The 57,671-nt window shown below is 41.2% G+C and carries 59 protein-coding genes (1 of these 59 cut by a window edge); 34 read left to right on the top strand and 25 right to left on the bottom strand.

Translation table 11 applies throughout. The features are described 5' to 3' along the window. The first annotated feature begins 12 nt into the window (after positions 1 to 12). The 6 genes from essB to MHI23_RS14825 all read left to right on the top strand — a co-directional run bounded on the left by essB (position 13) and on the right by MHI23_RS14825 (position 10,755). Positions 13 to 1,326 carry a type VII secretion protein EssB gene (essB, locus tag MHI23_RS14850; RefSeq protein ID WP_034622144.1) on the top strand — a complete coding sequence of 438 codons (1,314 nt, stop codon included), beginning with the start codon at positions 13 to 15 and terminating at the stop codon, positions 1,324 to 1,326. A gap of 51 nt (positions 1,327 to 1,377) precedes the next feature. Next, positions 1,378 to 5,853 (top strand): type VII secretion protein EssC, encoded by a 4,476-nt coding sequence (gene essC, locus MHI23_RS14845; RefSeq protein WP_342492048.1) that lies wholly within the window; start codon positions 1,378 to 1,380, stop codon positions 5,851 to 5,853. Next, positions 5,850 to 8,759 carry a type VII secretion protein EsaA gene (gene esaA, locus MHI23_RS14840; protein ID WP_342492047.1) on the top strand — a complete coding sequence of 970 codons (2,910 nt, stop codon included), beginning with the start codon at positions 5,850 to 5,852 and terminating at the stop codon, positions 8,757 to 8,759. Before essC ends, esaA begins: the two co-directional genes overlap by 4 nt. Then, entirely contained in the window at positions 8,749 to 9,234 is a 486-nt protein-coding gene (essA, locus tag MHI23_RS14835) for a type VII secretion protein EssA (protein WP_342492046.1), read from the top strand. The genes esaA and essA overlap by 11 nt, the downstream gene beginning before the upstream one ends. A gap of 99 nt (positions 9,235 to 9,333) precedes the next feature. After that, complete coding sequence (locus tag MHI23_RS14830) at positions 9,334 to 10,077, top strand: (S)-benzoin forming benzil reductase (protein ID WP_342492477.1); 744 nt, start codon at positions 9,334 to 9,336, stop codon at positions 10,075 to 10,077. 144 nt (positions 10,078 to 10,221) lie between these two features. After that, positions 10,222 to 10,755 (top strand): HD domain-containing protein, encoded by a 534-nt coding sequence (locus tag MHI23_RS14825; RefSeq protein ID WP_024423336.1) that lies wholly within the window; start codon positions 10,222 to 10,224, stop codon positions 10,753 to 10,755. Here MHI23_RS14825 and MHI23_RS14820 read toward each other — a convergent pair. Beyond that, positions 10,752 to 12,239 (bottom strand): alpha/beta hydrolase, encoded by a 1,488-nt coding sequence (locus MHI23_RS14820; RefSeq protein WP_342492045.1) that lies wholly within the window; start codon positions 12,237 to 12,239, stop codon positions 10,752 to 10,754. The genes MHI23_RS14825 and MHI23_RS14820 overlap by 4 nt on opposite strands. Before the next feature lie 176 nt (positions 12,240 to 12,415). Here MHI23_RS14820 and MHI23_RS14815 point away from each other — a divergent pair, with 176 nt between their 5' ends. The 9 genes from MHI23_RS14815 to MHI23_RS14775 all read left to right on the top strand — a co-directional run bounded on the left by MHI23_RS14815 (position 12,416) and on the right by MHI23_RS14775 (position 18,792). Continuing rightward, on the top strand, positions 12,416 to 12,652 hold the full coding sequence (locus tag MHI23_RS14815; RefSeq protein WP_024423334.1) for a YuzF family protein: 237 nt from the start codon (positions 12,416 to 12,418) through the stop codon (positions 12,650 to 12,652). A gap of 183 nt (positions 12,653 to 12,835) precedes the next feature. Continuing rightward, positions 12,836 to 13,939, top strand: a complete 1,104-nt coding sequence (locus MHI23_RS14810; protein ID WP_024423333.1) for an AI-2E family transporter — start codon at positions 12,836 to 12,838, stop codon at positions 13,937 to 13,939. Positions 13,940 to 14,005: 66 nt separating this feature from the next. After that, positions 14,006 to 14,227, top strand: coding sequence for a spore germination protein (locus tag MHI23_RS14805; RefSeq protein ID WP_003213446.1), 222 nt, complete (start codon positions 14,006 to 14,008; stop codon positions 14,225 to 14,227). 98 nt (positions 14,228 to 14,325) lie between these two features. After that, positions 14,326 to 14,547, top strand: coding sequence for a spore germination protein (locus MHI23_RS14800; protein WP_024425952.1), 222 nt, complete (start codon positions 14,326 to 14,328; stop codon positions 14,545 to 14,547). 95 nt (positions 14,548 to 14,642) lie between these two features. Beyond that, positions 14,643 to 14,891: a YueH family protein gene (locus MHI23_RS14795; RefSeq protein WP_058838084.1), complete on the top strand. Its 249-nt coding sequence runs from the start codon at positions 14,643 to 14,645 to the stop codon at positions 14,889 to 14,891. Between the two features lie 27 nt (positions 14,892 to 14,918). Further along, positions 14,919 to 15,326, top strand: coding sequence for a YueI family protein (locus tag MHI23_RS14790; RefSeq protein WP_047203314.1), 408 nt, complete (start codon positions 14,919 to 14,921; stop codon positions 15,324 to 15,326). Between the two features lie 60 nt (positions 15,327 to 15,386). After that, positions 15,387 to 15,938 (top strand): isochorismatase family cysteine hydrolase, encoded by a 552-nt coding sequence (locus MHI23_RS14785; protein ID WP_087978057.1) that lies wholly within the window; start codon positions 15,387 to 15,389, stop codon positions 15,936 to 15,938. A 17-nt stretch (positions 15,939 to 15,955) separates the two neighbouring features. Continuing rightward, positions 15,956 to 17,428: a nicotinate phosphoribosyltransferase gene (locus MHI23_RS14780; protein WP_024425948.1), complete on the top strand. Its 1,473-nt coding sequence runs from the start codon at positions 15,956 to 15,958 to the stop codon at positions 17,426 to 17,428. Positions 17,429 to 17,565: 137 nt separating this feature from the next. Further along, positions 17,566 to 18,792, top strand: coding sequence for an HDOD domain-containing protein (locus tag MHI23_RS14775; protein ID WP_024425947.1), 1,227 nt, complete (start codon positions 17,566 to 17,568; stop codon positions 18,790 to 18,792). A 35-nt stretch (positions 18,793 to 18,827) separates the two neighbouring features. Here MHI23_RS14775 and MHI23_RS14770 read toward each other — a convergent pair whose 3' ends face one another. After that, the gene (locus MHI23_RS14770) at positions 18,828 to 19,184 is read right to left on the bottom strand and encodes a hypothetical protein (protein WP_052773115.1); all 357 of its coding nucleotides are present in this window, start codon (positions 19,182 to 19,184) and stop codon (positions 18,828 to 18,830) included. A gap of 505 nt (positions 19,185 to 19,689) precedes the next feature. Here MHI23_RS14770 and degQ point away from each other — a divergent pair. The 6 genes from degQ (at position 19,690) to MHI23_RS14740 (ending at position 24,570) form a co-directional block, all read left to right on the top strand. Next, complete coding sequence (degQ, locus tag MHI23_RS14765; protein WP_003213123.1) at positions 19,690 to 19,830, top strand: degradation enzyme regulation protein DegQ; 141 nt, start codon at positions 19,690 to 19,692, stop codon at positions 19,828 to 19,830. A gap of 151 nt (positions 19,831 to 19,981) precedes the next feature. Next, a complete protein-coding gene (locus MHI23_RS14760; protein WP_025094184.1) occupies positions 19,982 to 20,896 on the top strand; it encodes a polyprenyl synthetase family protein in 915 nt (304 codons plus the stop codon). Further along, positions 20,893 to 21,060 (top strand): competence pheromone ComX, encoded by a 168-nt coding sequence (comX, locus tag MHI23_RS14755; RefSeq protein WP_080696376.1) that lies wholly within the window; start codon positions 20,893 to 20,895, stop codon positions 21,058 to 21,060. Before MHI23_RS14760 ends, comX begins: the two co-directional genes overlap by 4 nt. Positions 21,061 to 21,122: 62 nt before the next feature. Then, on the top strand, positions 21,123 to 23,435 hold the full coding sequence (locus MHI23_RS14750; protein WP_025094185.1) for an ATP-binding protein: 2,313 nt from the start codon (positions 21,123 to 21,125) through the stop codon (positions 23,433 to 23,435). Between the two features lie 80 nt (positions 23,436 to 23,515). Beyond that, on the top strand, positions 23,516 to 24,157 hold the full coding sequence (locus tag MHI23_RS14745) for a response regulator transcription factor (protein WP_024423322.1): 642 nt from the start codon (positions 23,516 to 23,518) through the stop codon (positions 24,155 to 24,157). Between the two features lie 23 nt (positions 24,158 to 24,180). Beyond that, positions 24,181 to 24,570, top strand: coding sequence for a hotdog fold thioesterase (locus tag MHI23_RS14740; protein ID WP_024423321.1), 390 nt, complete (start codon positions 24,181 to 24,183; stop codon positions 24,568 to 24,570). Between the two features lie 90 nt (positions 24,571 to 24,660). Here MHI23_RS14740 and mnhG read toward each other — a convergent pair whose 3' ends face one another. From mnhG to MHI23_RS14705, 7 genes are read right to left on the bottom strand one after another with little or no spacing between them, the layout of a single operon-like run. Continuing rightward, positions 24,661 to 25,035 (bottom strand): monovalent cation/H(+) antiporter subunit G, encoded by a 375-nt coding sequence (mnhG, locus tag MHI23_RS14735; RefSeq protein WP_024423320.1) that lies wholly within the window; start codon positions 25,033 to 25,035, stop codon positions 24,661 to 24,663. Then, positions 25,019 to 25,300 carry a Na(+)/H(+) antiporter subunit F1 gene (locus tag MHI23_RS14730; RefSeq protein WP_024425942.1) on the bottom strand — a complete coding sequence of 94 codons (282 nt, stop codon included), beginning with the start codon at positions 25,298 to 25,300 and terminating at the stop codon, positions 25,019 to 25,021. Before MHI23_RS14730 ends, mnhG begins: the two co-directional genes overlap by 17 nt. Further along, the gene (locus MHI23_RS14725; RefSeq protein WP_024425941.1) at positions 25,300 to 25,779 is read right to left on the bottom strand and encodes a Na+/H+ antiporter subunit E; all 480 of its coding nucleotides are present in this window, start codon (positions 25,777 to 25,779) and stop codon (positions 25,300 to 25,302) included. The genes MHI23_RS14730 and MHI23_RS14725 overlap by 1 nt, the downstream gene beginning before the upstream one ends. Positions 25,780 to 25,785: 6 nt before the next feature. Continuing rightward, entirely contained in the window at positions 25,786 to 27,264 is a 1,479-nt protein-coding gene (locus MHI23_RS14720) for a Na+/H+ antiporter subunit D (RefSeq protein ID WP_024425940.1), read from the bottom strand. Beyond that, on the bottom strand, positions 27,257 to 27,598 hold the full coding sequence (locus MHI23_RS14715; RefSeq protein ID WP_024423316.1) for a Na(+)/H(+) antiporter subunit C: 342 nt from the start codon (positions 27,596 to 27,598) through the stop codon (positions 27,257 to 27,259). Before MHI23_RS14715 ends, MHI23_RS14720 begins: the two co-directional genes overlap by 8 nt. Next, positions 27,598 to 28,029 carry a Na(+)/H(+) antiporter subunit B gene (locus tag MHI23_RS14710; RefSeq protein ID WP_342492044.1) on the bottom strand — a complete coding sequence of 144 codons (432 nt, stop codon included), beginning with the start codon at positions 28,027 to 28,029 and terminating at the stop codon, positions 27,598 to 27,600. Before MHI23_RS14710 ends, MHI23_RS14715 begins: the two co-directional genes overlap by 1 nt. Continuing rightward, positions 28,026 to 30,431 (bottom strand): Na+/H+ antiporter subunit A, encoded by a 2,406-nt coding sequence (locus tag MHI23_RS14705; RefSeq protein WP_041115823.1) that lies wholly within the window; start codon positions 30,429 to 30,431, stop codon positions 28,026 to 28,028. Before MHI23_RS14705 ends, MHI23_RS14710 begins: the two co-directional genes overlap by 4 nt. A 219-nt stretch (positions 30,432 to 30,650) precedes the next feature. Here MHI23_RS14705 and MHI23_RS14700 point away from each other — a divergent pair, with 219 nt between their 5' ends. After that, complete coding sequence (locus MHI23_RS14700) at positions 30,651 to 30,860, top strand: hypothetical protein (RefSeq protein WP_024423313.1); 210 nt, start codon at positions 30,651 to 30,653, stop codon at positions 30,858 to 30,860. 74 nt (positions 30,861 to 30,934) lie between these two features. Here the strand turns inward: MHI23_RS14700 and MHI23_RS14695 are convergent, their stop codons facing one another. The 7 genes from MHI23_RS14695 to malK all read right to left on the bottom strand — a co-directional run bounded on the left by MHI23_RS14695 (position 30,935) and on the right by malK (position 39,917). Then, on the bottom strand, positions 30,935 to 32,272 hold the full coding sequence (locus tag MHI23_RS14695; RefSeq protein WP_024425937.1) for a 2-hydroxycarboxylate transporter family protein: 1,338 nt from the start codon (positions 32,270 to 32,272) through the stop codon (positions 30,935 to 30,937). A 176-nt stretch (positions 32,273 to 32,448) separates the two neighbouring features. Beyond that, positions 32,449 to 33,408 (bottom strand): ABC transporter permease, encoded by a 960-nt coding sequence (locus MHI23_RS14690; protein WP_342492043.1) that lies wholly within the window; start codon positions 33,406 to 33,408, stop codon positions 32,449 to 32,451. Further along, positions 33,409 to 34,455, bottom strand: coding sequence for an ABC transporter permease (locus MHI23_RS14685; protein WP_342492042.1), 1,047 nt, complete (start codon positions 34,453 to 34,455; stop codon positions 33,409 to 33,411). It abuts the gene before it with no gap. Further along, positions 34,448 to 35,983, bottom strand: a complete 1,536-nt coding sequence (locus MHI23_RS14680; RefSeq protein WP_024425936.1) for an ABC transporter ATP-binding protein — start codon at positions 35,981 to 35,983, stop codon at positions 34,448 to 34,450. Before MHI23_RS14680 ends, MHI23_RS14685 begins: the two co-directional genes overlap by 8 nt. 158 nt (positions 35,984 to 36,141) lie before the next feature. Further along, positions 36,142 to 37,224, bottom strand: a complete 1,083-nt coding sequence (locus MHI23_RS14675; RefSeq protein ID WP_024425935.1) for a BMP family protein — start codon at positions 37,222 to 37,224, stop codon at positions 36,142 to 36,144. Positions 37,225 to 37,618: 394 nt separating this feature from the next. Further along, on the bottom strand, positions 37,619 to 38,326 hold the full coding sequence (locus tag MHI23_RS14670; RefSeq protein WP_024423307.1) for a response regulator: 708 nt from the start codon (positions 38,324 to 38,326) through the stop codon (positions 37,619 to 37,621). After that, positions 38,319 to 39,917 (bottom strand): malate sensor histidine kinase MalK, encoded by a 1,599-nt coding sequence (gene malK / locus MHI23_RS14665; protein ID WP_342492041.1) that lies wholly within the window; start codon positions 39,915 to 39,917, stop codon positions 38,319 to 38,321. Before malK ends, MHI23_RS14670 begins: the two co-directional genes overlap by 8 nt. Positions 39,918 to 40,102: 185 nt before the next feature. On the opposite strand from malK, the gene MHI23_RS14660 reads away from it, so the two are divergent. Then, a complete protein-coding gene (locus tag MHI23_RS14660) occupies positions 40,103 to 40,660 on the top strand; it encodes a YufK family protein (RefSeq protein WP_034622124.1) in 558 nt (185 codons plus the stop codon). Between the two features lie 247 nt (positions 40,661 to 40,907). Here the strand turns inward: MHI23_RS14660 and MHI23_RS14655 are convergent, their stop codons facing one another. The 3 genes from MHI23_RS14655 to MHI23_RS14645 all read right to left on the bottom strand — a co-directional run bounded on the left by MHI23_RS14655 (position 40,908) and on the right by MHI23_RS14645 (position 44,524). Next, entirely contained in the window at positions 40,908 to 41,318 is a 411-nt protein-coding gene (locus MHI23_RS14655) for a thiol-disulfide oxidoreductase DCC family protein (protein ID WP_149126322.1), read from the bottom strand. An 18-nt stretch (positions 41,319 to 41,336) separates the two neighbouring features. Continuing rightward, positions 41,337 to 43,238, bottom strand: a complete 1,902-nt coding sequence (locus tag MHI23_RS14650; RefSeq protein ID WP_342492040.1) for a transglycosylase domain-containing protein — start codon at positions 43,236 to 43,238, stop codon at positions 41,337 to 41,339. A 107-nt stretch (positions 43,239 to 43,345) separates the two neighbouring features. Next, complete coding sequence (locus MHI23_RS14645) at positions 43,346 to 44,524, bottom strand: MFS transporter (RefSeq protein ID WP_220396324.1); 1,179 nt, start codon at positions 44,522 to 44,524, stop codon at positions 43,346 to 43,348. Between the two features lie 218 nt (positions 44,525 to 44,742). Between MHI23_RS14645 and kapD the strand changes: the two genes are divergently transcribed. Continuing rightward, positions 44,743 to 45,360 (top strand): 3'-5' exonuclease KapD, encoded by a 618-nt coding sequence (kapD, locus tag MHI23_RS14640; protein WP_342492039.1) that lies wholly within the window; start codon positions 44,743 to 44,745, stop codon positions 45,358 to 45,360. On the opposite strand, the gene MHI23_RS14635 is transcribed toward kapD, so the two are convergent. Continuing rightward, entirely contained in the window at positions 45,357 to 45,749 is a 393-nt protein-coding gene (locus MHI23_RS14635) for a kinase-associated lipoprotein B (RefSeq protein ID WP_025094193.1), read from the bottom strand. The two genes, kapD and MHI23_RS14635, sit on opposite strands and share 4 nt — an antisense overlap. A 91-nt stretch (positions 45,750 to 45,840) precedes the next feature. On the opposite strand from MHI23_RS14635, the gene MHI23_RS14630 reads away from it, so the two are divergent. Then, entirely contained in the window at positions 45,841 to 46,017 is a 177-nt protein-coding gene (locus MHI23_RS14630; protein ID WP_171464640.1) for a hypothetical protein, read from the top strand. On the opposite strand, the gene MHI23_RS14625 is transcribed toward MHI23_RS14630, so the two are convergent. Together MHI23_RS14625 and MHI23_RS14620 are read right to left on the bottom strand one after the other, a co-directional pair. Continuing rightward, entirely contained in the window at positions 46,018 to 47,310 is a 1,293-nt protein-coding gene (locus tag MHI23_RS14625; RefSeq protein ID WP_025094194.1) for a HAMP domain-containing sensor histidine kinase, read from the bottom strand. A 133-nt stretch (positions 47,311 to 47,443) separates the two neighbouring features. Then, on the bottom strand, positions 47,444 to 48,619 hold the full coding sequence (locus tag MHI23_RS14620; RefSeq protein ID WP_342492038.1) for a MalY/PatB family protein: 1,176 nt from the start codon (positions 48,617 to 48,619) through the stop codon (positions 47,444 to 47,446). A gap of 83 nt (positions 48,620 to 48,702) precedes the next feature. Between MHI23_RS14620 and MHI23_RS14615 the strand changes: the two genes are divergently transcribed. After that, a complete protein-coding gene (locus tag MHI23_RS14615) occupies positions 48,703 to 48,963 on the top strand; it encodes a YugE family protein (RefSeq protein ID WP_342492037.1) in 261 nt (86 codons plus the stop codon). Here the strand turns inward: MHI23_RS14615 and MHI23_RS14610 are convergent. Then, complete coding sequence (locus MHI23_RS14610) at positions 48,960 to 49,784, bottom strand: alpha/beta hydrolase (protein ID WP_024425926.1); 825 nt, start codon at positions 49,782 to 49,784, stop codon at positions 48,960 to 48,962. The genes MHI23_RS14615 and MHI23_RS14610 overlap by 4 nt on opposite strands. Before the next feature lie 175 nt (positions 49,785 to 49,959). Between MHI23_RS14610 and MHI23_RS14605 the strand changes: the two genes are divergently transcribed. The 3 genes from MHI23_RS14605 to yugI all read left to right on the top strand — a co-directional run bounded on the left by MHI23_RS14605 (position 49,960) and on the right by yugI (position 52,245). Next, positions 49,960 to 50,460, top strand: a complete 501-nt coding sequence (locus MHI23_RS14605; protein WP_003213765.1) for an Lrp/AsnC family transcriptional regulator — start codon at positions 49,960 to 49,962, stop codon at positions 50,458 to 50,460. Then, the gene (locus MHI23_RS14600) at positions 50,461 to 51,654 is read left to right on the top strand and encodes an aminotransferase (protein ID WP_341319713.1); all 1,194 of its coding nucleotides are present in this window, start codon (positions 50,461 to 50,463) and stop codon (positions 51,652 to 51,654) included. It abuts the gene before it with no gap. Between the two features lie 198 nt (positions 51,655 to 51,852). Then, a complete protein-coding gene (yugI, locus tag MHI23_RS14595; protein ID WP_008345795.1) occupies positions 51,853 to 52,245 on the top strand; it encodes a S1 domain-containing post-transcriptional regulator GSP13 in 393 nt (130 codons plus the stop codon). 238 nt (positions 52,246 to 52,483) lie between these two features. Here yugI and MHI23_RS14590 read toward each other — a convergent pair whose 3' ends face one another. Further along, positions 52,484 to 52,720 carry a DUF378 domain-containing protein gene (locus MHI23_RS14590; RefSeq protein WP_003212952.1) on the bottom strand — a complete coding sequence of 79 codons (237 nt, stop codon included), beginning with the start codon at positions 52,718 to 52,720 and terminating at the stop codon, positions 52,484 to 52,486. A gap of 144 nt (positions 52,721 to 52,864) precedes the next feature. Here MHI23_RS14590 and MHI23_RS14585 point away from each other — a divergent pair, with 144 nt between their 5' ends. The 5 genes from MHI23_RS14585 to MHI23_RS14565 all read left to right on the top strand — a co-directional run bounded on the left by MHI23_RS14585 (position 52,865) and on the right by MHI23_RS14565 (position 57,566). Beyond that, on the top strand, positions 52,865 to 54,028 hold the full coding sequence (locus tag MHI23_RS14585; protein WP_024423295.1) for an iron-containing alcohol dehydrogenase: 1,164 nt from the start codon (positions 52,865 to 52,867) through the stop codon (positions 54,026 to 54,028). A 121-nt stretch (positions 54,029 to 54,149) separates the two neighbouring features. Then, positions 54,150 to 55,322, top strand: coding sequence for an iron-containing alcohol dehydrogenase (locus tag MHI23_RS14580; protein ID WP_024423294.1), 1,173 nt, complete (start codon positions 54,150 to 54,152; stop codon positions 55,320 to 55,322). A gap of 126 nt (positions 55,323 to 55,448) precedes the next feature. Further along, positions 55,449 to 56,804 (top strand): glucose-6-phosphate isomerase, encoded by a 1,356-nt coding sequence (locus MHI23_RS14575; RefSeq protein WP_024425924.1) that lies wholly within the window; start codon positions 55,449 to 55,451, stop codon positions 56,802 to 56,804. 112 nt (positions 56,805 to 56,916) lie between these two features. Then, complete coding sequence (locus MHI23_RS14570) at positions 56,917 to 57,120, top strand: spore germination protein (RefSeq protein ID WP_235046665.1); 204 nt, start codon at positions 56,917 to 56,919, stop codon at positions 57,118 to 57,120. 44 nt (positions 57,121 to 57,164) lie between these two features. Beyond that, positions 57,165 to 57,566 (top strand): YugN-like family protein, encoded by a 402-nt coding sequence (locus MHI23_RS14565; RefSeq protein ID WP_024423291.1) that lies wholly within the window; start codon positions 57,165 to 57,167, stop codon positions 57,564 to 57,566. Here MHI23_RS14565 and MHI23_RS14560 read toward each other — a convergent pair. Beyond that, a protein-coding gene (locus MHI23_RS14560) for a potassium channel family protein (protein WP_125586189.1) crosses the window boundary here: on the bottom strand, positions 57,563 to 57,671 show its 3' portion. The gene runs 878 nt beyond the window's last position; 109 of the gene's 987 nt are visible here — the last part of the coding sequence; the start codon falls outside the window, past its right edge; the stop codon is at positions 57,563 to 57,565. The genes MHI23_RS14565 and MHI23_RS14560 overlap by 4 nt on opposite strands.

The following is a 57,671-nucleotide window of genomic DNA, read 5'->3' as shown; positions in this document are numbered from 1 at the left end:
GGACTTTTGTAAATGGCAGATAAAAAGAGTTCCTATTTAGAAGAACAATTAGAAGCAGTCATGAAAAAAGAGGGAGGCACCTATACCTTTATTTTTCAAAAAGAGACGATTAAACTCTTAGACGGTTTAGAAGCGGCACCGATCAAAGACATCAATCCTTCATTTCAGAAAGAGATCCAATTAACTGAAGATGAGGTCATCATTTCTATACAACCGCCTCCTGCCTATCAGGAATTTCGTTTCATCCATGCAAAGGATGAAAAAAGCAAATGGATTTTTTCATACCAGCTTGTCGATGCAGTTCTTAAACACGACGTGAAGCGGCTGCATCCTATTGTTTCTCCTGAAAACATTGTTTTTCATCAAGGCTTAGCTCCTGCATTTTTGCATTATGGAGTCAAAGAAAGCATCCCACCATATGAAACCGATGAGCATCGCCTGTTAAAAGAGGTCAAGGCTGTCGTTCTTCGAGTGGTTGACCATGAATATCAATTTCAAGAATATGTGGCTTACAATGAAACGTTGAAATTATCGGAGCTGGCAAAAGAAATTAGTGAAACGAAGTCGCTGGAAGAATTGTCAGCTTTGATTGAGCAAAAGATCAAAGCAATCGATGCGAAAGAAAAAACGCTCTTAACCATTCCTAAAAAGAAATGGAAGATCGAGCGATACATCGGATTAGGTCTGCTTGTCCTGTTAATCCCTGCATTGGTGTACACCATTTACACCTTCTTTTTTGCCATGCCAAAACAAGAAGCGTACGTCGAGGCAAACAAATATTATCTCAACAAACAGTACAGTCAAGTGGTGGATACGTTAGAGAAATATCCAGCCAATAAAATGCCAGTCTCTCTACAATATGAACTGGCCATTTCGTATGTACAAACGAACCAAGGCAGTTTGTTGCTTGATCAGCATAAAAAAGAAATCACAGAAACGTACACATTGCAGACAGATCCGCAATACTTCCTATTCTGGATTCATATTGGACAAGGCAATAGCAAGGAAGCACTTGATATTGCACGGGTGCTTGGAGACGACAGGTACATATTTACGGCACTCGTCGCCTATCGCAATGAAATTCAAAACGATGACAGCCTTTCTGCTGAAGAAAAACAAAAACAGCTAGATCCGATCATTAAGGAAATGGCGAAATATGAAGAAAAAGAAACAACCGAGACAAGCACAGGTGACTCCTCAGACGCAAGCCAAACAGATGAAACAGCTGAACAAAAAGAGCAGTCAAAAGCCGATCAAGAGAAAAAAGAGAAAGAATCTGAAGCGAAAAAGAAAACCTCTCAGACAAAAAAAGATGAGAAAAAATAATTCTTTCGATACAACTGACAGTTGGTGCTGTCCCATGAGGAGGTGGAGCGTTTGAGTCTTCTTTGGGTTTTTTATGAGGAGGATTATCAAACTGTCCGTTTAGATGAGCAGTTCAATCGAGAAGCTCTGATTGGACCTGAAATAGAGCATACAGTGACAATCCCTTCACTTTCGTTTGATGAAGGGGTCATTCGTTTATCTCCTGATGAACCGAATGATGGTTTTACTATTTATCAGGGAGATGAGAAGAAAGGCAAATTACTTCCACATGAACCATATCAGCTTGGTTCACTCACACTTATTTTAATGGATGCACATCATGATCAACATATTTATTACCTAGGAAATAGAGTGGAGCTGTCTTTTTCACGTGAAGAGAAAGATGAGATTGATGTGTGGAAAGAACAAGCTCATTCCATGTTTCAAGATGCCAGCCAGTTCACTTTAGAGAAAATCGAAGGAACATGGTATGTCATGCCTCAGGACGAGATGATTTACGTGAACGGAAAGAAAATCCACGGTCCAGAGAAGATTTATGCAGGAGATGAGCTGTTCTGGAACTTTCTGACGGTGACATTTAAAGATGATGATTTATTACAGGTGACAGCTTACGAACCCTTTCATACACGTTTGGAAAAAACAAGACCGCCAAGTACAGAAACAAAACAAAAATACCCTTCATACAGACGTACACCGCGTTTGATTTATGATTTGCCAGATGACCGGGTATCCTTTAGCTTTCCTTCGCAGGAGAGTGAAAATAACAGCAGAGGGCTTTGGCTTGTTGTCCTTCCGCCGCTTGTGATGCTCCTTGTAATGGGGATTGTTGCCCTTATCCAGCCGCGTGGAATCTTTATTATCGTGTCAATGGCGATGTTTATCATGACGTTAATTACATCGTCCGTTCAATACTTTAAGGAAAAATCACAGCGCAAAAGACGAGAAGAGAAGCGGCAGCGTGTCTATTCTCTTTATTTAGAAAATAAACGGAAAGAGCTGCAGGAGCTGTATGACCGCCAGCAATATATTTTGACGTATCATTATCCGTCATTTGAAAAAATGAAGTATTTAACTTCAGAAATTAGCGGACGCATTTGGGAAAAGACGCTTGTGAGTGACGACTTCTTGCACCTGCGTCTTGGAACAGGCGCAGTCCCATCAAGCTATGAATTATCGATGAGCGGCGGCGATATGGCCAACCGGGATGTTGATGACTTAATGGAACAAACGCAGCACATGCAAAAAGTATATCGTGAAGTGAAGAATGTCCCGATTACATTTGGTCTTGCGGATGGTCCAACAGGATTAATAGGGAAGCCTGCGATTGTGAAAAATGAGCTTCATCAGCTAGTTGGACAGCTTGCTTTCTCGCACAGCTATCACGATTTGAGATTTGTCTTTATCTTTCATGAGCAGGAGTATGAGAATTGGGAATGGATGAAATGGCTTCCGCACTTCCAGCTGCCTCATACATATGGCAAAGGGTTTATTTACAACGAACAAACACGCGATCAGCTGTTGTCCTCTATTTATGAAATTTTACGCGAGCGTGATTTAGAAGAAGAAAAAGAGAAGAAAATCTTTACGCCTCATTTTGTGTTCATCGTGACAAATCATGAGCTCATTGCCGAGCATGTGATTTTAGAATACCTAGAAGGCAGCCGGACAGATCTTGGTATCTCCATCATCTTTGCAGCAGAAACAAAGGAAAGCTTAGCTGAAAATATTTCGACGCTTGTCCGTTATATTAACGAAGAAGAAGGAGATATTCTCATTCAGCACAAGAAGGCGGTACGAATTCCATTTCAGCTTGATACACATCAGCGCGGGGACAATGAACTGTTTGCCAGAACACTGAGAACATTAGATCATCAAGTAGGTATGACCAATTCGATTCCTGAGACGGTCTCATTCCTTGATCTTTTCCATGCCAAACAGGTAGATGACATTGGCATTCGTGAAAAATGGCTGACTTCAGAAACGGCCAAATCATTATCAGTGCCAATTGGTTATAAAGGGAAAAACGACATTGTCGATCTGAACCTGCATGAAAAAGCGCACGGCCCGCACGGACTGTTGGCGGGAACAACGGGATCAGGGAAAAGTGAATTTTTACAGACGTATATTTTATCGCTCGCTGTACATTTTCACCCGCATGAAGTTGCTTTTCTGTTGATTGACTATAAAGGCGGCGGAATGGCGCAGCCGTTTCGAAATATTCCTCATTTACTTGGAACGATCACCAATATTGAAGGCAGCAAGAACTTTAGTGAAAGAGCGCTTGCCTCAATTAAAAGTGAATTGAAGAAAAGACAGCGGCTGTTTGATCAGTATCATGTGAATCACATCAATGATTATACGAAGCTTTACAAGGAGAAAAAGGCTGAGCAGGCAATGCCTCACTTGTTCTTAATCTCTGATGAGTTTGCTGAATTAAAAAGTGAAGAGCCAGACTTTATTAGGGAGCTTGTCAGCGCTGCACGTATTGGCCGAAGCCTTGGGGTCCATCTCATTTTGGCTACTCAAAAGCCAGGCGGGGTCATTGATGATCAGATTTGGAGTAACTCCCGTTTTAAGGTCGCACTAAAAGTACAAGATGCGTCAGACAGTAAGGAAATTTTGAAAAATAGTGATGCAGCGTCCATTACCGTCACAGGCCGCGGTTATTTACAAGTGGGCAACAATGAAATTTATGAATTGTTCCAATCGGCTTGGAGCGGTGCACCATATATGGAAGATGGCTACGGCTCAGAAGATGACATTGCCATTGTGACAGATACTGGTCTTATTCCGTTATCAGGAGTAAGCACAGAGCCAGCAGTGAAAAAAGAGACAGTGACGGAGATTTCCGCTGTTGTGGATGAAATTGAACGTATGCAGCAAGAGCTTGGAATCGAGAAGCTGCCAAGTCCATGGCTTCCACCGCTTGAGGAACGTATTCCAAAAACACGTTATGCGTCGAGTGAAGAGCATGTCTTCCATTTTGCGCTTGTCGATGAACCAGATCAGCAAAGCCAGCATCCACTTTCTTATCAAATGATGGAAGATGGGAACATTGGCATCTTCGGTTCCTCCGGCTACGGCAAATCACTTGCTGCCACAACACTGCTGATGAGCTTTGCGGAGAGGTATTCACCTGAAGAATGGCACGCATATATTTATGATTTCGGAAACGGAACATTGCTTCCGTTAGCTAAACTGCCGCATACGGCGGATTATTTCTTAATGGATCAGATGAGAAAGATTCAAAAATCAATGAAGCGTCTGCGGGAAGAGGTTGAATATCGCAAGCGCTTATTCAGACAGCAAGAAATGAGTCATATCAAAATGTACAACGCCTTAAATGAGAAAAAGCTTCCATTCATTTTTATCGTGATTGACAACTTTGACATTGTCAAAGACGAAATGCATGAGCTCGAATCTGAATTTATTCAGCTGAGCCGTGACGGACAATCACTAGGTATATACTTCTTGATTACAGCAACCCGGGTAAATGCAGTGCGTCAATCGCTGATGAACAATCTGAAAACGAAGATTGTCCATTACTTAATGGATCAAGGAGAGGCGTACTCGATTATTGGCAGACCGAAATTCAGCTTAGAGCCGATCCCAGGACGAGTTATTATCAACAAAGAAGAGCTTTATTTTGCGCAAATGTTTCTGCCAGTTGAAGGAGAGAACGATCTCGAATTGTTTGAGCATTTGAAACAAGAGATACAGCTTCTTCATGACCGCTTTGAAGCATCCGTAAAACCAAAGCCTGTGCCAATGCTTCCTGATAAGCTGACAGTTTGGGAGCTTGAGAGTCGTTTAGATGAACAAAAACTGCCTTATGACATTCCAGTCGGATTAGATGAGGAATCTGTGGCACCTGTTTATTTTGACTTGAAAAAGAATAAACATTGCCTCATTATCGGTCAAACGCAGCGCGGGAAAACAAATGTGACAAAACTGATGCTCGATCAGCTTTTAGTGGCAAAGCCTGAAAAGCTGGCTGTCTTTGATTCAATTGATCGAGGTTTATCCCATTATGCAAAAGAAGAGAACATTGATTACCTTGAAACAAAAGATGATATCACCGAATGGGCAGAAGAAATGGACCGCATATTTAAGGTGCGGGAAGAAATGTATGTCGAAGCTGTGCGCCAAGGGGAGACCGATCAGTTGTCTTTTCCTCAAATTGTGCTTGTGATTGATGGCATTACGCGTTTTCAGCAGACGATCGATCCGCGTCTTCAAGATCAATTGGCTGATTTCATGAAGTCATATGCACACTTAGGCTTCAGCCTGATTGCATCAGGGAATCATACCGAGTTCAGTAAGGGCTATGATGCACTCACAAACGAAATCAAACAAGTTCGTCATGCTATGTTACTCATGAAAAAATCAGAGCAAAACATCATACCGCTTCCGTATGCAAGACAAGAACCAGAGATTCAGCCAGGCTTCGGGTATTTGGTTGAAAACGGAAAAGAGAAGAAAATCCAGGTTCCTTTATGTGCGGTAGAAAGGAAGAGTGTTCAATGACAGAGCAGCAAAAAAGCTCCATCAAAATCGTATCCACCATGATATTGATTCTTGTGCTGCCGGTTTTATTTTTCCACCTGATTGGAGATGACCCGGCAAAACAGAAGAAGAATGCCACACGAAATATTGCAGTGGTCAATGAGGATATGGGAGCGAGCGAAAGTGAAAACACGGCTCGTTTCGGACAGGATGTTGTGGCAGCATTGTCAGAACGTCCTGATTATACATGGACTGTAGTGAATCGCAGTGCGGCGGAAAATGGACTGAAAAACAGAAAATATGACGCTGTCCTTTATATTCCGTCTGATTTCTCTAAAAATGTGCTGAGCTATGATAAAGACCATCCTGAAAAGGCGTCCATTCAATTTTCGATTCAAGACCAGCTCAATGCAGTCAATAAAGAGAAAGTGCAGAGAGAGCTGGAAAATGCACAAAAGAAAATGAATGAACAGATGTCGACGTTATACTGGAGTTTTGTATCACAGGAAATTGGCAATGTGAGAGAAGAATTTGAGCATATTGTCGGCAAAGAAGTCGAATTCCAAAACACGATGTACAACTTCTATAAACCGAACTCAAACAAACTATCAGATGCCGTCCAGCAGCAGAAGAAACAAATAGAAGAATTAAAAAATGCGATGGCCGATTCACAGAAACAATATAAAGACGGCTTGAGTACAACAGAAGAAGCAAAGAACCAATTAAAGGACTTTGTGAAAGCAGTCGATCAATACCAGCAGTATCAAGACAAACAAAAGGATCTCTTGATCAAAGCGCAATCAGCAAGCCAAAAGCAAATCCAGCAAGGGCTCAAACAACTCGCTGACATTCAAAACCAAAATGCCCGCAGCTTTAGTGATCAAATGGGCGGACTCAAAACAGACATCAACGGAGTACAAAGTCAGCTGAAAACAACGGACAGCGCCATCCAATCTGTTCAAAAGTCGAGAGAAGAGGCTATTCCTAAGCAATCAACGGGATTAACGGAACTTGTGAAGACGTCTCAGGAAGAACTGATTAGTAATTATGAAGCTCAATATCTTGCATATATAGGGGATAAAATTACTCCGTTGCAAGAGCAATTGAAAGCTTCAAGAAAGGCATTACGTGAAGCAGAGAAACCGAAAGAGGATCCGAATGAGGATTCGAATAATCAAGGTGAAGACCAAAAAGACTCGACAGACGATTTGAAAATCGATCTTGAAGAAGAGACGAAGAAAATAACTGAAATTTCAACAGAAATAAATCAAGTGGCAGATGAGTTGTCAGGAAATGAAGAAACGACACCTACTCCAGAAAATGGTGGAGAAAATCCAGAACAAACTGGGGAAACTAAATCAACGTCAGTTCAATCAAAAGAGCAACTAAAAGCACTATCCCTAAGATTAGAAGAAGTGAGAAAGAATATTGAGGAGAAAACTACAGCTCATAATGATCAATTACAAGGGAAAGTCGATCATTTGAGTGAAGAATTAAAATCTTTAACAGAAAAAATAGGCAAACTAGAAGAAAAAATAAAAAGAATAGAAACTAGCAACAATAAAAACATACGTGATATAAAGAATTCCATTATCAAACAAGAATCTGCTATTACAAGAAAATTAGAACGAATAGAAACAACTCAATCTCCATTAAATAAATATACATCGGAAATGGATAAACTTGGGGATTTTAATACAAAATCAGAAAATGCATCAGAATTATTAAAGTATTCAAATGAATTAGCACAATATGAAGCTTTACTTAACAGCTTCTACCAAAAGAAGGATCCTTCTTCTTTGATCGATACCAAACCAGATGAAATCCAATCCATCCTCTCCATCAAAAAAGAAGAAACAGAAAACTGGGATAAGCTCAAAAACCAGATGCTGACATCAAACGATGATGTGTCTACTTTTATTGATGAGATGCAGAAGTTTTCAGATGGCTATGCGGAGTACATCACGACTCAGCAGGCAAGCATGGAACAGGAATTACAGACAATTGCTGAAAGTGCGGACAATGTAGCTGAGCAAATGGCTGATCAAGGAGATGCGGTATATACAGCAGACCTTGCAGGCAGTTCAATTGTTGTCAGTGCACAGGATTCAATTGGTCAGGAAGTGCTTCGTCTTTCTGAAAATATGAGTTCGTTAACCGACCGCCAAAAAGGGGTGGCGGATTATACGAATAACATTGAAGAGAGTGTCACAACAGTTCAAGAAAAAGCAGATACGCTGAATGAAAACTGGAGCAAGAATGTCGACTCTTCAAAGCTTGTTCAGCAAGATTTAAAGGGTATTTTAGGAAATACATTAAGTGATCAAGGCAACAGCAACTATGTATATAACCATTTAGCCAATCCGCTGAAAATCAGCGGCGATGTGCCGGAAGAAAAAACGCAGACCGTACCGCCGGTCGTCATTTTGGTCATTGTGATGATCAGCAGTTTGTTAATTGGCTTTTTCAGCTCGTATTATGCGTCAGCTCCGATGCTGGTCAAAGGTGCACTGTTTGGCATCTTGAATCTATTAGTCGGACTCATGATCAGCTTATTTGGACTGAACATTTACAAACTTGCAGATGATCAAGCCATTCAATGGTCGATCTTCACCATTTTGTTATTAGTGGCGTGCTCTGCCTTTATTCGCACGGCCTTCCTATTCGGTTCTATTGCCGGATGGATGGCAGCAACAGCGCTGATTTTCTTCTTTGTCGCACCGTTAATTGATTTGGTGATGCCGAATTTCCACTTTACCAATCCAGTGACAGACGTGTACCTGTCGATTCAATATGGAAATGGAGACACCTTTGGAATGGGCGTCACAGGGTTAGTGATTTTAACTGTTCTTTTCATGGTCGTACCGCTTGTGAAAAAGCTATGGAAAGATAAAACAGAGGAACGTGATGTGACTCATGAAGCTTAATCTATTCGTGAAAGGGACGGCACTCGTTGCCGTTTCCCTTTTTCTCCTCATCCCTGCTGCTTTCGCTGCTGGTGAAGATACGGATACGAATGTCAAGCCGAATGAATATCAGGAAAAGGAACTCAATATTAACTCGAGTATATTGAGGGATCAAACGAAATACGAACAAGGCAAAACGACATCAAAAATCAAAACAGACATTCATTTTGCTAAACCGCCTAAAGCCCCGGGGGGATCTCTTTCTCCCCAGCTATTTAGTGATCTAAAGGAGAACCCGCCCAAAACACCAGCTCGTATGATGAAAGAGATGAATATCTCTTTTAGTGATTCGGCTGTATCAGCACCTTCTGAGGATGAACATGAGAAGCAGACATCGGCACTGCTTCCGATGATCTTTGGTTTCTTGATAGCCCTTGGTCTCGTTGTGATGATCATCCTGATTCCAAAGGTGAATGTGAAGGCTGAAAAGAAATAGTCTGTCTCTTTTAAAAGAGGCAGGCTTTTCTTTATGCAGATTGCTTGCTGTCATACCGTTTCACTACGTAAAATAGTGATATCAAGGGAGGAGATTGTCATTCGAATTTCAATCGTTACAGGCGGATCAAAAGGTTTTGGCTTAGCACTTGTGAACAGGCTGCTTTCACGCGGGGATCATGTGTACACGGCAGCAAGAAGTGCATCGCCGATATCCCATCCGAAGCTTACACATACCCAGGTTGATCTGACCGATGAAGAAGCAGCGGCCAAATGGCTTCAACATAGTCTTACGCCGCAAACTCTGGCAGATGCTGATGACATCTTACTTGTCAACAATGCAGGAATGGTCACACCTATCAAGCGCGTTGGACAAGGCGGACAGGATACACTTCATCAGCATTACAAGCTGAATCTTGTCATTCCTGTTTTGCTGAGCCATGTGTTTGCCAAGCAGACTCAATCATTTAACGGAAAGAAAACGATCGTTCATCTCTCTTCTGGAGCGGCGAAAAACCCATACAAAGGCTGGAGTGCGTATTGCAGTTCAAAGGCAGGACTCGATATGTTTATGAGGACTTTTCATGGGGAACAACAGGACGAGGCGTATCCGATCAACACGTTTTCCTTTTCACCCGGCACGATCGATACAGATATGCAGGGGGAAATTCGGAAATCATCAAAACAAGACTTTGAACAAATAGACCGTTTTCAGCAATTATATAAAACAGGCACGTTAAAGAGCCCAGATGAAGTCGCACGTATTTTGCTCGATCTTTTAGCGGGTGATCCAGCTGGCGGATGTGTCTACGATGCACGTGAGTATGGGAAAAAGCAGTCATAGCGACTGCTTTTTTCGTATTGTACAAGCAAAAACAGCTCATTTGACATAAGCTATTCTTGAGACTCATAGAAAATATAACAGAACATTTGAGTTTCTTTTCAGAATATGTTAGGATGCTAAAAATATAGATAAGGAGGGGTTTCCATGAGAAAGGTTACATTAATGGATGTTTACACCCATCCAGTCGCTCAAAAATATTTAAATCGTTCAGGAAAAGCCCATGCGATTGCTTGTGCTTATCACGCATTCAAACTGGCGGTGCAGGCTGGGATTAATCCAGATCTCGCTGTGAAAGCAGCTCTCTTGCATGACATCGGCCACTATGAATGGTATACAGCTGGCGGAGAATGGGATTACGAGACATATAGACGGAATGATATTCATGCCATTAAAGGCGCAGAGCGGGCTCACAAACTGCTCATACGCCTTGGTGAGGAACCAAAGGCAGCCAAAGATATTGCGCTTGCGATTCTGCTTCATACAGATTCATATTTGCCAGAGGGCGACCTTCATAAGGACACACTTCAGCAAATCGTCAAGAAAGCAGATGAAATGGATGAAGAGCCTGGCGGACATCACCATTACAGACAAATAGACGAATCACTTGCAATGAAAAAAATCACGGAATTGGATCAGAAAGTGCAGCAGGCACTTCAGCCCATGAAACGTTCTGTTTAGTATGGAATGTCTCCATGAATATTTCCATCCTGATCGACATACAATGTGCGAATAACGGTACGGTTAAATGCAGATGTACCTGATGCAGTGAGTCCGGTGTAATGAACCGTGACAGAATAAGCACCTTCTTTTTTCAATTGATCAGCTGATGAAGCAGTTGTTTTGAGAGGATGATCTTTTTGGGCATCCTTAAAGTAAAAGGTTTCTACTTTCTTGCTTAATCGTTTAATCAGACCGCTTGAATGGGTCGATGCATCATCCCCTGATTTCGCTGCCTCTGCTTTGATTTCGTCATTTAATGGTGAATCAAAGGATACGAGCAGCAAATAAGGAGCCTTTTTTCCTGAATTTGATCGAATCGTCCATTTTCCAGGAACGGGTTTATTGATTTGTACATGGTGCGAAAATGCGCCTTCATATGGGAAAGATGCTTCCGATGTCTTCAGATTTGTTAAGACGTCTCCATTTGGGGCGATGATTTCCGGCCGTGCCTCATGATTTTCATTTAACCACTGAATCGATAAGCCATTCGTTCCTTCCTCTACATAGAACGCTTCTGTTTTCTCCTTTTCACTTTCACCGCCTTTCACATAAACATCTGTATTCAGCTCAGTAGAGTTCGGGCTCTCTATATTTTCTTTTTCAGCGCTTGCAGCATTTGCCAGCAGCTGATGCTGAAACACAGGGAACATGCTTGTGCCGTTTTTAATTGAGTTGTGATCCCATTTCCCTGTTAAAATATTGTTTGCATATGATAGTCTTGTGCTGCTTACCGTGACGGCGCCATCGTTTGCGCCAAAGCTCTTTAAATACATGCCTCCTAAGTACAGCACCCCGCCAAATGTTCCCCATTCCGATCCCGAATACGTGATGTATTTATGAGGAAACTTCTCCAGCTTGTCGGTTTCACTTCGAAAAGCCGCCATGAGCCCCGTCTGCAAAGAATAGAGCGCGTCGCTTTTTTGTCCAAGAATTTCCGCGAGCCAGCTTCCGCCCTTGCTATACGCTAAATCTGCCAGCGGCGTCCCGTAATGAGGGGAGCCGAGTGTGATGACCTTCTCTACATATGGATGGGCATTGTGATACACGAGTGCGGACTGTGTATCCACCCCGCCTTTACTATGACCAATCACAATGAGTTTTCGACCGAACACATCATAGATTTCTTTTAACTTTTCTGCTAATAGTTTGCCATTCTTTTTCGTATCCTGATCTGGATACAAATCTATGAATGCGCTTTCGTATCCGTTCAGAACAGCTTGCTTTGCCATGTCGTTTCGGTCGAACCATGTGGAGGAGGAGCTGTTAATGCCGTGAACAAAAACAAGTGGCGGTTTTGACTCGTCTTTTTGAACCGGCTCTTCTCCTTTAAACCACTTCCCTGGTGTCCCAGGCTCATCCCCAATTGATCCTGCATACGCATAACTTGCAAAGGAAAAAAAGAGCATGACAGCAGCGAGACAGATGAGTTTTTTCAAGATCATTCACCTCTTCAAATGTTTTAAGTTGTTGGCAGCACCAATCTATTATACTTCCAAAAGATGTAAAATTATATAAAATGTTAAAATATGGTATTTGTGTTGTGGGTTTGCCCTGAGTGACATTCACATGGGTCATTGCATACGCTGTGGGTAAATACACAAGTAAAGGGGCAGGTAGGATGGCACAACAAGGAAGTCCGCAGCTTGTTTCATTAGTTGATCCATATGTTTATCAAACATTGCAGAAAGTGATCGGTATGAGATTAATTGTTCAAACAGTGAAAGATACAGTGCGCGGTAAATTGAAGGAAGTCATGCCGGATCATATTGTGATTGAGGCGGGGGCAAAATCAGTTTTTTATGTGCGGATCCAGCAAATTGTATCGGTGATGCCTGATCACAGTGAAAGAGTGTAACAAGCAGACGCAAAGGTGTCTGCTTTTTTCACGCTTATAGAATGTATATCTGGAAAAAGTGCATGATATACCAATTGTTCTTTTTTTTACAAAAAATGAGGTTCTAAAACAAGAAGCAGTTGACAGAAGGTGGGTTGAATAGTAGTTTTTTAATAAGATCAATACGTAACAGGAGGAGCATCTTTGTTAAAATCTAAAGTTCATTTTTGGACATTCCAAATATTACTTGTTTTACTCATTGTTTATGTATCAACAAAGGTTTCGTTTTTATTTCAGCCGATTATTTTATTTGCATCCACCTTGTTTGTTCCCATCTTGCTGGCTGGGATTCTCTTTTTCATCTTTAATCCAATTGTTCGATTTTTGTCCAAGAAAATTCCTAGGACACTTGCTATCCTGATTATTTATCTTTTGTTCATCGGACTCATCACGTTCATTGTGAATGCTGCGGGACCGGTTATTGTCACGCAGGTCGGTGGACTTGTCAAAAGCTTCCCTGGTTATGTGACGGATATGCAGAAATTTATCAACGACTTCTCGCATTCTAAAACATTCACTTGGATGATGAACCAAGATTATGTCTCCGTCTCGAAGTTTGAACAGACAATTGTTTCGACATTAAAAGGTTTGCCGGAAAATATTGCTTCAAGCATGTCTGCTGTGTTTGGCGTGATTGCCAATATTGCTTTAGCTGTGATCACAGTTCCGTTCATTTTGTTTTATATGTTGAAAGACGGACATAAGTTTCCGGACAAGCTCGTTCAATTTTTGCCAATGCCTTACCGTAAGGAAGGGTTGAAAATCTTTAAAGAATTAAACGATACACTTGCGGCTTACATACAGGGGCAGATTGTTGTCTGTTTATTTGTTGGAGTGGCTTGTTTTATCGGATACTTATTAATCGGTGTGAAATATGCGCTCATTCTCGGCATTATCATTGCGGTCACAAATGTGATTCCGTACCTTGGGCCATATCTTGGCGCGGCACCAGCTGTGCTTATTGCGTTTCTTGATTCGCCTGGAAAAGCGGTGGTGACAGTCATTGTCATTCTTGTCGTTCAGCAAATTGACGGAAATGTCATTTCTCCATTGATCATTGGAAAACGCCTCAACACACATCCTTTGACCATTATCCTGCTATTAATTGGGGCAGGAAGCTTTGGCGGAATCCTTGGTATGATCTTTGCGGTCCCTGTCTATGCACTGCTTAAAGCTATCACCTTGAATATTGTCAGATTGGTGCAGCTGCGTCAGCGATCTCGCAAAGAACAGCATTTAAACGTCTAGGACAGATGCACACCTTTTCCCTACTTGCATAAGATGATTGAGATAAGCAGATAGGGGGAGATTCTGATGCCTGCAATCGTTGGACCTATTCATATCGAGTCGTTAGGAGGAAACGGTGCAGCTACTTTCGGTGATGTCCTGGCCATTGCCCCTTTGGCTGTAGACCACTCTACTGGCGGTGCGGGAGCCTTTAATTCAGGTGATTATATGTCACTTACAAGTGATCCGAATGCCACGATGCTTTGGGACTTTACTTTGTTTGGCCAGCCTCAATCATTTAATGCATAGGAAGACAGCTGATACTCACAGATCAGCTGTCTTTTTTATTTTTCATACACGTATTTTTGAGCTGGGCATATGATGTGGGGAGAAAAGGTGGTGGAAAGATGCCAGCGATTGTTGGGCCTATTCATATTGATCGTGTGATTGGAAATGGTTCTGCACATTTCGGTGATGTTTTTGCCATTTCGCCAAAAAGTGTCGATCACTCCGCCGGTGGATCAGGTACCTATAATGCAGGGGACTTTGTCCAATTTTTTAGCAGTCCAAACGTTACGTTTATGTGGGATATAGACCTGATCAGCCAGCAAAAGAGCTTTAATGCATAGCCAGCTTTGAAAGGGAATTCCTTTTCAGAAGCTGTCTTTTTTTATGGTACAATGGATATGGATGTAAGAAAAAAAAGAGGTGTGAACAGAGTCAAATGAAAATTAGAAAAGCACACATCACAAGCGGACAACCAAAGACCTACAATGTATATTTACATGAAAATAAAAAAGAATATAAAACGCTTGTTGCCGTACCTGACATTGAATGGAGTATTTCCATTGCGTATGAGGACGAAAAAGAGCAGCTCATCCATACGCTTGAACAATCCTTAATGGAAAGAGTAGAAACAGATGAAGCACGTGACCTCGCACTCAAGGTTGTGCACTGGGTCACAGAAATGTAAATTTAGAAACCAGGAGTGAACACAGCGATGAAAGAAGAATCCGTAGACTTTTATTTGCAGCAAGGGATATTTGGACATGCTGAAACAAAACCTGATGAACGAAGAATGTTTCTCGGTTCATTAAGGGAACGAGCGCTTCTCGCCCTGACAAAGGGACAGGTATCAAGAAATAAACCGTATCATGAGGTCGAACAAATATTGAAGACCAATCGCCAGGCCACAGTTCTTTTAAATGGTGAATTGTCCTATGCTTCCTATTCTCAATATGTCAAAATGGCAAATGCCGCTGGATGTTCGTTTAAAGTGGTGAATCATCATGAAGCGCACTCTCCATTTGGTCTTGTCATAGAGATGCCAAGTGCGGTCAATCAAGAGCACATCTATCTAAAAGATGAGCTGTTTCAAAAAGCTTTTTCTCACGAATCTGTTGAATAGGTTTCCCTAGTGAAATGAATAAGCTATAATGATTCAAAAGAGCATATGGGAGAGATGCGGATGGGCAAAGCGTTGATTTGTATTGATTATACAGTTGATTTTGTTGCAGACGATGGAAAACTGACATGCGGAAAGCCTGGACAGGCGATTGAGTCTAAGATCACAGAGATCACTTCTTCATTTATTGATGAAGGCCACTTTGTCGTCTTTGCTGTCGATCATCATGAAGAAGAGGACCCTTTTCATCCAGAGACAAAGTTATTTCCGCCCCATAATATTCGCGGAACAGAGGGTATTGAACTTTATGGACAACTAAGTTCACTATTTCACACGTCAAAACATTTAAAACATGTCTACTATATGGAAAAAACAAGATACTCTGCTTTTGCAGGCACTCAATTAGAAATGAAACTGCGCGAGCGCGGCATCACGGAACTTCACTTAGCCGGCGTATGTACCGATATTTGTGTACTTCATACAGCTGTTGATGCGTACAATAAAGGCTTCGAACTTGTGATTCACCAAAATGCTGTGGCGAGTTTTAATGAAGCGGGGCACGAGTGGGCACTTTCTCACTTTGAGCAGTCGCTTGGTGCGAAAGTGGTTAAGTAAGGGAAGGAGAATGGAAGTTGGAGCATCGGTTTAATGACGACAGTTTATCACTACATACAGATCTTTATCAAATTAACATGGCAGAAACGTATTGGAGAGACGGCATTCATGAGAAGAAGGCAGTCTTTGAACTCTTCTTTAGAAAGCTTCCATTTGACAATGGCTTCGCTGTATTTGCTGGCTTAGAGAAAGCGATTGAATATTTATCGGACTTTTCCTTCACCGAAAGCGATCTTGCGTATTTAAAAGATGAACTCGGTTATAAAAGCGATTTCATTGACTATTTAAGCGGATTGTCCTTTACAGGTACACTTCATTCAATGCGAGAAGGGGAAATTGTCTTTGCGAATGAACCGATTATGCGCATCGAGGCAACGCTTGTTGAAGCTCAGTTAATTGAAACGGCATTGCTCAATATCGTGAATTTCCAGACGCTGATTGCAACAAAAGCGGCTCGGATTAAAGGAATCATTGAAGATGAGACAGCATTAGAATTTGGAACAAGACGTGCGCATGAAATGGATGCGGCGATGTGGGGAGCAAGAGCGGCACTCATCGGCGGCTTTCAGGCGACAAGTAATGTTCGTGCTGGGAAACGCTTCAACATTCCAGTATCAGGAACACATGCCCACGCACTTGTACAAGCATACCGCGATGAATATACAGCATTTAAAAAATATGCTGAAACACATACAGACTGTGTCTTTTTAGTCGATACGTATGATACTGTCAGATCAGGTATTCCGAATGCGATTAAGGTAGCGAAAGAATTTGGAGACAAAATCAACTTCATTGGTGTCAGACTTGATAGCGGAGACCTTGCATACTTGTCTAAAAAAGCTAGAACAATGCTAGATGAAGCAGGATTCCATGATGCCAAAGTCATTGCATCAAGCGATCTTGATGAACACACCATTATGAACTTAAAGGCACAGGGCGCCAAAATTGATGTGTGGGGTGTTGGAACAAAACTGATCACAGCATTCGATCAGCCAGCCCTCGGTGCAGTGTATAAACTGGTGTCCATTGAAGAAAACGGCAAAATGAATGATACCATCAAAATTTCATCCAACCCAGAGAAAGTGACAACACCAGGCCGTAAACGTGTGTACCGCATTATCAATCAATTGAATCATCATTCTGAGGGTGACTACATTGCGCTTGAAGAGGAAGATGTTCATAGTGAGGATAAACTAAAAATGTTCCATCCTGTGCATACATTTATTAGTAAATTCGTGACAAACTTTGTGGCGAAAGATCTTCACGTCCCGATTTTTGAGCAAGGAAAACTTGTCTATGACAATCCAGATATTCAAACGATTCAAGCCTACGTGCAGGAGAGTCTTGGACTCTTCTGGGAGGAATATAAACGAATCAGCAAACCAGAAGAATATCCAGTCGATTTGAGTCAAAAATGCTGGGATAATAAAATGCAGTTTATCCATGATGTGAAAAATAAAATCAAAAAAGAGCTTTATGAAAGCGAATGATCTGAAGAAAGGGAGACCATCAAGCCAGGTGGTCTCTTTTTTTTATTTTGACCGATTGAAATTGAACTAAAAGCGCAATCATTTGGTATACTGAAAGCACATCTTGTTTGTCATGGCATAAAGGAGGATTGGAGCAGTTGAGGGTGTTTGTTGCGAGACAGCCTATTTTTAACAGAAAAGAACAAGTCGTATCATATGAGCTGCTTTATAGAGATAGTGAAACCAATACATATAGCGCTGAAGACGGTGATCAAGCGACAACGGACCTCATTATCAATAGTTTTCTAAATATCGGCATCGAAACACTGACAGAAGGAAAACGATGCTATATTAATTTCACCGAAAGCTTGCTTTCATCTGATCTGCTCACCTATTTTGATCCGCATCAGCTTGTGATCGAGATATTAGAAAATGTACCGATTACCCCGGCACTTATTATGAGATGTAAGCAGTTAAAAAAATGGGGATATACGATTGCACTCGATGATTTCTTCCTAAACGGAACACATTTTAGTGACAAACTGCTTGAGGAACTCCTCTATTGCATAGATATTTTAAAAATTGACTTTCTGAAAACCACAACGCAAGAACGAAGAGATATTCTGCATTCGTATAAAAAGTATCGCCTTCGATTCCTAGCAGAAAAGGTAGAAACGAGAAGAGAATATGAAGAGGCACTAGAAGCGGGCTTCCACTTGTTTCAAGGGTATTTCTTTAGTGAGCCGCATGTGATATCGGGACGAGCATTATCGACCAGCTTCCATGCGTACCATCAGCTTTTAAATGAGTTAAGCAAGGACCAGCCGAATATCCAGACCGTCACCCATTTTATTGAAAGTGACCTTTCGCTATCATATCAATTATTAAAAATGCTGAATTCAGGCGGCATGAGACGTCTTTATCAAATTAAAAGTATCCGGCAGGCGATTATCCTGCTTGGATTTAATGAAATTCGGCGCTGGATCTTTATCCTTTCATTTAAAGAACTGAATGTCCAAGCTAACTCAAGCCAAAAAGAAATTATCAAAATGTCATTCATTCGTGCCAAAACGTGTGAACTGATTGCTTCTCGTACTGAACGAGAGCACCCCGCCTCTTATATGCTGACAGGTATGTTTTCTCTCATTGATACGCTTGTCAGGGCAGATATCACAGAACTTGTGAAGGAACTGCCGCTTTCTGATGAAGTTGGCGAGGCACTGCTTGGCTATGAAAATGATTATTCTTTTGTGCTAGGTATGGCCAAACGTATTGAACGAAATGAATGGGATGATGAAATGTTAGATGGAAATCTCCCGAAACAGGAAGCCTATGGGTGTTATATAGAAGCCATTGAATGGTGCCATAAAATGTTTGAATCTTAAGAAAAGCCGCTCGTGTGAGAGCGGCTTTTTCTTTGTCATGCCCACTGTAAAAGAAGGAAAAGTCTGCTGGAGGCAAGAGACAAGTAGATTCGAATGCCTTCTGGACTAAAGCGGATATCAATACCGCTTTTTACCCCGATTTGCTTCAGCATTCGGATGACACTTGTCGAATCAGATCGCTCAGCAGCCTCCATGATGCGCTGCGCAAACGGAAGAGAGCTGGAAATTTGCTGCGTGATGAGTGAAGCATCAGCAACGAGACGGGCTGATTCCTTTGCGGCTCGTTGAAATGAGTGGGCATCAACTGGAGGAAAAGTCATTGGCGTGCGCGGCGGGTATGCGTTGCTCATTGCGGGAACCTGCAAAGCAGGATAAGGTACATAGTAAAACACATGGTCACCTCTTCTCTCATTGGCGTGAAATTGGACGGATATCTGTTCTAAATGTATGTAGAAAATCAGAATAAAGAATCAAAATGATCTTTCTATCTTTGTAATTCCAGCATAAAAATAGGTACTTTTGCGGTCAATTTCGGTGAATGTCGCCAAAAAATTGCGGTGTCCACAATAGCGTCTGTCGTCTGGCCTATGACACGCAAAACCGAAGATATAGAGGGGATCGTACGTTCTATCGGGAGAGAAGTGTGACGAATGATGCCTATTCCTGTCGCAAAAATGACGCAATTCCTTTGAAATTGAGATAAAAGTATGATTTGAAAAGTCAGAAAATGATGAAAAAAGACCTATTGAATTTTGCGGTATCACGCACACGTTTTGTGCATACTTTTCGGTGAAAAAATACTCAATTACATTTACACTGTTAGTAACAGATCAAATACTTATGACCCAATCACCATACACAAATACATTGATCTTCCAAAAAAGGAGAGTGGAATCGATGGAAAAGTATGAAATCGAAGAACTTAAACAATTATTATGGAAACTTGAAAACGAAATCAGAGAAACAACGGCTTCTCTTCATAACATTAACAAAAGCATTGATCAATACGACAAATATGAATATGTGAAAATTTCTTAAAGACTTGATAATCCTCAAGTCTTTTTTTTATCCAAATACATACAAAAAAAGGATATATTATTATATAATTGTTAAATAGTGATGTCAGTGGACATTTGCTCATGTCTTTTTAGTAAAATAAAAGACGAAAGGGTGAGGTACAAGATCGAGTATGCTAAACTATCTAGAGAATACAAAAATCAAGCAGAATATGTCTGATTTTATTCAACATGCAGTCAGGCAGAATGATTTACAAAAGCTGCTTCTGGAATTTACAGATAGAAAAAAAGAATTTCCTCTTGGTCAATTGGCTTACCAGCATTATGAGGCATTTGGCGGACAAGACAAGCAAGCGATTACAAAACTGGCAGCAGGGATTGAACTTCTCATTTTATCTGCCGATATATTAGATGATATTGAAGATCAGGACAATGATTCGTATCCTTGGATGAACGTCGACCAAGGAGTGGCCATCAATGCTTCTACGTATTTATATACGGTGAGTATCCAATTCATCGCATTAATATGTGAAAATAATTCTCAACTATTAGAGAAACTGTTCCATTTCATTAAAATGTCAATGGAAGGGCAGCACGAGGATTTGCGTCATTTGCATCGAACAGAAGAAGAGTGTGTAGAGGTTTTAAAGAAAAAATCAGGATCTTTAACAGCTATTTCTAGCGTATTGAGTGTTTATTTAGCGACAGGAAAAATAAACGCCACTGTGGAATCTTATTCGATATATTATGGTGTTGCTGAACAGATCAGTAACGATTTTTTTGCGTTATTTTCAAAATCAAACGGAGATTTTCAAAAAAAACAAACGCTGGCATTCAGTTATTTACAAAGACGTTTTAACGACGCCAGTCAAGAGCTTCTTTCCTTCTTTTCTAACCGGCTGGTTGAGTCAGAGCAAAAGCCGTTTCAACTGAAGCAGAAGTTACTTGAAGCTGGTTTGACTCAGTACATGGTATCGATGAGAGAGATTATGCTGTTAAAAATGAAGCAAGGAATTGAACAACTTGATTTACCGGGGAAGAAGAAGGAACAATTATGTGCATTTATGACAAAGGAGGGCAATGATTGAACATTCAAAATATCATTGCACATCTAATGAAGAACCCAGTTGTGATCGATGAATTGAAATCTGGAAATGCAAGTTTAATTCATGCAGATGCACAAACAACCGCAGCCATTATAAAAGGTGTAGAAAAAGGATACATGAGTGCGAAATACATCTGGGAGTATTAATTTAATTTTAAGATCCAACTTGTATGATTATTTAATGATCTTTTCTTAAGGATGTTTTAAACATGAAGCTTACCTATACAAAATTGTCCACATTTCTTGTTTTTTTGTCTTTTTTATTTGTGATCTATATTTCATATATCTATGTATTTGATATTTTTAATGGTGCACGTGTAGAAAAGAATGAAAATGGTCAAACGGAAGTTGTTGACGTTGAATATCTTTCTTTAGCTTATTCGTCAGGGTTAAAAGAAGGAGATATTATTTTAAAAATAAACGGACAATCTAATTTAATTCAAGATCATATGATTAATGGTAAGCTTAGAAATGTACAAAGAATTGATATTCAAAGAGGAAACCAAATTATATCACTTAAAAATAAAACATTGATTGGTCGAGAAAGCTTATTTATCTATTTAATCCCTCTTCTTCTATATTCAATATGCTTATTCTGTATCTTTTTTATTATTAAAATCAACAAAGAGCCACAACGAAAATCTGCATTTTTATTAATTTTATTCTTATTGTCAATTTGTGTTGGATATCTGAGTGCAGGTACTTCAGGAATTGGTGATAGATTTAGCCATTATGTTCTCTTATTGTGTTTATCGAGTGTATCCATCTTATATATTCATTTTATCTATCAATACTTCAAAGAATTTGATGTGCACTTAACGAACCCAAAACTAATCAGATGCTTATACTTGATACCTATTTTTAATCTTGCAGTACATAGTGGAGTTTCGGTGTCATCTGAATTGAGAAAATATGTTCCAAGCATCAGTTTGCTGTTTTTTTTCGGAACAGTTTTAGTAGCACTTTATTTAATAGTCAGAGGCATGAAGAGATATAAAAAAACAGCACATGGTTCAGTTTTAAAGTTTTTTGCTATTATAAATGTTTTGTCGTTCAGTCCATTTATTTTATTTTTCGTTATTCCCTATGTATTTTTTGATAAGTATTTGATTAATCCTTTTATCCTGACGTCTATCGTTTTGTTAATTCCTTTTTCACTCGTGTACCAATTTATGACGAACAAACTTTACAATATGGATTTTCTAATTAGTAGACTGAGATACTATGGCTTTCTAGCCATTACACCAACCATTTTCGTTGTAGTCACGTTTTACATTCTGCAAAAACCAGAAGATTTGAAGTACACACTGAAGCTCGCATTAATCACTTATACTCTCATGCTGGCTGTTTTTTATTTCAAAGAAATTCTAGATTTCCGTTTTCGTCTGAAGCGTTTTTCAGAGAAGCATAATTATCAAGATAGCGTGTTTAAATTCACGCAGCTCATTCGTGAGGCGTCATCACTTCACCAAGTGTTCTATCATTTAAAATACACCATTTTAGAAGTACTTGTTGTGAACAAAGCCTTTGTGCTTGAAGTGAAGGCAGATGGACAGGTTGAAGAGATTGATGAATCGACAGAGGACAGTAAGCTATGGAAAAAGTATGTAGACCAATTTCAGGAATTATTAGGTGAAGTTGGAAAAATTATTGCGCTTGATAAAGGATTCATGATGAAAATTGGTGAGCGGGGCGGTCACTCTTTTGTGATTTGTTGTTTATCTAATTTACGGACACCGAAATTGTCGCGTGATGAGATTTCTTGGTTGAAAACATTGGCCTTTTATACAAGTGTCAGTTTAGAAAATGTTGTCAAAATCGAAGAGTTGATGGAGCATCTTGACGATTTGAAACAGCGTGAGGCCAATCCTGCCTGGCTGAAGAAAATCATGTTTGCTATGGAAGAGAAGCAGCGTTCAGATTTAGCGAGAGATCTTCATGATTCCGTGCTGCAGGACTTGATATCACTAAAAAGGCAGTCGGAGATGTTTTTAACGAATTTCCAAAACAACCAATGCCCTACATCTATTGAAAATTCGCTTATCTCATGGAATGATCAAATGTCCAAAGTGATTCAAACGACGAGAGAAACGTGTCATGAGCTTCGCCCGCAGCTGCTGTATGATTTAGGTTTAGTAAAGGCGATATCGAAGCTGACTTCTCAAATTCAGGAGGAAGCGCCGTTTCATATTAGGCTGAATACGACACGCTTTGATAAAGAATTGGACATTGATATTGATTCACAGCTGAATATTTACCGAATTGTTCAGGAGCTGTTATCCAATGCCCTGAAGCATTCGAAAGCCACTCAAGTGTTAGTGATGCTGATTTGTATTAAAGATCAGGTTGTTCTTCACTATGAGGATGATGGAGTCGGTTTTGATGCAAGTCATCTTGATCAGCACACAATGAGCATGGGGCTATCGGGAATTAGAGAACGAGTGAAAGCGTTAAATGGAAAGCTTCAAATTCACACAGCCCCGGAAAAAGGGCTTAAGGTGAAAATTGAAATGGAATTGTAACGATTTATTAAGGATTAAGACTTGGCATCAGCCAAGTCTTTTATATAAAATGGAAGTGAGTGATTTAAAGGGAGGAAGACATGAAGAAGATATTGGTCATTGATGATCATCCGGCTGTCATGGAAGGGACAAAAAGCATATTAGAATCAGACCAGCAGCTATCAGTCGATTGTTTAAGTCCTGATGCAGAAGCCGCCTTTTTAAAGACGCATGACTTTTCCATCTATGATGTGATTTTAATGGATTTAAATCTCGGGGATATCAATGGAATGGACATTGCGAAACAAATTTTAGAAACCAACCATCAAGTGAAAATTATCATTTATACAGGGTATGAAGTAGATGATTATTTTGAAGAGGCTATTCGGGCTGGATTACACGGTGCAATTAGTAAAACAGAGACGAAAGACAAAATTATTGAATACATACACCGGACATTGCAAGGGGAAGTTGTCATTCAGCTGTCCTATTTAAAGAAATTAATTTCACAGCAGCAAGAAAAGCCAGAACAGGCGCAGCAGACTGATCACGATCTCTTAACCGAACGGGAGTGTTTGATCCTTAGAGAAGTGGAAAAAGGATACACGAACCAGGAGATTGCCGATGTGCTTCATTTGAGCAAACGGTCAATTGAGTACAGTTTGACATCCATCTTTAATAAGCTGAATGTTGGATCTCGTACAGAAGCGGTGTTAATTGCCAAGTCTGAAAGTGTGCTGTAAACGTGTGAAGGGAGAGGGCCTTAATGGATGTGAGCGGATCAAATACACTGCTTGAGGCACTAGGCATTGAAATTGTAGAGTGCAATAAATCACGATGCGTTGCAACAATGCCAGTCGATCACAGAACAAAACAGCCATTTGGACTGCTGCACGGAGGAGCATCTGCTGCTCTAGCAGAAACAGTGGCGAGCATGGGGGCTGCGGCTCATTTAGACTTAACGCAGCAAGTTTGCTCAGGTATTGAAATCAATGCCAATCATTTAAAATCTGTACGCGATGGAGTGGTGACAGCGACAGCTGTTCCTGTGCATGTAGGACGTCGTACAATGGTATTTCAAATCGATATAAAAGATGATCGAGACCGGCACATCTGTACGTCAAGATGCACACTTGCTGTCATTGATCGCATATAAAAAAGCTCCCGGTGCAGCGGAAGCTTTTTTTGTATGCTGTTGAGAGGTAAAAAAGAATGGCCCAACATGGCAGGCCATTCTTTTTGCTTTTTATAAATAAGAATCTTCTTTTCGCTTAATCACAAAGTTACGGAAACCGCCATAATCATCTTGAACGCTGCGTTTGTCGAGCTTAACACCAGTATTGTAGGCGGCTCTTCCGATTAAGTGTGCGCCGACTGGTGCTGTCAGGAAGATAAATACGATGCCGAGAAGGATTTTTGCAGAAATAACGCCTGCAAGAAACCATTCGTGAAAAAACACACCTACTAGAATCAGAACAACGCCAAGGGTCGATGCTTTTGATGCAGCATGCATACGTGTGTAAACATCCGGCAGGCGAAGGACACCAATGGCTGAAATCAAACAGAGGATAGCGCCTAGCAGGATAAAGAAAATCACGATGGCTTTAGCGATGACGATCATTTTCAATCACTTCCCCTTTCTCAAGGAATTTGGAAAAAGCGACAGTACCGATAAAGGCAAGGATGCCGAGCAGTAAAATAATCTCAAAGAATGCAGTGGTTTTCAGTAAAATTGAAACGATGGCTGTCATCCCAATTAAATTGATTCCTATCGCATCGAGTGCACTTACACGATCAGGAATAGAGGGACCTTTGATCACTCGTATCACAAAAAGCAAAGTAGACAGTGCCAGAATGCCAAGTGACATTTGCAAAATGAGTTCCATTACTTACCGCTCACCTCCTGAATCGCTTTTTCAAATGAAACCCGGATATCGTGAATGGCTTTTTCAGCATCTTCAATATCCATCGCATGAATGTATAAAATGGACCGATCATCGGAAATATCAATCACTAGTGTACCTGGTGTCAATGTAATCATATTTGCCAGTATGGTGATTTCCCAATCTGTTTTCAAGTCCGTACGAAAGGCGAAAATACCGGGCTTAATCGTGAGCTTTGGAGATAATACGGTCTTTAATACACTTAAATTGGCAAGAAGCAGCTCGCGAATAAAAATGATGATCAGCTTGAAAATCGCATAAAGGGCATAGCCGTAAAAACGCTGCGGGAAAAATCGACGCAGCATGAAAATGGCGATCATCCCTAATGCAAAACCTGATACAAAGTCTGCGGCTCTGTATGTATCATTCATAAACATCCATGTAAAGGCGAGGAGTGCGTTTAGTAATATTTGAAAGGCCATGTTCATCTACTCCTTCAGCACAGCTTGAATATATTTTTCTGGTGTAGAGAGCATTTCCGCTGCTTGATTGATATAAGGGGCAATGAACTCTGTCCCTAACCCAATGGCAAGCGATAAAACGACAAGCAGTACGCCAGGGTACACCATTCCTTTAATTGACGGCTTTCTTCTTCGCATATCCTGTTCCTCGCCCCAAAATGCGGACATGAAAATCTTCATAATAGAGTAGAGGACAAGGAGACTGGACAGTAAGACCAGGATAGAAAACGTCATGTGTCCAGCAGAAAATCCACCTTCCACAATTTTTAGTTTTCCAACAAAGCCACTCAGCGGCGGAATTCCTGCAAGCGATAAAGCCGATATGAAAAACATCCATCCTAATAGAGGCTGGGATTGAATCAGTCCGCCCATTTTTTTCAGTTGATTTGTACCAGCATACACAAAGAGGGCACCTGCCAGCATAAATAAAGCCCCTTTGATCACCATGTCGTGAATGAGATAATAAATGGCCCCTTGGAGTGATGCAGGTGTGTTGGCTGCAAATCCAAACAAAATGACCCCAACAGCTGTGACAATGTTATAAATCACGATCTTCTGCACATCAGAATAGGCGATCGAGCCTATCACACCGAATATCACCGTCAGTGCGGCAAGCCACGCCATGAGTGTATGGGTGAAGCCTGTATCGTGTATAAAAATTAATGTAAAGACTCTTGCAATCGCATATAAGCCAACCTTTGTCAGCAAAGCCCCAAATAGAGCTGAAATCGCTGCTGGCGGCGCATGATACGATCCTGGCAGCCAGAAATAAAGCGGGAAGATCCCAGCTTTTAAGCCGAATACAATGAGGAACAGGATGGAAATAACAGTGATTAATCCTGTTTGCCCTGATTCAGCTATTTTCACACTTAAATCAGCCATATTGAGCGTACCCGTCACTGCATATAAACAGGCGACTCCAACAATAAATAATGCCGACGAGATGATATTAAACACAATATATTTGAGTGATTCACGAAGCTGAGGCTTTGATCCGCCTAATACAATAAGCATATAAGATGCCATCAGCAGTAATTCAAAGAATACAAACAGGTTGAAAATATCTCCTGTTAAAAAGGCTCCGCTGACGCCAGCTAACAAAAACTGTACGCCAGAATAATAGAAGAGCCGCTCTCTTTCTTTCCCAATCGTTTGAAAGGAGAAGAGGACTGTCACAAGCCCGACAACGGAAGCGGTCAGCACAAGAAGTGCAGCAAATTGATCGGCCACAAGGGCAATCCCAAATGGTGCTTTCCAGCCGCCCAAATAAAGGGTTTGTATCCCATTTGTGAAAATCGTTTGAACCAAATATGCATTACATATAATGGCTGAAAGAGATGCCAAGACACTAAAGACTCTTGACAGCATGATGTTTTTATTCATAAAGATCAATAGTGTAGCAGCTAGTAATGGAATTAATATAGGCAGGATCACGAGATTATTCATGCTGATCATTTCCTCTCATTTGATCCATGTCATCTGTTCGCAGCTCTTGGAAGGCACGGAAGGCCATGACAAGTAATAAGGATGTCACACCAAAAGCAATGACAATGGCTGTTAAAATTAATGCTTGTGGCAATGGATCTACATAGGATGTGAGCCCCTCTTTTAGAACTGGAGGCGCTCCTTTTTTTAAACCGCCCATTGTTAAAAGAAGCAAGTGGACGCCGTGACTCAAAACAGCAGTACCGACGATGACCCGCAGAAGGCTCTTTGACAGCATCAAATAGGTCGCCGCCATAAAAATAATTCCGACGATAATAGACATTAGAAATTCCATTATTCCTTCTCTCCAATCATTTGAATAATGGTCATGGTGACACCGACAACAACCAAATACACACCGATATCAAACAGGACGGCTGTCGCCAGTTCTGTTTTCCCTAAAAACGGTAATTGGAAATAATCAAATGCATGGGATAGAAAAGGTGTACCGAATAGAAAGGATCCCATACCTGTCAGGATCGCAACGAGCAAACCGGCTCCAGTTACATAAATAAAGTCAAATGGCAAAATGCGTCTTACTGTCTTCAGATCATAGGCTAAAAGCAGAAGAACGACAGCCGCAGCACTCATCAGGCCGCCAATGAATCCGCCGCCAGGATTGTTATGTCCCGCAAGAAATAGGTGAAGGGAGAAAAGCAAGATGATGAATGCTGTGATTTTCGTTGTGACTTGCAAAAGCATATCATTCGTATCAATCTTTCTCATCGCCGCACACCTCTCTTCCGTTTTGCTTGTGTTTTTAATAACCCATAAATACCAAGTGCCGCAATGGCGAGAACAGTAATTTCAAAGAGGGTATCAAAGCCCCTGAAATCTACAAGAATGACATTGACAATATTGTCACCGCCAGCAAGTTTGTAGCTGTTTTCAATAAAGTAAGTTGAGATGGTGTCAAGCGACTGCTGACTTGTGGAAGCGAAAGCTAGACAAGTGACAACAACCCCAACACCTAATGAAATGATGAAATTGGTCATTTTGAATCTTCTTGTTTTTTGCTTTAAGCTCAGCTTCGGCAAATGATAGAAGCAAAGCAAAAACAGTGCGACAGAAATCGTTTCAATAATCAGCTGTGTCAGCGCAAGGTCAGGTGCTCTGAAAATCACGAAGAATAATGACAGCGTGTAGCCCATGACACCTAGTGCAATAATAGCTGTTAATCGTGAACTTGCGAATACTGTGGCAATCGTCGCCGCCACCATCACAAGTGAAAGAATCACCTCATACGTGCCAATTGAGGCAGCCTGATCAGTTTGAAATGAAAAGGCCTGCTGATAAAACATCACACCGCCAATGACGATAATCATGAACCCAAACACATAGACAAGATAGTCACGAAGAAAACCAGTCATATAACTGTTTGTCAGGCGGTATGAACCTTTTTCCAAACCGATAAGAGAGCGGTCGTATAAAGCGTTAAATGACCACTTTTCCTTAAAGATGTTGTACATTGGACGCCATTTTGAAAGCGTCAAGTAGCCGATTGTGCCGAGTACAACAACACCTATTGTCATATAGAGTTCTGGCTGGAAGCCATGCCATGCTTCAATTTTCACAGAAAAACGGCTTCCTGTTTCAATCGCTTCAGGAATGATCGCCGCAATTGCAGGTTCAATGACAGAATAGGCAAGAATATTAGGGAAAAAGAAGAAGGTGACCACAAGTGCAGCTAGAATGATGGGCGGAATGAGCATGCCGATCGGTGCTTCATGCGGTTTTTTCTCCAATTGGTCTATATTCAGACGGCCTCTAAAAGTTTTAAAGAGGAGCATCATACTATAAATGAACGTAAAGACGCTAGCGAGCCAAGCGAGTGCTGGGAAGATGGCACCCCATGTTGAAACGTCTGTAAAGCTGATATCAGAAATCCGTATCATACTTGTGAAAAATAGCTCTTTACTTAAGAAACCGTTAAATGGCGGTAATCCGGCCATTGAAAATGTACCGATTAACGTAATTGTGAAGGTAATCGGCATGATCGTCATTAATCCGCCTAATTTCCGAATGTCACGAGTCCCTGTTTCATGATCGATAATACCAGCTGCCATAAAGAGACTGCCTTTAAACGTAGCATGGTTAATGAGGTGAAAAATAGCTGCAAGAACGGCTGCGCCAAAAAAGGCAGGATTCTTTTCATGAATTGCAGCTGCACCGACGCCAAGCATGAGCATAATCATGCCGAGCTGGCTCACTGTCGAATAGGCCAGAATGGCTTTCAAATCGTTTTGCCGGACGGCGTGGAATGATCCCCAGAATAATGTGACAAGTCCCACGATGGAAATGGTCCAGAACCATACCTCTGATATAGCAAAGATTGGACTGAAGCGGGCAACAAGATAAATACCGGCTTTCACCATCGTAGCAGAATGCAGATAACTGCTCACAGGAGTCGGTGCTTCCATTGCATCAGGCAGCCAGATATAGAATGGGAACTGCGCTGATTTCGTAAACGCACCTAGTAAGATTAGGATCATGGCAGGGATAAAGTAAGGTGATGCCATAATGAGCTGAAGCTGATTGACTGCTTCACGAATACTGAATGAATCAGTAATCAGGTAAATGAGGATGAAGCCACCAAGCATAGCTAATCCGCCAAAAACAGTAATAAGCAGTGATTTCGTTGCTCCATATCTAGAGCGCTCCCGCTTATACCAATACCCAATTAAGAGGAAGGAAGAGATACTCGTTAACTCCCAAAACAAGTATAAAACCACCATGTTGTCAGAAAGAACGACACCCAGCATCGCGGTCATAAACATGAGCAAGTACGTGTAGAAAGAGCCAAGCTGTTCTTTTTCCTTTGATAAGTAGAAAATACTGTACAGCACCACTAGTGAGCCGATACCTGTAATTAATAAAGCAAATAACAGGCTGAGACCATCGACATACACAGTGAAATTCATCCCTAAAGATGGAATCCATTCAGCCTGTGAGAAAAGCGTTCGTCCATTCGAAGTGATGTGTAACATTTGGATGAAATAGGTAAATAAAAGAATCGGCAAGATGAGAACAAACCATCCTGTATGTATACGCCTCACATATTTGTAAAGGAAAGGTACAACAAAAGCGAGTAAAAAAGGTGATAGGATGGCGAAGTGAATAAGCTGCAAGAAAATGAACCTCCTTTGATCAATATAAATTCACGTTCTAAAGAACTGGTAATTAAAATTATAGCGTAAATACAGCCATAGTGCATTGGTTTGAAACGATTTCAAGCAAACTGTATTTGTTTTAGGTTCTTTTGACCACAAAAATAATTTTATCAAAAATGATACTCATTGTATATTGTTTTGTTTTTCGTACATGCTTTTCTTAAAGGAGCTGATCAAATGAAACGAAAGATCGCCATCAGCTTAAGCCTATTCTGCACGATTTTAGGAGGAGCATTCTTGATTGACCGAAATGATCAAAAAAGGTGGCAGGCCGGGAGTGAATGGCCGCTGTTTTCTGAGCATCTTCTTCACATGAGCTATCAAGAAACCAAGCTGTATCCTTTTCAGCCCAGGGAATATTTACGAATTGTATTAGCTGATGAATAAGATCCTATAGGAGAAAAGAAATATAAAAAAAGCATGGGCCCATGTGAGAGCCCATGCTTTTTATGTGTGGTAGTTTAACTAAACACTCTGAGTAAGATCGTTGCACAGATAACAGTTGCTGCTCCGCCAAGTCGTGTAGATACTTGTGCGAAAGGCATAAGACCCATTCTTCCAGAAGCTGAAAGAATCGCAACGTCGCCAGTACCGCCAAGTCCGCTGTGACAGCCAGTGACAATAGCAGATTCTACTGGATACATGTTCATTAGTTTTCCAACGAAGTAACCAGAACCAACCATTGCGAGTACAACAGCGATACATACGCATACGAATGGAATGGAGATGACAGTTGCTACATCATCAAGTGGAATGTATAGAATACCAAGACCAACCATTAGCGGCCATGTAAAGCTTTTAGATACAAACTTGTAGAACTGCTGTGAGCCGTTTTGAAGATGCTGAGGCATCACGTTTAAGTATTTGATTAAAGCGGCAAGAACAATCATTAAGATTGGACCTGGAATATGAACAAAGCTTTCTAACAAACCACCAAAGATGAAGGTTGTACAAGCAACGAGTACACCAGCACCCATTAACCCGAAATCAACTTTTGCATCCAAATCTGGCTGCTCGAAAATTTCGTTTGCTTCTTTAGATTTCACAAGACGGCCATTTCCGTTTAGTTCTGGACGTTTCTCACCAAGCTTCTTCAATGCGCCAGCACAGATAATGGCAATGACGTTCCCGATGACAGCCGCAGGAATTAATTGAGAAATTAATGACTCTGCTGATACATCAAGAATTTGTGAATAAGCGATAGATAATGGCAAAATCCCTTCTCCAACACCACCGGCAATAATCGGTACAATAATAAAGAAGAATGAATGATGCGGTGTGAAGCCAACTAAAAGGCCAACAAGGATACCAGCACTCACAGCTGCAATTGTACCTGCAACGAGAGGAACAAACATACGAATAAGGCCTTGTACTAAAACAGTTCGCTGCATCCCAAGAATACTACCTACTACAAGAGCAGAGATATAGAAGTAAAGGAAGTTCGACGTTTTCATAAGAGACGTAACCGCTTCCAATGAGTTCGGATTCAGAACATTAAAAAAGACCAGGAACGATGGTACGAATAAAGAAAGAATCGCCGGTCCACCAATATCTTTTAAGATTGGAATACGTTGTCCTACATCTCCAAGGAAAATCCCCAAAATCATAATAACAGCGAAACCACCAAGCATATTTGCTGGAATTTTATTAAAATAAGCGGCAGTTAAAATAATCGCTGCAAGTACTAAATACACAGGTAGATCAATAACACCAATTTTCCAAGACATGATCTTTCGGAAAACGCTTTTATTATTGTCAGAATCGTCTGTAATCGATTTCAATTGTTGTGCATTAGCCACATAAACACCCCCAAATGCTATTTGTCTCAATTGTAGAAGATTCAATGACACTCTTCTATTTATTAAACTAAAATAAGTGTAATAAAAGTAAAATAAACAGGAGTTTTTGAGTTTTTTATCATACAAAAATCCCCTGAAAGTAGTTTGTCCTTCAGGGGATTGATCATACATCGTATTTATCGTTTTCCTTTTAGATAAGGCGTACCAAGTGCTTTCGGTGCATCGGCACGTCCGATGAAGCCAGTAAGTGCTAAAATGGTGAGCACATATGGTGCTATGAGCATATACACATTCGGTATATCTTGGAACAGCGGCAGGAGAGAGCCAATGATGCTTAAACTTTGAGCAAATCCAAAGAATAAAGCAGCGCCCATTGCGCCAAATGGATGCCATTTACCGAATACAAGCGCAGCTAGTGCGATGAAGCCTTGTCCAGTAATGGTGGCATGTGAGAAATCAAGCGCGATCGTTGAGGCATAAACAGCTCCGCCAAGACCGCCAAACAGTCCACTAATGAAAACAGCAATGTAACGCATCCGGTACACTTTGATACCCATTGTATCAGCTGCCATTGGATGCTCTCCGACTGCACGAAGACGAAGACCAAACGGCATTTTAAATAAAACAAACCAAGCAACAACCGCAAGAGCTAAGGCGAGTATAGACGTATAATAAACATCTTTAAAGAAAATATCACCAAAGATCGGAATGTCACTTAAAAGGGGGATATCTCCTTTATAGAAAGGCTCTGTAATTTTATCAGTTTGTGCTTTCCCATAAATCAGTTTGACGACAAACAATGTAGCGCCAAGTGCCAGCATGTTAATCGCCACACCACTGACCGTTTGATCAGCTCGGAAGGTAATGGTCGCCACTGCATGAATCAGTGAGAACAATCCGCCAACGGCCATTCCGACGAGAAGCCCAAGCCACGGGGTCAAGGCTCCAAACGTATCAGCAAAAAATAAGTTAAAGATAATACTGGAAAATGCTCCGACGACCATCAACCCTTCAAGACCGATATTGACAACACCTGATCTTTCTGAAAAGACGCCTCCAAGAGCGGTTAAAATAAGTGGTGCAGCATAAACAAGTGTAGCTGGGACGATGATTTCAAGTATTTGCAGAAATCCCACTTATTTTCCCCCCTTTTTCTTCATTTGTTGAATCACAAGACGGATAATATAGCTTGAGGCGACGAAAAGAATGATGATCGCAATGACAATATCAACAACCTCAGTCGGTACGCCTGATTCAAGCGGCATATTTAATGCACCGACCTTCAATCCACCAAGCAATAATGCAGCAAGGACAACACCAACAGCCGTATTTCCACCTAATAAAGCGACGGCAATTCCATCAAAACCTACGCCTGTAAACGAGCCTTTAATAGAGGCATATTCAAATGTACCAAGACCTTCCATAGCGCCTGCAAGACCTGCAAAAGCACCTGAAATAAGCATCGCATAAATGATATTGCGGCGAACGTTCATACCAGCATAATGTGATGCCTGCTGGTTCATTCCAACTGCTCGTAATTCAAACCCTTTAGACGTTTTTTGAATAATGATCCACATTACGACCGCAGCAATAATGGCAACAAAAATACCGTTATGCATTCGGGAAAAATCAGTGATCTGTTCAAAAAATCCAGAGCGGAGCGAGGCAGTGGCATCGATTTTATCTGTTTTATCTTTATTATCTGTTAAGACATTTGAGATTAAATAGTTTGTGACATGAAGGGCAATGTAGTTCATCATGATAGTAACGATGACCTCATGCACATAAAAACGAGCTTTTAAAAAACCAGGAATAAAGCCCCATAAAGCACCTGCAGAAGCTGCGGTGATGAGTGCAAGCGGCAGATGAATATACATAGGAGCATGGACAGTTGTTCCAATCCATACAGCAGCTACCCAGCCAACAAGCATTTGACCTTCTACACCGATATTAAACAGGCCTGTCCGAAATGCAAAGGCAACAGCAAGACCTGATAATATATAAGGCGTCACTTGCCTGATGGTTTCTCCCATATAATAAGTTTCACCGAAAACGCCATTCCAAAGGGCGCTATAGCCTTCGATGACACTATAACCGCTTGCCAGCATAATAATGGCCCCAACCAAAAGACCAAGTACAATGGCTATAAGCGGAATCAGCAGATTTGTTAAGCGATTAGACATTTGCTTCTTTCCCCACTTCCTGTTGCGTACTTCCAGCCATTAATAGACCAAGCTCTTGCTCTGTTGTTTCTTTTGGATCAACAATGGCGACAATGCTGCCTTCGAAAATAACAGCGATCTTATCACTGACATTGATAATTTCATCAAGCTCAAAGGAGATGAGCAAAACGGCTTTGCCTGCGTCTCTTTGCTCGATTAGACGTTTATGAACAAATTCAATCGCACCAACATCAAGTCCTCGTGTCGGCTGAGCGGCAATTAATAAATCAGGATTGCGGTCAACTTCACGGCCGATAATGGCTTTTTGCTGGTTACCGCCTGACAGAGCGCGCGCTTCTGTATATTCACTCGGTGTTCTGACGTCATATTCCGCAATGATTCGTTTTGCTTTTTGATAAATATTTTTCATATTCAATAAGCCGAATTTTGAATAAGGACGCTGATAATACGTTTGTAAGGAAATGTTTTCTCCAATTGAAAAATCGAGTACAAGTCCATGTTTATGACGATCCTGAGGAATATGTCCAATCCCAGATTCGGTCACTTTACGAGGCGGGAGATTTTGAATGGCTTTCCCGTTTAGCATGATTGTGCCAGATTCTGATTTCTTTAGACCGGTAATGGCTTCAATTAATTCAGACTGGCCATTGCCATCTACCCCAGCAATTCCGACAATTTCGCCAGCCTTCACTGAGAGGTTCAACTGTTTGACCGCTTCAATTCCTCTGGCGTCTTTTACTGTGAGGTCTTGAATTTGAAGAACTTCCTCAGCTGGAGAAGCAGCTTTTTTATCTGTTTTAAATGACACTTCACGACCAACCATGAGGCTTGCAAGTTCATCTTTATTTGTGCTTGCCACATCAAGTGTACGAATGCCTTGGCCTTTTCGGATAATGGTCACGCGATGACAGGCATCCATAATTTCTTTCAGCTTATGGGTGATTAAAATAATGGATTTTCCTTCATTGATTAAGTTTTTCATAATTTGTATGAGTTCTTTGATTTCTTGAGGTGTTAAAACGGCCGTTGGTTCGTCGAAGATCAAAATGTCAGCGCCGCGGTAAAGTGTTTTTAAGATTTCTGCACGCTGCTGCATGCCGACAGAGATGTCAGATACTTTTGCGGCAGGATCTATTTTCAAACCATAGCGGTCAGAAAGCTCTTGTACTTGCTGTATGGCTTGTTCTTTGTCAATCTTTCCAAACTTCTTGGGCTCTTTACCTAAAATGATGTTTTCAGCGACAGTGAAGGTATCGACAAGCATAAAGTGCTGATGCACCATTCCGATGCCTAAATCACTAGCATCATTTGGACTAGAGATGGTTACAGGTTTTCCGTGTACCTTGATTTCACCTTTTTCAGGCTGGTACAGTCCGAAAAGCACGTTCATGAGCGTTGATTTTCCAGCGCCGTTTTCACCAAGCAGCGCATGAATTTCGCCCTTTTTTAGCTGCAGCGTAATGTTGTCGTTTGCTACAATGCCAGGGAATTCTTTGCGTATATTCAACATTTCAATGACATAATCCACAGGTTTAACCGCTCCTTTTTTAGGGTGCTGATGAAGATAAAAACTAGCAAAAGAAAAGCTGCAAAACGAGGCTGCAGCTTTTCTTTTACCACCTTTTACGAATAAAGAGGAGGTAAAGGAGAGGCAGGGGATAAGGCGCGCTTATCCCGCTGCTCAAATTAAGCTTTAAAATCTTTTAGTTCATCACGTGTAGCAGGGATTTTCACTTCACCCTTGATGATTTTTTGTTTCCATTCTTCAACTTTCTTTAATACATCTTTATCAAGGTTTTCCTTAGATGGAGAGATGTCAAGAGCGCCTTCTTTCAGACCGTATGTGATCACTTCGCCGCCAGGGAACTTACCTTCTTTTGCTTTCGTTGTTAAGTCTTGTACCGCTGTGTCTACTTTCTTAACCATAGAAGTAAGGGTGACACTTTGTTTTGTTCCAGGTACTTTTCCTTCGTCATACTGGTCTTTATCTACACCGATAACCCAAACTTTACGGTTAGGATCTGCTTTTTTCAGGTTTTTCGCTTCTGTGAAGACACCAGTTCCAGTGCCGCCAGCAGCATGATAGATGATGTCGACGCCAGATTTGTACATGCTTTCAGCTGTTGCTTTCCCGATGTCAGCCTTATCGAATGCACCGGCATATTTCACTTCAACTTTTGCTTTCGGGTTAGCTGCTTCAACACCTGCGCGGAAGCCAACTTCGAATTTTCTGACTAATTCAGAATCAACGCCGCCTACGAATCCAATTTTGTTTGATTTTGTAGAAAGAGCAGCCGCAACACCCACAAGGAATGATCCTTCGTTTTCGTTAAACACAATGCTGGCTACGTTGTCTTTTTTCACGACTGCATCAACGATCGCAAAGTGGTTTTTCTTACGTTGATCCGCAATTTCAGAAATAGCATCTTCCATTAAGAAACCAATTCCGTAAATCAAGTCGAATTTCTCACGAGCAAGTGTGTTTAAGTTTGTTGTATAGTCAGCATCTGATTTAGATTGTAAGTAATCAAAGCCGTTTTTACCTTTTTTTAGATTGTTGTCTTTCCCAAATGCTTGTAAACCTTCCCAAGCTGATTGGTTAAACGATTTGTCATCGACACCACCGACATCAGTTACCATTGCAACAGTGAATTGATCTTTATCTTTTTTGCTTTCACCGCTGTTTGAGCCAGAGTTGCCGCATGCTCCAAGGATGGTTCCTGCTGCTACGACTAAGGACAATGCTAGTCCAATTTTGCGCTTCTTCAAAACATAACCCCCTATAAAATTTAAAAGTTTCAGAAAAGTCTCGCGAAAAAAGACCGATCTATCTCTTCTCACCCTTCTGAAGAGGGTATTTTATCCTGCTTTCTCATGAAGCTTATGGAGGGCAGGAGAGAAGATGTAAGACATCAGACTTATATCTCGTTGAACTAATCAATCATAATTTATCATTTCCGATCGAATAAATAAATAGAAATTTGTTTTATTTTTAAAAAAATGTTAAATGGCTTTATTTGATGTCTTTTTATCTGCTGAAATATGATATAATGCCGCTTTTGTGATGTGCTCCGCTACAGCAGAACCACTGATATCAAGGGGTTTGTTACATCGTATGCCATAAAAAAACATCTGGCCTTTGTGAAAGGTCAGATGTAGTATTTTAAAGATATTGCTGAATCAAATTCATATTGCTCGTGTTCAGTTTATATTGGAAAACAGGACGTCCTATTGTCCCATATGCCATTTCAACATCCACCACTTCGATATCCTCAAGGAATTTCAAGTATTTTCTAATGGAGACTTGAGAGATTTCTGTATGATTGGCTAGGTCTTCGGTTGTGAAAGCCTGCTGGCCAAATGATTGAATGCTTGTCCAGATGAGTTTAAGTGTGCTTTTGGTCAGTCCTTTTGGCAAGAGGACTTTTTCCGCCTCTGCTTTTTTATGAAAAAGCTTCGCATCTAAATCATTTTGCGAAATGCTGTTCATGGATTGATACAGGGCGTGTTTCCGTTTATACTCTGCCAGTGCTGATTGGAATCGTTCGAACTCAAAAGGCTTAATTAAATAATCAACTGCCCCGTTTCGCATCGTTTGCTGTACAACATCGACTTCATTTGCAGCCGAAATGACAATGACATCAACGGCATGATTTTGCTGGCGAATTTCTGTTAGTAATGCCAGTCCATTTTGTCCAGGCATATAAATATCGAGCAGTACGAGGTGTATGACTTCTGTTTTTAACACTTCAAGTGCCTGCTGAAAGGAGGTGGCAATCCCCTTTAACTCAAAGCCGTCGATTTGGGTCAGGTAGCGTTTGTTCAGCTCTCCAACCATTGGATCATCTTCTACTATTAACACATTAATCATTTGAATCCTCCTTTTGTTTATACGGAATGCGTAGACTAAAGGTCGTTCCTTCTCCTTTTTCACTCGTGACAATCATATGTCCGTTCAATTTCTTGATGCTTTGGTCAACGAAGTAGAGTCCGAACCCTCGGTCTTCTCCTTTAGTTGAAAAGCCTTGATCAAACATGATGTCTTGTTCTTCTTTCGTGAGACCAACACCTGTGTCCGTGATTTCAATGTGAAGCTGCTCATGGACGTATCTGAAGGAGATCGAGATGTTTTTCGTGTCAGTATGTGAAACAGCATCGAGTGCGTTATTTAATAAGTTGCCAATCACGGTAATGAGATCATGCGTCACTGCCGGGTCCTCCGTATTTGGCACTTGTGTGCTGCAAATAACCTCCAAGGCAGCGCCTTGTTCCCTGATATAGCTTTGTTTTCCTAGTAAAAATCCTGCTAAAACAGAGTTTTTCACATGGTTGATGATTTCATTTGTTTCCGTTTGCTGATAGATCGCAATATCTTTGATATAGGTGCCAAGGTCATCGTAGTTTTTGAGCTGAACCAATCCTAAAATGACATGCAGCTTGTTCATAAATTCATGTGACTGGGCACGGAGCGCATTCGCATACATTTTGACCCCGCTAAGCTGCTCAGCCAGATGTTTCACTTCTGTTTTGTCACGGAAGGTGGCGATGGCTCCGACAATTTCACCTTTTACCGTAATTGGCACTTCATTAAAGACGAGTTCCAGTCCATTCATTCTCACGTCACGATCAAGCAGCGGCTTGCGTGTTTCAATGACCTGTTTTAAGCCGCTTGAAGGGAGGAGAGTTTGCACATCTTGTTCTCTAGGATCAACCATAATGCCCATATTATGAAAGAGCCGTTTGGCCTCTGCATTGGCCAGTTTAATTTTACCGTGCTGATCGACGGCCAGAATCCCTTCTTTTGTTGATTCTAGCATGGCACTTCGTTCTTTTAACAATGTGGCGATCTCATCCGGCTCAAGTCCAAACATAATCTTCTTCACTTTTCTTGCCACAATGAGTGCTCCGATGATGCCAGATAGAAGGCTGAGTGATGTGACGAAGTAGAGTGGAAGTAAGCTTTGATGAATAATCAAGTCAATTTCCTTTAACGTAATCCCTACGGCCACAGCCCCAAGCTGCTTTCCATTTTGATCATAAACAGGAACAAAAGCACGCATGGATCTGCCGAGTGTTCCAGAAGCCGTACTAATATGTTCTTTTCCCTGTAATGCAGCTTTTTCATCACCGCCGGCAAACCGCTTTCCAATTTTCTGCGGATTCGGGTGTGTTTTGCGGATACCGTTCATATCCATGACGACAACGAATTCGGTTTTGGTGATTTGCTGAACACTTGTTGTATATTTTCGTAATGCGGAATATGAATGATCTTCTAATGATTGTGCTGTGATCGGTGCCTCTGCGACCATTTTGGCAGTAGAAAGAGCAATGTCACGTTCCTGCTGATGGATGTTCTTGGCTGTTTCCGACCATATTGTAAAGAATGTGATACAAAGGGAGATCAGGACAACGATGCACACAAAGATCGTCAGCCGTGTTTGCAGTCTTAAAGTTTTTTTCACGAGTATACCCCTAACGCACGATTTTTTCGTAACAGTAATACTTTAACGGGAAAATGTAAGTTTGTGAAGGAATGTACGTGCAAAATCATAAATTTGATTTTGCTGTCGGTTTACTTTGAAAGCATCTTGTCAATCCGTTTTAAGTGAGCCATAATAAATGTGAGCTTATGAGAAAGGATCTATTTATGAAAAATACATATTTGACTGGATATTTTCCGCTGATTTCAATTTTACTATTCAGCTCTGCTTTTTCGATTTTCACAGTAGGTGTCACAACTGATTTCTTGACTCAAGCAGGCATTTTAAAAGGAATGCTTGAATTTTTCTCAGAACAGGGCATTCGTCTTGCTCTCTTTGCTGCTTTTGCACTTGTTTATTTTATGATCTTATCTGCCTTAAAACTGATTGCAGATACGGTATTAGAGCTGGCGTTACTCTTTTTCGCTAAGGACCCTGAAGGGGAGAACTTAAAGAAAATTCGGATCGCATCCGTTGTTTATTTATTTGCCAGCTTGCTAGCTTTTCTGTTGACGCAGCAGCTCATTCTGCTAGTCGGACTTTTTGCATTAGCAAGTCTTGTCTATTTTATCTGGGTTGTGGTTCGCATTTATCAATCGCTTTCTATGCTGAATTTGATTGGATTTATGATGTTTATTCTGCTGTTTTGGGCGACGTTTTTGATCGGTATTTTGTACTTATTTATTAAGCTTTATAACAGTGTGATGGCAAGTCTGCCTTCATAAGCAGACAAAGAAAGCATCCTCCAATAACGGAGGATGCTTTCAGCGTTTAGACAAACCCTTGCATTCGTTGTCAGTTCTGCGCGCCGATGCTCACGAATGTTAAATTCGCTCCGCTTCGGTGCTCGTCCTTCCTAGACTGCAAAGGTTTTCAGGTCACGCTGAAAAGAAGAAAAAGAGCTAAAATAAAGATCATTTTAGCTCTTTTTCAACAATCTGAGCATCCTCCAATAATGGAGGATGCTTTTTTTTATGAAAGAAACCGTTTTTGAATATCGGGTGTAGGCATCATACAAGCTGTTTTTTGACCAAACCATTTGTAGCGATTTTTTGCTATCAACTGATAAAACCAATCGCGGATTGGGCGAGGTATGGCAAGGAGTAAAAAGCTCCATCTGTATATCCCTTTTAAATGCCGCGCGGCTTTTAAGATGCCTGTCGACTTCGTATAAAGGGTCCCTTTTTCAATATAAATGAATGAATTGAACTCATCTAAAGGCAAACCGTTTTCCATTAAAATACGCTGCCCTGTATCTGATTGTAAGGAAGCGAACATCATCCGTTCATTCGGATCGCGCTTAATCACAAACTGAACAGCACCGCTGCACACGTTGCAGACACCGTCAAATAAGATTAAATGGGGTGGATGTGTTGAATGCATCGCAATCAAACCTCCTGTTTATCTGGCGTATTGCATCGTATTTTTCCAAATACGTAAGTGCGGGCTTGAATGATAAATCGATTCCACCGTTCCTCTATCTCTTCCAACCCAGACACCCATTGTGTACTGATCTGTCAGTCCCACAAACCAAATATCTTTGTAGTCATTGGATGTCCCTGTTTTACCACCGATGTAAGGGGCGTTGAAATTCGCTTTTTTCCCTGTCCCACTCTTCACAACAGAGGTAAGCAGCTTACGCATCGTTTCATTTGTTCGCTGAGAATATACTTGCTTTGGCGACTCTTTCCACTTGTAAAGGGTCTTACCGTTTAAGTCTGTCACTTTTGTGATCGAATGACTTTGTGTGTAGGCTCCTTGGTTGCCAAAGACGGTATATGCATCTGTTATTTCTAGCGGTGAGAAGCCTTTCGTAAATCCGCCAAGTGCAGAAGGAAGACGGTAATCTTCCGCTACAATATGTTCGAATGAGAACTTCTCTAAATAGCTGAAGCCTTTTTTGACACCCACTGTATCCAGCATTCGGATCGCAGGGGTATTGTAAGAATTTTTAAAGGCTGTTTCAAGTGTGACTGTTCCATATGTTTTATGATTATAGTTCTGCGGACAGTATCCGCTGCTGCAAAACTTGCCGGCACTGATGGTGCTTGAAGCCGTTGCACCGGTTTGATCAATATAAGGCGCATAGTCTAAAAGCGGCTTAATCGCAGAACCAGGCTGTCTTTGCGCTTGATAAGCGTAGTTAAAATCAAATTTCTTATAGTTTTTCCCGCCAGCAAGTGCAACAATTTGATGCGTTTCATGATTAATGACGGCTGATCCGCCTTCCACACCTTGGTAAGGCAATTGAGCATTGAGCTGATAGACGGCTCTTTGCTGTAAGGAAGGATCAAGCGCCGTATAAATTTTCACACCATCCTGGAGCAGGGCACTGACCTTTTCAGATAATTCCTTTTGAACCGCCTTTTTCGCTTCAGCTGTCTTGGCTTTCTTCAATCGTTTTGTAAAGCCCTCCTGATCAGACACAAGATCGGTAAACTCTTCATTGGCATATGTCACATAGTCAGGGTATAGGTTTTTCTTTTCATTTAAAGAAAGGCTGATTTTTTCTTTGACGGCTTTTTTGTATTGTTTTTTGGTGATGACGCCATCTTTCTTCAAAATACCAAGCAGTCGTTCTTGGCGTTTCTTTGTGTGCTTGAACTGTTTTAATGGGTCATACAGTGTTGGGTTGTTTGGAATAGCAGAGATAAATGCCATTTGTGCAAGTGTTAAAGAACTAAGCGGCTTATCAAAATAGTAATTAGCCGCAGAACCGACACCGTAAACACCATTACTGAAATAAATCGTATTTAAATAGCTTTCGAGAATTTCATCCTTCGAGAATTTCCGCTCAAGTTCATAGGAATAGAGCAGCTCCGTAAACTTTCGGCTGAACGAACGTTCATGGCTTAAATATAAGTTGCGGGACAGCTGCTGTGTGATCGTACTCGCTCCTTGGCTGATGCCATGGTTTTTGACATTTGCAGCAACGGCACGAACAACCCCCATAAAGTCAATTCCCTTATGGTCATAAAAGTTGCGGTCCTCTGAACGAAGGAACAGCTCCTTCACAGGTTCAGGAATGTTATCGTATTTCACGAACACTCGGTTCTCATCGTTTGAGACGATCTCGGAGATAAGAGAACCATCCCGGTCATACATATAACTGTTTTGGGAAAAATCTATCTTTTCCAGCTTGATTTTTTGATCAAGCACTTCGTTAACAGGCTTGACACTTGCAGCTTCTTCCTTTGATAGATAAAAAGTCAGAGCAAATAATGGGATGAGGGCAGCAAGTAATAACCAACCAATAATTGCACGAAACATGAGGTCACTCACTTTCTTCAATTTTCTAGCCATATCGTACCATTCTTTTGCGGATACGAGAAGGTTATTTTTAGAAAAGAAAGGGCGTGAAGTCTAGTGAATCAGGCTTTTCCGCAAGAAAAAAGAGTATCTGAAGATGATCAGACACTCCTTTCCTTTGTTTTCGCATGTGAGCGGACCGCCCATAAAAATAACGCGCCAAACAGAAAAATGCCGGCAGTGACATAAAAGACAGCTGGAATCCCGTAATGACTCGCCACAATGCCGCCGATTACCGGACCGACGACATTCCCAAGAAAGCGGAAGCTGACATTGTATCCGAGCACTTCTCCTTGCATAGAAGCAGGTGCTTTAATCCGGATATACGCCGTCGTACACGGAATAATTCCGCCAAGTGCCATCCCGTATAGGAAACGGAAAATGACTAACATGACGTACGAATCCGCCATCGCTTGCGGGATGAATAAAATAGAGGAGAGGATGAGAAGGGCAAGCAGCACCTTGTCATGACCAATTCGATCTCCGAGATCTCCCCATTTTCGCGTAAACAGCAAATTGCCGAGTCCAGTTGCAGAAAAAGCAAGCCCCGCATAAAAAGCGAGATTGACAGGACCATGTAAATCATGAATGTATAAAGCCAAAAGCGGCTGAATGCTAAAGTTCCCTACTTGTGTAATAAACGTTAAAAGCATCGTGACGACAAGCAAAGGCTGCTTGAAAATGTGAAAGAGTACATCCTTCCGTGAGTAAGAAACACGCTTTGCTTCTTTTGACCGGATCGGCTGTTCTTTCACTCCGAAGATAATCACAATAGCTGACACATAAATGACAGCCGCTGTCAGGAAAAACGTATAAATAAATCCGACGCTGTCTGCCATGAATCCACCCATTAATGGACCAAACAATCCTCCGGCAACATTACTCATCTGCATCGTTCCAAGGGTTTTACCGGCAGTTGCCTTTTCGGTCTGTGCAGAAATCAGTGCCATTGAAGTCGAGATAAAGCCTGTGACAAGCCCCATGAAGAGCCTTAGTGCGAATAGCTGATACACAGTGTGCACAAGCCCCATTAATAGAATACTTGTGGCGATGCCAATTCCGTTAATTAATAAAATCTTTTTATAGCCATGCCGGTCGCCAATCCGCCCCCAAATCGGAGAAATCAGGAAGGCCGTTAAAAACGTGACTCCAAAGACATAGCCGCTCCATCTTTGAACAAATTCATTTGAATAGCTGCTATCAAGAGATTCTATGTAAAGTGATAAAAAAGGGACGATCATTGTAATGCTCGCAGATACAAAAAAGTTCACAAACCACATGATGTACAAGTTTTTCTTCCTGTTTGTGATAGAGACCACCTTCTTTATTTATTTCGTGTTCCTTAATAATTATAAAGGAAAATAAACGATCTTTCATCAGATGAATAGGTTGGGCATAGTGAATCTGCATTATTTTCACGAAAATGAAGTGATTTCAAGGTCCGTCTTAATATAATGGTATGAGAATGAAAAGCTGACGAAAAAGTGAGGTGAAACTGGTGGAACAGAAGACGGTGCTTGTGGTCGATTTTGAATTTACGATGCCTGATGGAAAATATCATCCGCAAAATTTTTTTCCTGAAATTATTGAAGCTGGGGTAGTGAAAGCAGCAGATGAAACGATCATAGACACATTCTCTAGCTACGTCAAACCGAAAAAGTTCCCGAAGCTGACGAAGCGCTGTAAATCTTTCCTCGGAATTACGCAGGAGGATGTAGAGAGCGGAATTTCATTTGAGGAATTTATCGAGAAGCTCATGTCACTTGATGGGGGAGAGAATTGTGAAATTATTACGTGGGGCAACATGGACATGAAGGTATTGAAGCAAAATTGTATGCTCAATCACATTGCCTTTCCTTTTAAGGGGAAGCTGAGGGACCTGGCCTTTGAATATAAAACCTTTTTTGGTGACCGCACACTGACAGGGCTTCGAAAAGCAGCAAAGGAATACGGCAGTGAAGGAGCTGGTAAGCATCATAAAGCACTCGATGATGCCATGACGACTTATCAGCTGTTAACCCTTTTTGAAAAAGACAGAGCCTATGTGGAAAATCCGCAAACAACCAAAATTGGTGAGCTGATCGATTTCTCACATTTTTTTGATTCGGCTGATTAGCGGACGTCTTCTGGAAAATAATCTTTCTCAAGAGAAGATAGGCACGCTCTTGATTTTTCAGCCCATTTGGAATCATCCGCACGGAGTGCTTGTTTCAATTTATCTACAGCTTCTTTCAGTGACTCTTCATAATCAGGGATATCGCCATCATAAGGCTTCACCATATGATGAGGGATATTTGTCTGTTCTCTATAGGCCAAAGCCCGCCTCTCTTGGAAAAAAGGCACGTCTGCTTCTTTCGGATGATGCAGGTCGCCTTGAGTGGGATGTGTCAGAACGGCTTTTACTTGAACGAGATAGGTCGATGGTTTCACTGCTGTCACTTCCCCAACGTATACACCTGTTTTATAAAAACCTTTCACAACTTGTCCAATTTGAATGTCTGTCATGTGAAATTCCTCCATTTCCTTCTCATAGGAAGGTATTTCATTTCTTTTAGCCAATATAGTGAAGTAAACGAGCAAAAGGGGGAATGGCGAGATGTCATTCATCGTACTTTTTCTACTATATTTTCCTGAAGATAAAAGGGAGTACATCCCAGCGGCTATCACCACGGTGATTTTCTTTATTGCTGCGTTTATTTGTTTTCGTCTCATCGTTCGTGCGTCTAAGAAGCAGGAGCAGATAGATGAAAAAAGAACAAAAAAAATGGATTAATCATTTTCTTCTTGTATCTTCAGGAAATTTCACGGTGACGGTTGTTCCAGACTGCAGCGAGCTTTTGAAACGAATCGTTCCATGGTGATTTTCAATAATTGAAAAAGTCACTGTCAGCCCAAGTCCAGTCCCTTTATTTTTCAAGGTGTAATAGGGTTCGCCAAGTTTTTTCATCTGACTTTCTGTCATACCTACACCGTTATCAACGAAATAAAGGCAGATTTTATGATTTTCTTTTGAAGCAAAAAGTTCAATTTTCCCTTCATGTTCAGGAGCTGCTTCAATTGCATTTTTGATTAAATTAATCATGACTTGCTTGATCTTCGTTACGTCACCTTGAATGTATAAGTCAGGTTCAATGGATTGATGAATCGTGACCGATTTAAAATTCGCATAGGATGTCATCAGTGATGCACATTCCTCAAGTAATTTAGAGAGATTAAGAGATTCAATTTGATAATAGTTTTGTTTTGCAATGTCAAGATAGCTCGTGATAATGTCCTGCGCCCGGTCTAACTCGGACAGAACAAGATTTTTATAATCTTTATTGGCAGGTGGCTCTTTTGTATTATCACTCGAAAAGAGCAATTGAATAAAGCCTCTCACAACTGTCAGCGGATTGCGTACTTCATGGGCAACGCTTGCAGCAAGTTCACTTACAATGGTCAGTTTTTCTGACTGGACAAGCTGTGATCTCATTTCCGCATTTTCCTTAACGAATTCAATGGAATAGATACTGAGCACAAGAAAGAATATGTAGTAAAGAGTTGAGAAAAATAACTCAAGGAGCTTTTGCTGCATAATAAAAGCTGGGCTGTATGCCATTAAGCTGACCACAAAAAGTCCAATGTAAATAAAGAATCCTTTGGATAAACCGATAAGCACTCCGTAAAACAGCTTATTTGGCTTCGAATATTGATGCCATTTTCGGTAGAACAGGAATGGGATAAAAAAGTAAATTGGGACAACGATGAGTCCAATCCATAAGAAAGAGCCGTACATCACGAATTTGACAATGATGCTTATCAAGATGGCAACGATCCCCGCCATATATCCTCCGTATAAAATAGCAAGTACAAGGGGAATGGATTGAAGCCCAGTCTGCAAATCTAAAATCGAACCAACTGGATACATAATACATAGTGCTGAAGAGATGGATGCGAATACTGTGATGAGCAGTTTATTCGTTTTTGGGAAATGAGCAGGGGTCCGGCTTAACCATAGCGCATGATATAAAAAGATTGGAAATAGAATAAAAGATACATGGAGCAGAAAATCCTTGAACATTTCCATTTAAATGCTCTCCTCGTAAATAATTGTAATTCCTCTCATTATATCATTTCATGTACAAAGTAGATATGATAAAAGGAGGGTTTTTTTCTTTAAAAAGAACACCCGTTAGGATGTTCTTTCTATCGTATAGGTCTTATTCAGCTGATAGCGTGAACGCTTGGTGGAGACGTTTCAGTCCTTCTCTGACTGTTGCAGCAGGACAGCCGAGATTCATCCGAATAAAGCCGTCTCCTTCGTGTCCGTACACGTGGCCAAGCTCTAGGATCACTTTCCCTTTTTTCAGCAGATTCCGTTTCAATTCCGCTTGACTGAATTGATAATCCCGAATGTCCAGCCACAATAAATAAGAAGCATCTGGTTTCATATAACGCATATTTGGAAGATTTTCGTCGATATAGTCCATCGCCGTCTTCATATTGCCTTCGAGATAAAGAACAAGGGCATCAAGCCACTCATCCCCGTGTCGGTATGCTGCTTCCATCGCTGGAATCGCAAAGGCATTCAGTTTGGACAGTCCGTTTCTTTGCACTTCATTGTTGAAAAGAGTTCTTTTTTCTTTATCTGAAATGATAATAGCAGATGCCTGAAGCCCCGCTAGATTAAAGGTTTTACTCGGCGCAATACACGTTACCGTGATATGTGCAATGTCGTCAGAAAGGCTGGCGAAGGGCACATGCTGCTTCCCGTAAAGCATCAAATCCGAGTGAATCTCATCTGAAACGACTGTGACTCCATGCTTTACACACAGGTCTCCGACTCGCTTTAATTCCTCTTTTGACCATGCTCTTCCGGACGGATTATGCGGATGGCAAAGGAACATGAGCTTTGCTTGTGGTCTGCTCAGTTTTTTCTCTAAATCATCAAAATCCATCATATAGCGGTTGTTTTCTATTTTTAAAGGATTGGTTGAGACTGTACGTCCATTTCGCTCAATCATTTGATAAAAAGGTGTATACACTGGTGACTGTATAACTACTTCGTCGTGCGGTGCTGTAAAGGCTTGAACAGCAAAACTAAGTGCCGTTACGATTCCTGGTGTGAAGGTGACGTCATCTGTCTGGATTGTCCATCCATGTCTTCTTTTGAGCCAGCCAGCGACTGCCTGCTGCGTATCCTGATCCTGAAATGCATAACCAAATACACCGTGATCTAATCGCTCTTTCAATGCATCAAGGACGACCTGCGGTGCTTTAAAATCCATATCGGCCACCCACATCGGAAGGGCATCTGTTGTCAGGAACAAAGACTCTGCCTGATCCCATTTCACTGATTTTGAACCTTTACGTATGATCTGTTCGTCGAAATTCATGAAACCCACCTCTAGCTGTTTTTCAACCATTCTTGGTTGTGCTAAAATAAACATCACAAAATTTATTATAAGCGGTGATACCGATGAAAAATAGTCAAGCTGTAGAAGAGATGATTCAATTCATTAAGGCATGGGACCCTTTTCATTATGGAGAGGATTTTTATGAAACGGAGCCTGCTGACGTCATCAGTGCATTATACGACGCAGAAGACCCGTTATCTTTAGCAAAAGAGATTCAAGCCATCTACCATCACTCATTTGAACAGCTTCTTCCGATAGAGAGCTGTCAGCATATAGCGAATCAGCTTTTTGTCATACGAGACAGCAGCTCCTGTTCACGCTAAGACAGGCTGAAATGTCCGATTTGATCAGACACAAAGACCGGATTTTCCTCAGGGATGAGGTGCCCGGTTTTTTTTAATGCATGTAAGGTCGAATTCGGCAGATCTTTGTGCAGTCTTTCGCCTATTTGAATGGGAACGATTCGATCTTCCTCGCCCCAAATGAGCAGCACGGGTGTTTCCATTTTCTTTAAAACGTCCGAGGTTAAATCTCCTTCCCGGTGCCGAATCAAACGAAAGATCCCCCGAAAGATTTGATCATCTGAAAATGGCTTTAAATATCCGTCGACCATCTCTTGATCAATGATGGAATGATCATGTACAACAGCCGTTAAATTTTTCATAATGCCCTGCTTTAAAAGTTTTCTTTTTAGATACAGATAAAAATAAGGAATATAAGTGCTGTAAACAAGTGATCTTTTTGACTTATTCAAGTAGCCTGAGCTGCACAATAAAACCGCCTTTTCAAATAGATCCGGCCGTTCAGTAGCAGCGTATAAGGCGATTTGTCCGCCCATTGAATGGCCCACTAGAATTGCATGCTGAATCTGTAAATAACCAGCTAGCTCTATAATAATTTTTCCCATGTTGCGATAGCTGTAAATAAACGTATTCGACTTCTCGGACTGTCCAAATGGCGGTAGATCAATCGCAATTAAATTGAAGTCCTGTTTCAGAAGCGGGATGAGCTTTCGATAGCTGAAGGTAGAAGAGAAGAGACCGTGAATTAAGATCAATGTTTTCTTGCCTTCATTTGGATAGTGCTCGTAATAGATATCTAAACCGAATGTACTTTTCATATAAGCTGGCTGCACAATGTCCACATTCTTCACTCCGATACTTGATACTCTCTCTGTTAGGTGACTGTATTGTACCCTAAAAAGTGGATTTTAAGCTATCATTAGAATCTTTTCCCTGCTTAGCATAATGGGAAAAACGTGCTATAATGTTCAGAAGATTTTTTAAAACTAGCTTTTATAATCTGAGGTGTGAAATCAAATGAAACTAACAGAAAAAGAAACTGAAATATTAGAGATTTTAGATGAAAACAGCCGCGCCGATTTAAATACAATTGCAAAAATGGCAGGCGTGACAACAGAAGAAGCCGAAGCCATCATTCAAAAACTTGAAGATCAAAAAGTTATTATTGATTATTCAACCATGATTGACTGGCGAAAAGTGGATGGTCATGAAGGCGTTACAGCAATGATTGATGTAAAAGTGACACCAAAAAGAGGCGTCGGATTTGATGAAATTGCTGAACGGATTTATCGGTTTCAGGAAGTGGAGTCTGTCTATCTCATGTCAGGTGTTTACGATCTTTCCGTTGTGATCCGCGGAAGATCAATGTCTGATATTGCCCGCTTCGTATCTGAAAAATTATCGACACTTGATTCCGTTGTTTCAACAACTACCCACTTTATTTTGAAAAGATATAAACATGATGGGAAAGTGTTTGAAACAGGAGACGATGACAAAAGAATCGTGGTGTCTCCTTAAATGAAAAAGTCTTATTTATCTGAAACGGTACAAAGCATTCAGCCGTCAGGTATTCGGAAATTTTTTGATTTGGCAGCCACAATGGAAGGGGTTATCTCCCTTGGTGTCGGTGAGCCGGATTTCGTGACAGCTTGGAATGTCAGAGAAGCAAGTATTATGTCATTAGAACAGGGACTGACCTCTTATACGGCGAATGCAGGTTTAATTTCTTTGCGAAAAGAACTGAGCCACTATTTATATAAGCGGTTTCACATTGATTACAGTCCAGAAGAAGAACTCATTATCACTGTTGGCGGAAGCCAGGCACTTGATTTGGCCTTTCGTGCGATTTTAAACAGCGGGGATGAAGTAATCATTCCAGAGCCTTGTTTCGTAGCGTACGGGGCACTTACGACACTAGCAGGCGGAGTGCCTGTCTATTTAAGTACAACCGCTGAAAAAGATTTCAAAGCAGATTCTGCTGATCTTCTCACAAAGCTGACGCCGAAGACAAAAGCCATTTTGCTTTGCTCGCCATCAAATCCGACTGGGTCTGTTTATTCAAAGGAAGAGCTTGAAGATATTGCTCAATTTGCGAAAGAGCATGACCTGCTCATTATTACGGATGAGATTTATGCAGAGCTGACGTACGATGAAGCTTTTACAAGCGTCGCGGCTATTCAAGATATGAAGGAAAGAACGATCTTGATTTCAGGTTTTTCTAAAGGGTTTGCCATGACGGGCTGGCGTTTAGGATATGTGGCGGCACCACCTGTACTGCGGGATGCCATGCTGAAAATACATCAATATTCTATGATGTGCGCACCGGCGATGGCACAATATGCGGCAGAAGAAGCATTAAAAAATGGGCTTGAAGATGTAGAGAAAATGAAGAAAAGCTACAGAAGACGCCGTAATTTGTTTGTCGGCTCCTTAAACGAACTAGGACTTACATGCCATCAGCCAAACGGAGCGTTTTACGCGTTCCCATCGATTAAAAGCACAGGCATGACTTCAGAACAATTTGCTGAGGAGCTGCTCCTAAGTGAAAAAGTCGCTGTTGTTCCTGGGAATGTATTCGGACCGAGCGGTGAAGGTCATATCCGCTGTTCATATGCTTCGTCACTTGATCATCTTCAGGAATCACTTTCAAGAATTCAGCGCTTTTTGCAGGCTCGACAAGTGAAGGAAGAAGCATCAGCCATTTTAAAATAAAAAAAGGCATCAATCCAAATGGACTCATGCCTCACAAATTAGGGGGGAATACTAGAAAGCATTCTTGTTTTCAGGTATTCCCCCTTTTGTTCTCATCTAAACCCATTTAAAAAATATTTTGCGTAACTGCCCGTTCTGTGATATAGTTTTTAATTGCGTATAAACGAATATTAAAACATTTATTTAGGAGTTGTTATCATGGCGACAAAGTTTGAAGTAGGCAGTGTTTACACTGGTAAAGTAACAGGATTACAAGCGTATGGTGCGTTTGTTGCATTAGATGAAGAAACTCAAGGACTTGTGCATATTTCTGAAGTAACACATGGCTTTGTAAAAGACATCAACGAGCACCTTTCAATTGGTGACGAAGTACAAGTAAAAGTTCTTTCTGTTGATGAAAATGCAGGTAAAATCAGCCTTTCTATCCGTGCGACACAAGAAGCACCTGAAAGAAAAGAAAGCAAACCAAAGAAACAAAGACCACAGCAAGTGAAAGAAGAAGCTGCTGCACCACAAGGTTTCAATACGCTTAAAGATAAACTTGAAGAGTGGATTGAGCAATCAAACCGCAAAGATCTTATCAAGAAATAATAAAAAAGCACCGCTTCAAACGGTGCCTTAGATTGTAGACAAAGGGCTAAAATGATCTTTATTTTAGCCCTTTGTCTTTTTTTTAGCGTGATAGAAAACCTTTGAAGTCTAGGAATGGCGGGCACTGGAGCGAATTTAGAATTCTTGAGCACCAGCGCGCAGACCTGACAAAGAATGCGAGGGTTTGTCTACACGCTGAGGCTGCCTCATGTAGGCAGCCTTTTTTATGTCCTTTTATTTAACGAACTTCTGGGTTCGGCTCGTCACGGCGAACAGCTTCTTCGCTTGGTTTGAACAACAGACCAAGGTTGACAAGACCTGCAATTCCAACAAGACCATAAATAATACGTGATAATGCAGAACCTTGTCCGCCAAAGATCGCTGCTACTAAGTCAAATTGAAAAAAGCCGATTAGTCCCCAGTTAATAGCACCGATAATCGTGAGCACGAGGGCAATACGCTGAATAGCACTCATCGTGATTCCTCCTTTCGCTACAGCATCAATACATTTATATTTTGCAGATTTTTAGCCAAACTATGCGTAAGAAAATGGATGAAAGCAAATTACTTTACTTTTGGAATGAATGAGGCGCATAATGTAGCGCGAGGAGGAGATCACATGGATCGATTTACTTATTGGAACCCAACGAAATTAATTTTTGGAAAGGGAGAAGTATCAGCCCTTTCAGATGAACTCAAACACTACGGAAAAAACGTATTACTTGTATATGGTGGAGGCAGTATTAAACGAAACGGCCTTTATGACCAAGTTGTCAGCATCCTAAAAGAATCAGGAGCTGCAATCACTGAACTTGCTGGTGTAGAGCCTAACCCGCGCTTAACAACAGTAAGAAAAGGGGTAGAGCTTTGCAAAGAAAACAACATTGATTTTATTTTGGCAGTTGGCGGCGGCAGTGTCATTGATGCCACAAAAGCAATCGCAGCTGGTGCGAAGTACGATGGAGATGCTTGGGATATCGTGACACGCAAACACGTCCCAATGGAAGCTATTCCGTTCGGTACGGTGTTAACACTTGCCGCAACAGGCTCTGAAATGAACTCAGGATCAGTTATCACAAACTGGGAAACAAATGAGAAGTATGGCTGGGGAAGTCCAGCAGTTTTCCCGAAATTCTCTATTCTTGATCCAGTTAACACATTCACTGTGCCTAAAAATCATACGATTTATGGCATGGTTGACATGATGTCACATGTGTTCGAACAATATTTCCATCACACAGAAAATACACCTTATCAAGATCGTATGTGTGAAGGACTTCTTCGCACTGTCATTGAAACGGCACCGAAGCTGATCAACGATCTAGAGAACTACGAGCTGCGTGAAACGATTTTATTCACTGGCACAATTGCACTTAATGGCATGCTTTCAATGGGGGCACGTGGTGACTGGGCATCTCATAACATTGAGCATGCAGTATCTGCTGTCTATGATATTCCTCATGCAGGCGGTCTTGCGATCTTGTTCCCGAACTGGATGAAACATGTGATTCAAGAAAACCCAGGCCGTTTTAAACAATTAGCGGTGCGTGTATTCGATGTAGATCCTGCGGGCAAAACAGACGAAGAAGTTGGCTTAGAAGGAATCGACAAGCTGTCAGCTTTCTGGACAAGTCTTGGTGCACCAAGCCGTTTGGCGGATTATGACATCAACGATGAGAAAATTGATTTAATTGCAGACCGTGCAATGGCACGCGGTGAATTTGGTCAATTTAAAAAGCTGAACAAAGAAGATGTTTTAGCCATTTTGAACGCTTCTTTATAATTGAACAACAAAGGGATAGCTGCTTGCGGGCAGTTATCTTTTTTTGAGTTCATCGTGTACATATGTTACAGTAGTCTTTCATGTTTTTGGATATATTCGTTGTAAGGAGATGTTTCAACAGATGGAGAATTTTATTTACTATAATCCAACAAAATTGATGTTTGGAAAAGGACAGCTAGAAGGACTCAAAAGCGAACTCGCTCGTTATGGAAAACGAGTGTTACTTGTATATGGCGGCGGCAGCATTAAGAAAAATGGTCTTTATGACAAAGTCATCAGTGCGTTAAAAGAAGCAGATGCTGAAGTATTTGAGCTGTCTGGCGTTGAACCAAACCCGCGCCTCACAACAGTGAAGAAGGGAATCGATATCTGCCAAAAGGAGAACATTGATTTCTTATTAGCCGTTGGCGGCGGAAGTGTGATCGACTGTACAAAAGCGATTGCAGCCGGAGCAGAGTATGACGGTGATGTGTGGGATATTATTTCAAAGAAAACAACCGCTCAAAAAGCGCTGCCGTTTGGCACAGTGCTGACACTTGCAGCAACTGGTTCAGAAATGAACCCGGACTCTGTCATCACAAACTGGGAAACGAATGAAAAATATGTGTGGGGCAGCTCTGTCACTCACCCTGCTTTTTCAATTCTAGACCCTGAGCATACGTATTCTGTGCCAGAAAACCAGACGGTGTATGGTATGGTCGATATGATGAGTCACGTTTTTGAGCAATACTTCCATAATGTAAAAAACACGCCTTTACAGGACCGGATGTGTTTTGCTGTTCTTCAAACAGTCATCGAGACAGCACCAAAACTGCTGGAGGACTTACAAAACTATGAGCATCGTGAAACGATTCTCTATGCAGGAACGATTGCTTTAAATGGCACGCTGCAAATGGGTTACTTTGGCGACTGGGCGTCCCACACGATTGAGCATGCTGTATCGGCTGTCTATGACATTCCGCATGCAGGCGGGCTTGCTATTCTCTTCCCAAACTGGATGCGCCACACGCTCGATCATAATGTGGAACGCTTTAAAAACCTTATGCTGAACATGTTTGACATCGAAACAGAAGGAAAATCAGATCGTGACATCGCATTAGAAGGAATCGACAAACTGTCAGCTTTCTGGACAAGCCTTGGTGCACCAAGCCGTTTAGCTGATTATGACATTGGTGAGGATCAGCTGGACAAAATTGCCGACATTGCAGCAAAAGAAATGGAATACGGTGGTTTTGGAAACTTTATGAAACTTAACCGTGATGATATTCTAGCGATTTTGAAAGCTTCTTTATAATCCAGATTGCCGCTTTTCATCCAGAAAAGCGGCTTTTTGCTATGCCAGTGACGATCACTTGATTTCAATAGCTAGTTCCGCTAAAGTGAAAGGGACAGAACTAACGTAATGGAGGGCTTACAAGCGATGACACATATTCAATTTGACTACTCGAAAGCGTTACCTTTCTTTCAAGAACATGAGCTTACATATTTAAAAGATTTTGTGAAGGTAGCCCATCATAATATTCATGAACAAACGGGTGCAGGCAGTGACTATTTAGGCTGGGTGGACTTGCCGAAGCAATATGACCGTGAAGAGTTTGCCCGCATTAAAAAAAGTGCAGACAAAATTAAGTCTGACTCTGACGTCCTGCTCGTTGTCGGAATCGGCGGATCATATTTAGGTGCACGTGCGGCGATTGAATTTTTGAACCATTCTTTCTATAACACTTTGCCAAAAGGCAAGCGCAAGACACCGCAAATCATTTTTATTGGAAACAACATCAGTTCTTCTTATTTAACAGATGTGATGGATCTATTGGAAGATGCAGATTTCTCCATTAACGTGATTTCAAAATCTGGTACAACAACAGAGCCAGCCATTGCGTTCCGCATCTTTAAAAAGCTCCTCATTGAAAAATACGGTGCTGAAGAAGCGAAAAAACGTATTTATGCGACAACTGACAAGGCACGCGGTGCACTTAAAACATTAGCAACTGAAGAAGGCTACGAATCATTTATCATCCCTGATGATGTTGGTGGACGCTATTCTGTATTAACAGCAGTCGGTCTTTTGCCAATCGCTGTGAGCGGTGCAGACATTGATCAGATGATGGAAGGTGCGGCAAAAGCAAGCGAAGACTTCGCTTCATCTGAGCTTTCTGAAAATGCAGCTTACCAATATGCTGTCGTCCGCAATGTCCTTTACAATAAAGGCAGAACGATTGAAATGCTGATTAACTATGAGCCAGGCCTGCAATATTTCGCAGAATGGTGGAAGCAATTATTTGGTGAAAGTGAAGGGAAAGATGAAAAAGGAATCTATCCTTCATCTGCTAACTTCTCAACAGATCTTCATTCACTTGGCCAATATGTTCAAGAAGGAAGAAGAGACTTGTTTGAAACAATCGTCAATGTAGAGAAGCCTCGACATGAGCTTGTAATTGAAGCAGAAGAACAAGACCTTGATGGCTTGAACTATCTAGCAGGAAAAACGGTTGATTTCGTCAATAAAAAAGCATTTGAAGGAACGATGCTTGCCCATACAGATGGAAAAGTACCGAACCTTATCGTGACAATTCCTGAAATGGATGCTTATACATTCGGATACCTCGTGTACTTCTTTGAGAAAGCATGTGCGATGTCTGGATATTTACTAGGCGTCAATCCATTTGATCAGCCTGGAGTAGAAGCTTATAAAGTGAATATGTTTGCTTTACTAGGAAAACCAGGCTTCGAAGAGAAAAAAGCAGAGCTTGAAAGCCGCCTGAAACAATCATAAGAATAAAAAAGCACACCTTTTCATAAAGGTGTGCCTTTTTTGTTTTCTTCAGATTCCTGTGCAAGCTTTCCTATGTTCTGTACATAGAATAATGAATGGAGGAGGGTGAAAAATGAGGACGAATCATATTTATATTCATGATATTTCTGGTCAGGCGATCGTGAACTTTGGCAATGTCGGACGCATTTGTTCTAAGAGTGCTACGAAGGAAACAGCAGGTTCCGGCAGTGATAACGAGACGAATCAATCAACCAATCAAAGCTCATTTGATGCTGCGTTTTCAAACAATGTCCAAATCGCGAGAGGAAATGTATGAATTCCTCTCTTTAACGAACCCTAATACAAAAAGGAGGGTTTCGTATGATTCATGTACCATCCAGGCTGCCTGGTGAAAGCTTTTCACTTTACCATTTAGAAGAAACGATGAAGCCGCTCGGTTACGTCATTAATGGGAACTGGGATTATGATCACGGATATTTTGATTATAAAATTGATAACCGTGATGGCTATACCTTTCTCAGAGTTCCTTTTACAGCCGAGAAAGGCCAGCTCGATCAGCCTGGTGTTGTGGTGAAAATGGGACATCCATTTCTCTTAAAGCATGTCTATCAAGACAAGTTAGATGATCATGCGATGGTTGGAAATGTGGGCGCATCCTTTAACCAATTCCAAGAACCAAAAGAGAAAGATGGGGATGTATCAAAGGCTTATGCTGAGATTGGCTTTTCGCTCGTCAAGGAATTAGAAGACGCACTGCTTTAAAGGCTGATCAGTTCATCCTCTGGATGAAGCTCATAGCTAAAGGGAGGATTCATCATGGGTCCTTCTTTTTTTTGTACGCCGACGATGATCACATGATGCTCTAAA

It is taken from the genome of Bacillus sp. FSL M7-0003, from assembly GCF_038628485.1.
In the GTDB taxonomy this organism is placed as follows: Bacteria; Bacillota; Bacilli; order Bacillales; family Bacillaceae; genus Bacillus; species Bacillus safensis.
Note: the sequence above shows the minus strand (reverse complement) of the source record. Positions and strands in the feature narration are given on the sequence as shown.

Excerpts from the sequence above, each read along its gene's own strand:
- MHI23_RS14715 (WP_024423316.1), bottom strand. The coding sequence starts at position 27,598 with ATGGAATTTCTAATGTCTATTATCGTCGGAATTATTTTTATGGCGGCG.
- essB (WP_034622144.1), top strand. The coding sequence starts at position 13 with ATGGCAGATAAAAAGAGTTCCTATTTAGAAGAACAATTAGAAGCAGTC.
- MHI23_RS14710 (WP_342492044.1), bottom strand. The coding sequence starts at position 28,029 with ATGAGAAAGATTGATACGAATGATATGCTTTTGCAAGTCACAACGAAA.
- MHI23_RS14815 (WP_024423334.1), top strand. The coding sequence starts at position 12,416 with ATGGCACAACAAGGAAGTCCGCAGCTTGTTTCATTAGTTGATCCATAT.
- MHI23_RS14745 (WP_024423322.1), top strand. The coding sequence starts at position 23,516 with ATGAAGAAGATATTGGTCATTGATGATCATCCGGCTGTCATGGAAGGG.
- mnhG (WP_024423320.1), bottom strand. The coding sequence starts at position 25,035 with ATGATCGTCATCGCTAAAGCCATCGTGATTTTCTTTATCCTGCTAGGC.
- MHI23_RS14590 (WP_003212952.1), bottom strand. The coding sequence starts at position 52,720 with ATGAGTGCTATTCAGCGTATTGCCCTCGTGCTCACGATTATCGGTGCT.
- MHI23_RS14725 (WP_024425941.1), bottom strand. The coding sequence starts at position 25,779 with ATGGCCTTTCAAATATTACTAAACGCACTCCTCGCCTTTACATGGATG.
- MHI23_RS14635 (WP_025094193.1), bottom strand. The coding sequence starts at position 45,749 with ATGACAGACATTCAAATTGGACAAGTTGTGAAAGGTTTTTATAAAACA.
- MHI23_RS14645 (WP_220396324.1), bottom strand. The coding sequence starts at position 44,524 with ATGTGGTTTGTGAACTTTTTTGTATCTGCGAGCATTACAATGATCGTC.
- degQ (WP_003213123.1), top strand. The coding sequence starts at position 19,690 with ATGGAAAAGTATGAAATCGAAGAACTTAAACAATTATTATGGAAACTT.
- MHI23_RS14740 (WP_024423321.1), top strand. The coding sequence starts at position 24,181 with ATGGATGTGAGCGGATCAAATACACTGCTTGAGGCACTAGGCATTGAA.
- MHI23_RS14805 (WP_003213446.1), top strand. The coding sequence starts at position 14,006 with ATGCCTGCAATCGTTGGACCTATTCATATCGAGTCGTTAGGAGGAAAC.
- MHI23_RS14790 (WP_047203314.1), top strand. The coding sequence starts at position 14,919 with ATGAAAGAAGAATCCGTAGACTTTTATTTGCAGCAAGGGATATTTGGA.
- MHI23_RS14580 (WP_024423294.1), top strand. The coding sequence starts at position 54,150 with ATGGAGAATTTTATTTACTATAATCCAACAAAATTGATGTTTGGAAAA.
- MHI23_RS14630 (WP_171464640.1), top strand. The coding sequence starts at position 45,841 with ATGTCATTCATCGTACTTTTTCTACTATATTTTCCTGAAGATAAAAGG.
- MHI23_RS14660 (WP_034622124.1), top strand. The coding sequence starts at position 40,103 with ATGAAAAATACATATTTGACTGGATATTTTCCGCTGATTTCAATTTTA.
- MHI23_RS14605 (WP_003213765.1), top strand. The coding sequence starts at position 49,960 with ATGAAACTAACAGAAAAAGAAACTGAAATATTAGAGATTTTAGATGAA.
- MHI23_RS14575 (WP_024425924.1), top strand. The coding sequence starts at position 55,449 with ATGACACATATTCAATTTGACTACTCGAAAGCGTTACCTTTCTTTCAA.
- MHI23_RS14620 (WP_342492038.1), bottom strand. The coding sequence starts at position 48,619 with ATGAATTTCGACGAACAGATCATACGTAAAGGTTCAAAATCAGTGAAA.
- MHI23_RS14700 (WP_024423313.1), top strand. The coding sequence starts at position 30,651 with ATGAAACGAAAGATCGCCATCAGCTTAAGCCTATTCTGCACGATTTTA.
- MHI23_RS14600 (WP_341319713.1), top strand. The coding sequence starts at position 50,461 with ATGAAAAAGTCTTATTTATCTGAAACGGTACAAAGCATTCAGCCGTCA.
- MHI23_RS14800 (WP_024425952.1), top strand. The coding sequence starts at position 14,326 with ATGCCAGCGATTGTTGGGCCTATTCATATTGATCGTGTGATTGGAAAT.
- MHI23_RS14650 (WP_342492040.1), bottom strand. The coding sequence starts at position 43,238 with ATGGCTAGAAAATTGAAGAAAGTGAGTGACCTCATGTTTCGTGCAATT.
- MHI23_RS14670 (WP_024423307.1), bottom strand. The coding sequence starts at position 38,326 with ATGATTAATGTGTTAATAGTAGAAGATGATCCAATGGTTGGAGAGCTG.
- MHI23_RS14585 (WP_024423295.1), top strand. The coding sequence starts at position 52,865 with ATGGATCGATTTACTTATTGGAACCCAACGAAATTAATTTTTGGAAAG.
- MHI23_RS14720 (WP_024425940.1), bottom strand. The coding sequence starts at position 27,264 with ATGAATAATCTCGTGATCCTGCCTATATTAATTCCATTACTAGCTGCT.
- MHI23_RS14655 (WP_149126322.1), bottom strand. The coding sequence starts at position 41,318 with ATGCATTCAACACATCCACCCCATTTAATCTTATTTGACGGTGTCTGC.
- MHI23_RS14825 (WP_024423336.1), top strand. The coding sequence starts at position 10,222 with ATGAGAAAGGTTACATTAATGGATGTTTACACCCATCCAGTCGCTCAA.
- MHI23_RS14615 (WP_342492037.1), top strand. The coding sequence starts at position 48,703 with ATGAAAAATAGTCAAGCTGTAGAAGAGATGATTCAATTCATTAAGGCA.
- MHI23_RS14795 (WP_058838084.1), top strand. The coding sequence starts at position 14,643 with ATGAAAATTAGAAAAGCACACATCACAAGCGGACAACCAAAGACCTAC.
- MHI23_RS14760 (WP_025094184.1), top strand. The coding sequence starts at position 19,982 with ATGCTAAACTATCTAGAGAATACAAAAATCAAGCAGAATATGTCTGAT.
- MHI23_RS14750 (WP_025094185.1), top strand. The coding sequence starts at position 21,123 with ATGAAGCTTACCTATACAAAATTGTCCACATTTCTTGTTTTTTTGTCT.
- esaA (WP_342492047.1), top strand. The coding sequence starts at position 5,850 with ATGACAGAGCAGCAAAAAAGCTCCATCAAAATCGTATCCACCATGATA.
- MHI23_RS14625 (WP_025094194.1), bottom strand. The coding sequence starts at position 47,310 with ATGGAAATGTTCAAGGATTTTCTGCTCCATGTATCTTTTATTCTATTT.
- MHI23_RS14570 (WP_235046665.1), top strand. The coding sequence starts at position 56,917 with ATGAGGACGAATCATATTTATATTCATGATATTTCTGGTCAGGCGATC.
- MHI23_RS14685 (WP_342492042.1), bottom strand. The coding sequence starts at position 34,455 with ATGTCTAATCGCTTAACAAATCTGCTGATTCCGCTTATAGCCATTGTA.
- MHI23_RS14565 (WP_024423291.1), top strand. The coding sequence starts at position 57,165 with ATGATTCATGTACCATCCAGGCTGCCTGGTGAAAGCTTTTCACTTTAC.
- MHI23_RS14785 (WP_087978057.1), top strand. The coding sequence starts at position 15,387 with ATGGGCAAAGCGTTGATTTGTATTGATTATACAGTTGATTTTGTTGCA.
- MHI23_RS14820 (WP_342492045.1), bottom strand. The coding sequence starts at position 12,239 with ATGATCTTGAAAAAACTCATCTGTCTCGCTGCTGTCATGCTCTTTTTT.
- yugI (WP_008345795.1), top strand. The coding sequence starts at position 51,853 with ATGGCGACAAAGTTTGAAGTAGGCAGTGTTTACACTGGTAAAGTAACA.
- MHI23_RS14730 (WP_024425942.1), bottom strand. The coding sequence starts at position 25,300 with ATGGAACTCATTTTGCAAATGTCACTTGGCATTCTGGCACTGTCTACT.
- essA (WP_342492046.1), top strand. The coding sequence starts at position 8,749 with ATGAAGCTTAATCTATTCGTGAAAGGGACGGCACTCGTTGCCGTTTCC.